A 57,671-nucleotide genomic window follows, 5' to 3' on the forward strand; every position below is an offset into this window, starting at 1 on the left:
TAGTTTGGCGACCAAGTTCATCTCGCGTTAGCACTTTTAATCAATTAGCAGATGTTGTTTCAGAGCTACTATAGCGGTTGGTATTAGCCGAAAACCGCATTAATGACTATATGAACGCGCTGATAATGGCGCGTTTTTTAGTGTTTAATTCTGTTGGTGTGATTTGACTTGTAAAATTTTACAGATAATTATTTTTGAAGCTTTCATTAAATAGTGAAATTACACATTGTTAATTTTACAAAGCCCACAGGGCTTACCGTTTGAACTCCAGTCGTTACTGTGCATCAACCTATTGTTTATCAAAAACAAAAGTATCCTTTTTTATATTCAAACATCCGTTTGAATATACTTCACATCGTCTTTTTTACTGTAAATTAATTACGTAACTACATACATCTTTTGGTCATGATTCAATGAGTTAAAGCCAACCGAATAAAACTTCAAACTTCATTTTTGGGGTTTTGCTTACCCTAGTGGTGATGTAAGTTAAATAAAGGTTTTGTAAGACCTATGTCTAGATTGTTATCGAGCAAAAATTAGTGGAAAGTAATTTCGAACAGCACGATAAAGGCATTGTCGACATCGGAAGTGATGAATAAAAAATGTAGTCTGATAATTACAAATGAAAGTTGGGTTATAAACCTTACTCTCAAGATTTAAAGGAAGAAATCATGCTTGCTCAAACGCCTGAACAGACAAAATCCGTATTGGAAGCCCAAGAGTTTTTATCATTACTCTCCACAACGGGTGAGGTTAATTCGCAGCATCAAGCGATCTATCCTCAAGAAGCACAAACCTTTCTTGCTTTGCTGTGTCATCAGTTTGCTGGTCGAATTGACCACTTACTTTCTGCCAGAGAGCAGCAACAAGCGCGGATCGATAGTGGTGAACTACCGGATTTCTTATCCGAGACGCAAGATATTCGCGAGGGAAGCTGGAAGATCCTCGGTATCCCGGCTGACTTGCAAGATCGTCGGGTTGAAATCACGGGTCCAACGGATCGAAAAATGGTGATTAACGCCCTTAATGCCAATGTGAAGGTGTTTATGGCGGACTTTGAAGATTCAATGTCGCCAGCGTGGAGCAAGGTATTGGATGGTCAAGTGAATCTGCGTGATGCCAACTTAGGTGACATTAGTTACACCAATCAAAGTAACGGCAAGCAGTATGATTTAAACCCCGATCCTGCAGTGTTGATTTGCCGCGTGCGAGGCTTACACCTCAAAGAAAAGCACGTGACTTTTAATGACAAAATTATTCCGGGAGCCTTGTTTGATTTTGCTCTCTACTTCTACAACAACTATCAGACCTTATTGAAAAAAGGCAGTGGTCCTTACTTCTATCTACCAAAGCTGCAATCGCACCATGAAGCGAAGTGGTGGAGTGATGTGTTTCATTTCACCGAAGCGTATTTTGGCCTTCACACCGGCACGATTAAAGCGACGGTATTAATCGAAACCTTACCTGCCGTATTTGAGATGGATGAGATTCTGTTTTCTCTCAAAGAGCATATCGTCGGCCTTAACTGTGGTCGCTGGGACTATATCTTTAGCTACATTAAAACATTGAAAAATCACCCCGACCGCGTGTTACCCGATCGACAGGTTGTGACAATGGACAAGCCATTTCTCAACGCTTATTCACGCCTTCTGGTTCGTACTTGTCATAAACGCGGTGCGTTTGCGATGGGGGGGATGGCTGCCTTCATTCCGGCAAAAGATCCGGTAGAGAATCAGCAAGTGCTCGACAAAATTCATAACGATAAATCGCTGGAAGCCAACAATGGCCATGATGGGACGTGGGTGGCTCATCCAGGTCTTGCCGATACGGCTATGGACGTATTTAGCAAGGTATTGGGAGAGCGTCACAACCAATTGGACGTGAGTCGCAGTGACGATGCTCCGATTACGGCTGAGCAGTTACTTGCCCCGTGTGATGGCGAGCGAACAGAGCAAGGGATGCGTCACAACATCCGTGTGGCACTGCAATACATCGAAGCGTGGATCTCGGGCAATGGTTGTGTACCGATATACGGCCTAATGGAAGATGCCGCGACTGCCGAAATCTCGCGTGCTTCAATTTGGCAGTGGATCCAACATGGTAAAGAGCTCGACAACGGAAAGGTTGTCACTAACGCACTGTTTGAGCAGTACCTCAATGAAGAAATCGAAGTGGTGAAACAAGAAGTGGGCGAAGCGCGTTATCAAGCGGGGCGCTTTACTGAAGCGGCGCAATTGATGGCTAAGCTCACCACCAGTGATGAATTAACCAATTTCTTAACCATTCCCGGTTATGACTATCTTGACTAATTTGTTACGGCGTTAAGCGAAGGCGGCGCCAAATAACGATGAAAAGTAATAAAGAATTTTAGTAGTAGAAACAATTCAATAACGTGAAGGAATACTGGCGGAGCAGGATGTACTGCCGGCAAAGATAATAGCGCACCGCGCACTAAATGAGGGATAGAACATGACATTAACTCGACAGCAACAAATCGAAGCGCTTGAACAAGATTGGGCAAGTAATCCACGCTGGAAACAAGTGAAGCGTCCTTACTCTGCAGAAGAGGTTGTTAATCTACGTGGCTCTATCGTGCCAGCCAATACCATCGCTCAACGCGGTGCAGACAAACTGTGGTCATTGGTTAATGGTGATGCCAAAAAAGGCTATGTGAATTGTTTAGGCGCTCTGACGGGGGGGCAAGCTGTTCAGCAAGCCAAAGCAGGTATTGAAGCGATCTACCTTTCAGGTTGGCAAGTGGCGGCGGATAACAATACGGCTTCGACCATGTATCCTGATCAGTCACTCTATCCAGTAGACTCGGTGCCATCGGTTGTGAAGCGAATTAATAACTCGTTCCGCCGAGCAGACCAAATTCAGTGGACCAATGGTAAAAGCCCACAGGATGAGGGTGGTTTAGATTACTTCCTGCCAATTGTTGCCGATGCAGAAGCAGGCTTTGGTGGTGTGTTGAATGCGTATGAGTTGATGAAGTCAATGATTGAAGCGGGCGCTGCTGGGGTGCACTTCGAAGACCAGTTAGCATCGGTGAAAAAATGTGGTCACATGGGCGGGAAAGTACTCGTGCCAACCCAAGAAGCTGTGCAGAAGTTAGTGGCGGCTCGTTTGGCTGCTGATGTGGCGGGAACAACCACACTAGTGATTGCGCGCACTGATGCCAATGCGGCAGATTTGCTGACTTCAGATTGTGATCCGTACGATAAAGACTTTATTGAAGGCGACCGCACCGCAGAAGGTTTCTACCGTGTGCGTGCGGGGATCGACCAAGCCATTTCGCGTGGTTTAGCTTACGCCCCTTACGCGGATCTGATTTGGTGTGAAACCGCAAAACCGTGCCTTGAAGAAGCGCGTAAATTTGCCGAAGCGATTCATGCTGAGTACCCAGACCAACTCTTGGCCTACAATTGTTCGCCATCGTTTAACTGGGAGAAAAACCTCGATTCAGAAACCATTGCTAAGTTCCAACAAGCGTTGTCTGACATGGGTTACAAATATCAATTTATTACGCTGGCAGGTATTCACAATATGTGGTTCAACATGTTTGAACTGGCACACGCTTACGCTCAAGGTGAAGGTATGCGCCACTATGTTGAAAAGGTACAGCGCCCAGAATTCGAAGCGGCAGACAAGGGGTACACCTTTGTGGCACACCAACAAGAGGTGGGCACAGGCTACTTTGATAAGATGACCAACACCATTCAAGGTGGTAACTCATCAGTGACGGCCTTAACCGGGTCAACGGAAGAAGATCAGTTTTAAGCTGCATAACCTTAAAGCTTTTGCCTTAAGTCATCCTCCAGATAATGGCTTAAGGCACAGCAACGTTAACAGCCATACTGCTCCATCTAGCCTTCTTTGGAAGGCTATTGGAATGGTTCAATGTTCCTTGCAGAACACCCCCTATTAACAACTGAAGCTACAACTTAGGCATAAATTTTTGATGTTCTTTGAGCGGCGCGGGCCGCTCTTTTTTTGCCCGCGAGGCTATTCGCTATTCGTCGACCTCTTCTGGTTCTGCCTCTTCTTGCAATTCCAATAAATTGATCGCAATGCCAACAAAATCACTGTCGGTAATAATGCCGACCAACTGACCTTTTTCTATCACCGGTAAACAGCCGACTTTATGCTTTTGCATGTAGATGGCCGTTTCTTTTAGACCGGCTTTCGGTGTGACGGTCATAACGTTAGTACGCATTACTTCATACAAAGGGGTGCTTAACGTGAAGGATTGATTTTCAGGGATCTCTTGCAAGCTTGATTCTTGTGCTGCGAGTAAGTCGCGCTGAGAAATAATGCCAAGTAAACGACGATCAGCATCCACCACAGGGACATGACGAATATCCAACGCTTCCATGATGTGTTTTGCATCCACCAACTGATGAGAGCGTAACAAGGTGTGTGGGCTACGAGTCATCATCTCTTCGACTTTTATCATAGTGGCCTCCTTAAAGATTTACGCAGATGATTACCCTAAGGTAATTATTCCTATTGTTACTATAGGAATAAATGGCGGATTTTTTTGGGAGCGGGCGCGGCTTTCACAGTAAAATATCCAGATTAATAGTAAGGAAATTTGTACAGCCAAAAGTGAATAGTGGTGAGGTGAATCTTTGTCACTCAATGGTAGGTGTGATCAATAAGTGCAAACTCAAAACACCCATCAGAAGATGGGTGTTGAATGAGAATAGCAAGAGTGGCGCGTTACAGTTTAAAGAATCCCAATAGATCTTTTTGTTGTGCGGCAAGGCGTGACAGTTCTTCACTGGCTTTTTGACTCTCTTGCACGCCAGACACGTTTTGATTGACGATCTCAAAAGTCATGCTGACATTTTGTGAGATATCTTGTGTCACGCTCGATTGTTCTTCGGATGCGGTGGCAACATGAGTGTTCATATCTGAAATTTGGGTCACTGATTCGGCAATCGCAACGAATGAATCCCCCAACTGAAGGCTGATTGCACGTGAATCTTCAACCAGTGCCATGTTGGTGCCCATAAACTTATTGGCTTGTTCAGCCTGAGTTTGTAAGCGTGAGATGATCTCTTGTATATCGACTGTCGATTGTTGTGTTTTCGCAGCCAATGAGCGCACTTCATCAGCTACAACCGCAAAACCTCGCCCTTGCTCACCGGCGCGAGCGGCTTCAATCGCGGCATTAAGTGCCAGTAGGTTGGTTTGCTCAGAAATCGTATTAATCACTTCGACCACAGTGCCGATTTCAATCGAATAATCACGTAGCTGGTTAACGATCGTTGTCGTCTCTTCAATTGAATGCTCGACTTTGCGCGATACTTCATCGGACGAACGTAATGCTGCTTGTCCGCTCTGTACGTTGTCTGTGGCACCAGAAGCGGCGTGTTCCGCGGACGCTGCATTGTGGCTAACTTCTGCTGAGGTACTGGAGAGTTCGTTGATCGCAGTGGCAATTTGCTCTACTTGGCTAAGCTCTTGCTGTGCATTCACTTCCGTTTGTGTCATTACCGCGGCAAGCTCAACGGAAGCGGAAGAAACACTGTCGGAAATAGTATGGAAACCATCGATGATGCGGCGCAGCTCGGCGCGCATTTCAAGAATATTGGCGTAAATACCGCTCTCTTTGCCCGTGGTTGTGATGTGACTAGAGAGATCGCCTTTAGAAACGTCCAGCACCAATTGACCAATTTCTGTTGGTTCACCGCCAACCACACGGTTGATATTACGGTAGATAAAATAGGCGACGGTGAGTGCGATTAAGGTCGAAAGCGCTGCTAACCAAAGGGTAATGGTTTCGGCGCTGGCAAGTGATGCGACCATATTGGGGCCGACATTATCTTGCTCTTTTTTAGTAGCCAGTTTGATGTTCTCTACTGACTGAGCTGATTGCGCGCCAATGGTATTGAGCTGATTGCTAACGATTTGGTTGCGTTGGTTAATAGTGGTGACGATGTTGGCAAAAGCGCTGGTGTAAGCCTTAAACGCTTGTTGGTATTGCTTGAATTGCGCTTGCTGTTGTGAAGTGTTTAGGTAGCCTTGCAGTACGCGTTGACGATTTTCAATAATGGTAAATTGCTGTTTAGCTAAGTCGGCATCTTGTGCGCTGTTATTGACCAGAAATTTTGCGGCATAAAGACGTGCCATCAACACGCTTTCTTGCAGTTCATTTGCGTAGCGGGCGAGGGTATCATCACCATTCTGATGGGCCGTTTCGACCATTTGTTTTAATTGATGGCGCATCGCTAGGCCGTTGGGATCAAGCGTTTCATTGACTAAGCGGTTGCGTTGCTTAATCAAGGTGACAACGCGATCAAATTCATTTTGATACTGATGCATCTGAGATTTAATCGCGTTGAATTCACCCATATGGGCGTCTTTCAGTTTCAGATGTGTGGTTTGGTCGATTAAGTTCAGCGTTGATTGCACGCGTTGCTGGAATTGCTTTAAGCTGTTGTTGTCTTGCTCTTTGATGTAGTTGTCGACGGCAAGGCGGGCTTCCAGTAAGTTGGCTTGTATGCGGCCGCTATTTACACTGGCTAGCGCCAAATTTCGGTAAGTGCTAAAGCCTTGGCTTGTCTCACTAAAGCGATAAAGTGAAAGTGAAGAAGTAATCAAAAGCAAAAGAATAATGCTTCCAAATCCATATGTGAGTTGCTGCTTTAATGTCATTTTTACCACCTGTTTAAATCTTTGACTGCAAGTATTTAATGTTGTTCTCATCGTTACTTTTATGATTTGAGAAACATTTTGTTACATCCATAGGTGGAACGCCATCTATTCTATAAATTAATCACTTAGAGTGAGTGTGGTACTGTCCATAAATCTTTACTCAGGTGATGAGATTGCAACATCTCTCCTTGCTATTAAACCTTCTCCGCATATACTAGTCGGCTGCGAAAAAACCTTCGCAACATCTCCTTGTTCAACCGATTAAGACAAAGCACATGCAAGTATCTGATTTCCATTTTGACCTTCCTGATGAACTGATTGCCCGTTACCCTCAACCGGAACGTACTTCGAGCCGTTTGCTGCAATTAAATGGCAATAGTGGCGAACTCGTCGATGGTATCTTTACCGATGTGCTAGGCCATATTGAAGCTGGCGATCTTGTGGTATTCAACAATACCCGAGTGATCCCTGCGCGTATGTTTGGCCGTAAAGCGTCAGGCGGTAAATTGGAAGTGTTGGTTGAGCGTATGATCGACACCAAAAGCATCCTTGCTCATGTTCGCTGCTCAAAATCACCGAAGCCAGGAACGGTGATTCTATTAGGTGAAAACGATGAGTTTTCTGCTGAAATGGTGGCACGACACGATGCCTTGTTTGAACTGAAATTCAATTCAGACCAAACGGTGTTAGAAATTCTTGAGCAAATTGGCCACATGCCTTTGCCGCCTTATATCGATCGCCCTGATGAAGATGCGGATAAAGAGCGCTACCAAACGGTTTACAACCAAAAACCGGGTGCGGTGGCTGCGCCAACGGCAGGTTTGCACTTCGATGAAGTGTTGCTAGAAAAAATCAAAGCTAAAGGGGCGGATCTTGCTTACGTCACTTTGCATGTTGGTGCGGGTACATTCCAGCCAGTCAAAGTGGATAACATCCACGATCACCATATGCATGCCGAGTATGTTGAAGTAACCCAAGAAGTAGTGGATGCGATTAACGCGACTAAAGCGCGCGGTGGTCGAGTGATCGCTGTCGGTACAACCTCGGTTCGTTCTTTAGAAAGTGCAGCGCAAGATGCATTGAAAAACGGCACAGAGTTGGTGCCATTCTTTGGTGATACTGAAATCTTCATCTTCCCTGGTTATGAATATCAATTGGTGGATTGCTTGATCACCAACTTCCACTTGCCAGAGTCAACCTTGATTATGTTGGTGAGTGCGTTTGCCGGTTACGAAAATACCATGAATGCTTATCAGCATGCGGTAGACAATCACTATCGTTTCTTTAGCTATGGTGATTCGATGTTTATCGAGAAAAAAACGGCATAAATTACGTTAAGAGATTCCTGATCTCTCGTGTCTCGATTCAGGAATGAAAAATGTTTGTTTCGAACACTCAATCTGTCATCCCCTAGAGTGAATGACGAACGAGTAGGAATCTCTTATCTTCAGCGATGGGCTGAAAACAATTTACGAGTGCTAGCAGTATGCTAGGAAGCAGACCAGAAGGCTGGATTGCATCTCGCATGGAAAGCGACCGCTCCCTTAATGGGGACTACCCCGAAAATCTTGTCAGACTGTTTCTCTGACATTGGAGGCTTCGTGAAATTAAAATTTGATCTTAAGAAGAAAGATGGCGTGGCGCGTCGTGGTCAATTGACCTTCGAGCGCGGTACAGTTCAAACCCCTGCATTCATGCCTGTTGGTACCTACGGTACGGTTAAAGGTATGACGCCAGAAGAAGTAAAAGAGACCGGCGCAGAAATCCTGCTAGGCAACACTTTCCACCTATGGCTACGCCCTGGTCAAGAAGTGATGAAAATGCACGGTGACTTGCACGATTTTATGAACTGGCAAGGTCCTATCTTGACCGATTCAGGCGGTTTCCAAGTATTCAGTCTAGGCAAGATGCGTAAAATCACTGAAGAGGGTGTGCACTTCCGTAGCCCGGTAAACGGTGACAAGATTTTCATGGACGCTGAAAAGTCGATGGAAATTCAAAAAGATTTAGGTTCAGACATCGTGATGATCTTTGACGAGTGTACGCCATACCCTGCGACACACGATGAAGCGAAAAAATCGATGGAAATGTCGCTACGTTGGGCACAGCGCTCACGCGATCACTTCGACAAGCTAGAGAACCCGAACAGCCTATTTGGTATTGTTCAAGGTGGTGTGTACGAAGACCTACGTGATGTGTCAGTTAAAGGTCTAACGGAAATTGGTTACGACGGCTATGCCGTGGGTGGTCTAGCAGTAGGCGAACCAAAAGAAGATATGCACCGTATCCTTGAGCACACGTGTCCGCAACTTCCTGAAGACAAACCTCGTTACTTAATGGGTGTTGGCAAACCGGAAGATTTAGTAGAAGGTGTACGTCGTGGTATCGACATGTTCGACTGTGTAATGCCAACGCGTAACGCTCGTAACGGTCACCTATTTGTGACTGGCGGTGTGATCAAGATCCGTAATGCGACACATAAAACAGATACAACACCATTAGATCCACAATGTGACTGTTACACTTGTAAGAACTACTCTAAGGCGTACTTACACCACTTAGATCGTTGTAATGAAATTCTGGGTGCGCGTCTGAATACGATCCACAACTTACGCTACTACCAGCGTTTGATGGAAAGCATTCGCACTGCGATTGACGAAGATCGCTTCGACCAATTTGTTGAAGAGTTTTACGCTCGTCGCAATCGTGAAGTGCCGCCGATTGGCAAACAGTAATCAATACAAGCCTTAGGATATAATCCTGAGGCTTTTATTAATGGCCGACATATCCAGACTCAAATGGTGTGTCAGCCTAACAAATGAGCAAAAGCACGTTATTTTTGAGAGTACGATCTCTATTACTGACTCGCACGCTTGAATATATAAGGCCTTAGCCCAATTTGTTGGATAATCAAAAAAAATAATAGAGGATTTTTTCATGTTTATTTCTCAAGCTCATGCAGCAGCTGAAGGCGCACCAGCAGGTGGCGGTTTTGAAATGATTATCATGCTTGCGATGTTCGCGGTGATCTTTTACTTCATGATCTACCGCCCACAATCTAAGCGTGTTAAAGAGCACAAAAACCTAATGTCTTCCATGGGCAAAGGTGATGAAGTTCTAACTAGCGGTGGCCTAGTGGGTAAAATCACTAAAATCGCTGAAGACAACGATTTCATCACAATCGAGCTTAATGCGAACAACGAAGTTGTTATCAAGAAAGACTTCGTATCAGCAGTGCTACCAAAGGGTACACTGAAATCTCTATAGACAGCTAAAGGATCCTCGCTGTGCTAAACCGTTATCCGTTATGGAAGTACTTGTTGGTGATGTTTACCATCGCTATCGCAGCATTGTATGCACTTCCTAATATCTACGGTGAAGATCCGGCAATTCAAGTTACAGGGGCGCGCGGCGCCTCTGTAGATATGGCAACGCTGGATTCTGTCACCCAAGCTCTGGATAAACAGAGCCTCTCCTTTAAATCCATTGCTCTAGAGAATGGTTCGATTCTTGTTCGTTTCAATGACACTGATACACAAATCAGTGCTCGTGACGTGATCAGTGAAAGCCTCGGTAAAGATAAAATTGTTGCACTTAACCTTGCTCCGGCGACCCCGAGTTGGTTAGAAGCGATTGGTGCTTCTCCAATGAAATTGGGTCTCGACTTGCGTGGTGGTGTTCACTTCTTAATGGAAGTAGACATGGATGCAGCAATGGACAAATTGATCGGTCAACAGGAAGAAGGCTTCCGCAGTGAACTGCGTGAAGAGAAAATCCGTTACCGCGCGATTCGTACCTCAGGCAAAGATGCGGTTGAAGTATTGCTGCGCGATGAAGAGCAGCTTGCAGATGCGAAACGCGTTTTAGAAAAGAACCACCCAGACATGGTATTTACTGAGTCTGAAGGTAATGGCCGTTACGCTTTGATTGCTACTTTTACTGAGCAACGTTTACAAGAGATCCGTAACTACGCCGTTGAGCAAAACATCACCATTCTACGTAACCGTGTGAACGAACTGGGCGTTGCCGAACCATTGGTTCAGCGTCAAGGTGCTAGCCGTATCGTAGTGGAACTTCCTGGTGTTCAAGATACCGCGCGCGCGAAAGAAATTTTGGGTGCAACGGCAACGCTTGAGTTCCGTGAAGTGGATTCGAAAGCCGATCTTGCTGCTGCAGCAAGTGGTCGCGCCCCTGCGGGCAGCGAAATCAAGTACGATCCAGATGGTCGCCCTGTGGTTCTAGAGAAACGTATTATTCTTAGCGGTGCAAGCATCACGGATGCAAGTTCAAGCGTTGATGAATACGGTCGTCCACAAGTTAACATCACGCTTGATAGCGAAGGTGGTAACAAAATGGCGGCGTTCTCGAAAAAGAACATCGGTAAACTTATGGCAACAGTATTCACAGAATACAAAGACAGTGGCCGTAAGACTCCTGAAGGCAAAGTTATTTTATCTAAGCATGAAGAAGTGATTAACCAAGCAACGATTCAATCGGCGCTGGGTCGTAACTTCCGCATCACAGGTATTGACTCTGCCGCTGAAGCGCAAAACCTTGCATTGTTACTTCGTGCAGGCGCGTTGATTGCACCGATTTCAATTGTTGAAGAACGTACCATTGGTCCATCAATGGGTCAGCAGAACATCGATATGGGTATTCAAGCGTGTATTTGGGGTATGGTGGCAGTAATGCTATTCACACTGCTTTACTACCGTAAATTTGGCATGATCGCGAATATGGCGCTGATGGCAAACTTGGTACTTATCATTGGTATTATGTCAATGATCCCAGGCGCAACGATGACCTTACCGGGTATTGCAGGTATCGTTCTAACAGTTGGTATGGCAGTCGATGCCAACGTACTGATCTTCGAACGTATCCGTGAAGAGCTGCGTGATGGCCGCTCGCCACAACAAGCGATTCACCAAGGTTACGCGAACGCATTTAGCACCATCGCGGATGCCAACATCACCACCCTAATGACAGCAATCATTTTGTTTGCCGTTGGTACCGGTGCGGTGAAAGGTTTTGCGGTAACGTTATCTATCGGTATCTTGACTTCAATGTTTACAGCCATCATAGGCACACGTTGTGTGGTTAACCTATTGTATGGTGGTAAGCGCGTCGATAAATTGTCGATCTAAGGCTAGGAATTATTATGTTTCAGATTCTTAAAGCAGAAAATACGATCGACTTTTTACGTTGGTCAAAGTTTGCTTTTGTGTTCTCGCTTTTGATGATTGGTGCGTCAATCTTCACTCTATCAACCAAGTCGTTGAACTGGGGCCTTGATTTTACCGGTGGTACGCTGATTGAAGTGGGTTTTGAACAACCTGCTCATCTCGAAAGCATTCGTGCTGCGCTCGATGAAAAAGGCTTTGGCGATGCAATCGTACAGAACTTTGGTAGCGCACGTGAAGTGATGGTACGTCTTAGCCCGCGTGAGGATATCTCAGGTGAAACGCTAGGCAACCAGATCATCGCTGCAATCAAAGACGGTACTGGTGAAGCGGTTGAGATGCGCCGTATCGAGTTTGTTGGCCCTAACGTGGGCGATGAACTGACCGAAGCGGGTGGCTTGGCTATCTTGGTTTCGCTACTGTGTATCTTGGCTTATGTTTCAATGCGTTTTGAATGGCGTCTTGCGGCGGGTGCGGTATTAGCACTGGCGCACGATATCATCATTACTTTGGGTATTTTCTCCTTCATGCAAATTGAAGTGGATTTGACCATTGTTGCGGCATTGCTAACGGTAGTGGGTTACTCACTCAACGATACCATTGTTGTATTTGACCGGATTCGTGAAAACTTCCGTCGTATGCGCAAAGGTGGCCCAACAGAAATCATCAACAGCTCAATTACCCAAACATTAAGCCGTACCTTAATTACTTCCGGTACCACACTGTTTGTAGTGATTGCTTTGTTTGCTCAAGGTGGCGCGATGATCCATGGCTTTGCTACGGCACTGCTATTGGGTATCACTGTCGGTACATACTCATCGATCTATGTTGCTTCGGCACTGGCATGGAAACTGGGTATCACCAAAGAACACCTTATGCCTCCACAAGTTGAAAAAGAAGGCGCAGAGTTCGACCAAATGCCGTAACTCTCGTTATATTTTCCTTCTGGAATCGAAAAAGCCGCTGTTATCAGCGGCTTTTTTATTGCTCTGCGATCCTAATAGGAGTTTATATGTGCCCTTTGCGCAACAAACGAGTATCATAAATAAAAACCATAACTAGGAAACAAAAGATGCCTCATTTACGTTTTCGTGCAGTCGAGCCACAAACTGTGCAAACTTTGTCAAAGTCTCTAATTGATGAGTTGCAGCCACATATGAACTGCCCTCGTGAAGACTTCACCTTTGAGTACATTTACACTACTTTTTATCATGAGGGTGAAGTGAACCCTGCTTACCCATTTGTGGAAGTGCTGTGGTTTGACCGTGGCCAAGAGACGCAGGATGCCGTAGCAAAAATCATTACTGATCAGGTGCGTGGTATTACTGGTGAAGACATCAATGTGGCGGTTATTTTTACCGCATTGAACGCGAGTGGTTACTACGACAACGCGCAGCACTACTAAACATTTACCGCTTCGGTTGTAATACTAAGGAAGGATTCGATGAAAGCGATATGGCGAGTATGGACAATCAGTACAGTGTCGCTTTCACTCTTGTCTTTAGCCCACGCTTCTCCGTGGGAATCTCTTTCTGAGCCTAATCGATCCTCTTCAGAGTCGATTGGTGGTTATGCTAATGGTTGTCTGCTAGGGGCCGAGCCGTTGCCTCTCAACGGCCAAGGTTATCAAGTTCTACGTAGCCAAAATAAGCGTTACTACGCCCATCCAGACACTATCGCTTTTGTTACTGAACTGGGTAAAAAAGCGAGCAACGATCTCCGTACCCATCTTCTTATTGGTGATATGTCGCTGCCGCAAGGTGGACGCTTCTCTTCGGGCCACTCAAGCCATCAGACCGGACTCGATATTGATATTTGGTTTCGACTGGCTGATACCAAATTGTCACTTAACTCGCTCAGATTACCGAAGCCGCAAAGTTTGGTTGATATGTCGGCATATAAGTTGAGCAATAAAAATTGGGATAGACGCCATTTCCAACTCGTTAAAATGACGGCGCAAGATCAACAAGTTGCGCGAATTTTCGTTCATCCAGTGATCAAAGAAAAACTGTGTCGTAGTGAAGGGGGAGACCGTGATTGGCTGCGTAAAGTGCGCCCTTGGTGGGGGCACAATTATCATATGCATGTACGACTGAATTGCCCGCTCGACGATGCAAGTTGTGTCAATCAAGCGCCGCCACCTCCAGGGGATGGTTGTGGCAAAGAGGTGGCAAGTTGGCATCCCAAGCACAATGTTAAGAGCTTACGTCCTGCACAAAAACCGTCAGAACAAGTGAAACCCAAGGTGGTCAAAAGCACGCCAAAGGCCAAAAAAGTACTGCCACAGCAGTGCCAGCAGATCGTACGTAACCTCAACTAGTCAGAGCGTTTAGTGATTAGTATTTAATTCTGCTACTGATAGTTTTGACATTCAAAAAGTGGATTAACTTGCTATCCTCGCCTAGATTTAAATGGACATATCTTTTGATATGTATCTTGATGCGCTTGCTGCGCGTTCCGGCAGTGAGAATAATTATGAAAAGTTGGTTAAAACACATTTAAATTATAAATAGGAAGCCGGCTTACTTTCTATTGAAACAAAAGCAAGGACACTCCCATGACCATGGTATGTGCAAAAGATTTTGCCGAGTGGCTAAAGCTAAGATTTGGCAGTGCTACAGATTCAGTAACCATTTCACGTGAAGAAGTGAATCACCTTACTGGTCGGCAAAGGCTGGACCCTAATTTCGTGCATGATGTGCATTATGAGTTAATGCCGCATGGATTAGCATTTGTTACCGATACATTGCGAGAAACCTTTTTCCTTATTCCTATTGGCAAATCGGTAAACTGGCGTGACCAACTTGAATTTAATTATGAGAAGGAGTTGTATTGTAATATCTTCCCCATCATCAAATCAGGTTAATGGCGGCGTTATGGTTCTACGACAATGAAAAAGGCTCATCAATGATGAGCCTTTTTACTATATAGCTTGTCCAATAACGTAAGTGGTTACTTACGCCATACCTTGGATAATAACGAACTTTTCTAGCAGTTCGTCATCACTCTCAATGTGGTTTGGATCGGTGATAATGCACTTTGTTATAGGACAAACAGACTGGCAAGTCGGTTTATCGTAGTGACCTTTACACTCAGTACATAGGCTCGGGTCAATCTCAAAGATTGAATCACCCATGCTGATTGCGCCATTTGGGCATTCAGGGTCACACATATCACAGTTGATGCATTTATCGGTAATTAGCAGTGCCATGTATTCTTACCAAGTAGTGGTTACTTACCCGTTGGGTTACGAGTATCTTGACCATCGTTTAGGTTACGCATTAGTAGGCCGTACTCTAAATCCATATCTTGTGGCACTGGGATAAAGACAAAGTGGCCATTACCTTTCGCATCATCAATCACTTCTGACTTACGGTTTTCCATCGCTTCAAGCGTGAAGTTTACATTACCTTTTGGTGTCATCAGTTCTAAGCTGTCGCCAACAATAAATTTGTTCTTAACTTCAACTTCCGCCAGATCACCACGACGTTTACCAGTGAATTCACCAACAAACTGTTGTGCGTCTGATACAGAGTAACCGTAGTCATAGTTCTGGTAGCTATCATGAGTATGACGACGTAGGAAACCTTCGGTATAGCCACGGTGAGCTAGGCTTTCTAGTGTGCTCATTAGGCTCTCATCGAATGGTTTACCCGCCACTGCATCATCGATCGCTTTACGGTAAACTTGTGCAGTACGAGCACAGTAGTAGAACGATTTAGTACGGCCTTCGATTTTCAGTGAGTGCACACCCATTTGCGTCAAACGTTCTACGTGTTGAATCGCACGCAGATCTTTTGAGTTCATGATGTAAGTGCCGTGCTCATCTTCGAACGCCGCCATCTTTTCTTCAGGACGGTGGCTTTCTGAAAGTAGCACCACATCATCGATAGGCTTACCGCGACCGATAGTCGTCTCTGGACGCTCATCAGCCACTTCAATTGCTTGCGCAGCCGCAGGATCGAATTTTTCAACGATCTGGCCAGCGTCATTTTCTTTTGCTTCTTCTACCTTATATTCCCAACGGCATGCATTAGTGCAAGTGCCTTGGTTAGGGTCACGTTTGTTGATGTAACCAGATAGCAGACAACGACCAGAGTAGGCCATGCATAGAGCGCCGTGAACGAACACTTCAAGTTCAGTTTCAGGACAGTGTTCACGGATCTCTTCAATTTCTTCTAGAGAAAGCTCGCGAGAAACGATAACGCGCTCAACGCCGTAAGCCGCCCAGAATTTAACCGTCGCCCAGTTTACCGCGTTCGCTTGAACCGATAGATGGATCGCCATATCAGGGAATGCTTCACGCACCATCATGATTAGACCAGGATCTGACATGATTAGAGCGTCAGGGCCCATTTCAACCACAGGTTTTAGGTCGCGAATGAAGGTTTTTAGTTTCGAGTTGTGCGGTTGGATGTTGCACACCACGTAAAGCTTCTTGCCTAGAGCATGTGCTTCGTTGATACCAATTTGTAGGTTCTCGTGGTTAAACTCGTTGTTACGTACGCGAAGGCTGTAACGTGGTTGACCTGCGTATACCGCATCAGCGCCGTAGGCGAATGCGTAACGCATGTTTTTAAGGCTGCCCGCTGGTGACAGAAGTTCTGGTACGAATGCTTTGTTAGTCGTCATTGCTCAATTCTCTTTTTATCTGATCTCAAGTCAGGCCAATTCCACCTGATGGAATAGGGGCGCAAATTTTACGTTAAAATGTGATGAGTGACTAGGAAAAACTGGGATCTGGCGGGCAATAAAAAGCCCTCGAAAGAGGGCTTAGAAGTCAGAATTAAGCGTTTGGATTAGGGAGACCACCTAATGCGTCGTACAAATTGGGTAAAAATGCACTTAGCTCGCCACACATTAATGAGAAGTCAGCATCGAAACGTGCCGCTTGATCTTCGCGTGGGATATCTTCGTTTTGATCTTTTAATTCATCTGAGAATTTTAGGCGTTTAATGCTGCCATCTTCAGCCAGAAGGAACTCGATACGATCTTGCCAGTTCACGGCCAATTTCGTCACCATTTTATCGGCTTCAATATGGCTGCGGATTTCGTCTGCGGTCAGCTCTTGTTTCTTACAACGGATCACGCCGCCTTCTTCTAGAACTGATTTTAATTCCGCTTCATCAAGCATAGAGAAGCCCGCTGGTGTGTTGCCTGTCTTCACCCACTCAGTCAGCGTTGTCTCAACCGAGTTCTCTGGAATAGCAGGAACCACAGGCAAGCTGCCCATGGTTTTACGCAATAGCGCCAATACGTCTTCTGCTTTCTTGTAGCTGCTCGCATCAACTAGGATAAACCCTTGTTTTGGTAGGATAAGAACAGAAGTGTAGTTACTGCGGCTAAAGGCGCGCGGTAAAAGATCCATAATGATGTCGTCTTTTAGGTTGTCCTTCTCTTTTTTCTTTAGAGGACGACCTTCCTGCGCTTCAAGCGCATCAACTTTGGCATTCAGTGAATCTTTGATTACTGATGCTGGCAGCATTTTTTCTTCTTTCTTGGCACACACGAGAATGCGGTCTTCTGACAGGTGAGTCATCATGTCACCATGACGGCCCATTGCTGAAACCCAGCCAAATTTTTGCTTATCCTGACTACCACATGGGGTAAAGCGGAATTCAGCCAGTTGCTGTTCTAATTGGTCAGCTTTGAAGTCGACTTCACGGTTTACACGATAAACCAGACAGTTTTTAAACCACATATTGTTTCTCTACTTTAACGACGTTGGCATTAGTGGCCTCATGATAGGAAATTTTTTCTCGCTTGTCCTATTGGATCTGAAAATTCGCAACCGCTAGCGCGAATTGATGAAAGTTAAAAGGTTTGATTAAGAAGCTTCCATGAAAATTTGTTTTCAAAGGTCACAAAAGTGTCATAATTACTAGCAATAATGCTTATGCATCGAGAGGCGCTTGCGTCTCAATTTCAATTAGCTCAATACCATAAGGTTATTCAATTATGTCTAGAAGGATTCTTGTTGTTGAAGATGAAGCGCCGATTCGCGAGATGCTGTGCTTTGTACTTGAACAGAAAGGTTACCAAGCCGTCGAAGCGGAAGATTACGACACCGCGGTGACGAAATTGGCGGAACCCTTCCCAGATCTTGTGCTACTTGATTGGATGCTACCGGGTGGTAGCGGTATTAATTTCATCAAACATATGAAGCGCGAAGAGCTGACACGCAACATTCCAGTCGTGATGCTGACGGCACGTGGTGAAGAAGAAGATAAAGTGCGTGGCCTAGAGGTTGGCGCCGATGATTACATCACCAAACCATTCTCACCAAAAGAATTGGTTGCGCGTTTAAAAGCAGTGATTCGCCGTGTTACACCAACTGCACTTGAAGATGTGATTGATGTACAAGGCCTTAAACTGGATCCTGTTTCACACCGTGTGACCACCAATGATCAAGCATTGGATATGGGCCCAACTGAATTCAAAATGCTGCATTTCTTTATGACGCATCAAGAGCGCGTTTACAGCCGTGAACAGCTACTTAATAACGTTTGGGGTACCAACGTTTATGTTGAAGACCGTACGGTTGATGTCCATATTCGTCGCCTACGTAAAGCACTGGAAGCGGAAGGGCACGATAAGTTGATTCAAACCGTTCGCGGTGCGGGTTATCGCTTCTCAACCAAGGCTTAATATTCGTGGAACGATTAAGTTGGAAGAAACTGCTCCGTGAGCTGGTTTTTTTTTACACCCCTTGGATCATTGTGGGGTGGATGTTCGGTTACATGCCGTGGTTGCTGCTAGCAGCCACGGTTTTGCAGCTTGTGTGGCATCTGCATAATCAGATGCGTTTGTCAGCATGGCTGTGGGATGAGAAGCGTCTTACTCCGCCATCAGGAACCGGCAATTGGGAGCACCTGTTTAACGGCATTTATCGTTTACAGCAGCGCCAGCGCAGAAAGCGTAAAGAGCTGACCAATCTTATTCGCCGTTTCCGTAACGGTGCGGAATCGTTGCCCGATGCCGTGGTGGTTTTTCGCAGTGAAGGCAATATCGTTTGGTGCAACAAACTCGCGCAGCATTTGTTGGGTTTTCGTTGGCCTGATGATTCTGGTCAGCCAATTTCCAATTTGATCCGCACGCCGGATTTCATCAAATACCTCACCAAACAAGATTTTTCAGAACCGCTTGAGATGCGCTCGCCACTTAATGTCGAACGCATGTTGGAACTGCGTATCGTGCCGTATACCGAAGGTGAACACTTGATGGTGGTCCGTGACGTTACTCAGGTGAAGCAGCTAGAAGGTATGCGTCGTAATTTCTTTGCCAACGTTTCTCATGAATTGCGTACGCCAATGACGGTACTGCAAGGTTACCTTGAGATGACCGAAGATCCTGAAATGCTGGTTGGGCCTATGTGGCCAAAAGCGCATGGCGTCATGACCGAGCAGCTCAATCGTATGAATAGCTTAGTAAATCAATTACTCACCTTATCGAAAATTGAAGCTGCGCCAATGCATGAGCTGGATGAAGTGGTTAATGTGCCAGTGATGCTGGAAGTATTGGAAAAAGAAGCGATCAGTTTAAGTGGCGATCAGCAGCATAAATTACGGTTTGATGTTGACCAATCTTTATTAGTTTTGGGTGATGAAGATCAGCTACGCAGTGCGATATCCAACTTGGTTTACAATGCGGTTAAGTACACGCCAGCCGGTGCCGATGTGCATGTGCGTTGGTATAAAACCAGCCAAGGTGCTTGCTTAGAAGTGTCTGACAGCGGCGAAGGGATCGAACCGCAGCACATTCATCGTTTAACTGAGCGTTTTTACCGTGTCGACAAAGCGCGTTCGCGTGATACTGGCGGCAGTGGGTTAGGGTTGGCAATTGTCAAACACGCACTTTCTCACCATGACTCCCATTTAGATATCTGGAGCAAAGTTGGCGTGGGCAGTAAGTTTTCTTTTGTTCTACCGACTCGTTTGGTGGTGAAGTAATGGCATATTTAACGAAACCTCGTTTGTCGCATTGGTTTACTTGTATGGTGATGAGTGCAGGTATCGTTAGCGGCGCAACGAGCTTTTCTGCCCATGCAGAGCAGCCACTACGGGAATACCATAAAGTGCCTGGCATTAGTGGTGCACTCACCAGTGTTGGGTCTGATACGTTGGCCGGAATGACGACCTTATGGGTAGAGGAGTTCCAACAGCTCTATCCGGGGGTGAATGGTCAAGTTCAAGCGTCAGGCTCTGCCACGGCTCCCCCTGCTTTAACCGAACAGACGGCACAGTTTGGCCCTATGAGCCGGCCAATGCGTAATCGAGAGATAGAAGCCTTTGAGCGTGAGTTTGGTTATAAGCCGACCGAGCTGAGAGTGGCTATTGATGCGATTGGCATTTTTGTCCATCGGGATAACCCAATCGAAGGGCTTAACTTTGTTCAGCTCGACAGTATTTTTTCGGCCACGATGCGCTGTGGTGGAACAGAACCGATTCAAACCTGGCAACAGCTTGGGTTGAATTACCAGTGGGCTGAGCGAGCGATTCAAAAATTTGGGCGTAACTCTGTTTCTGGAACTTATGGCTATTTTAAGAAAAACGCACTGTGTGGTGGGGATTTTTTAAATAATGTTAATGAGCAGCCAGGTTCCGCTTCGGTAGTGCAATCTGTCGCTTCGGCGATTAACACCATTGGCTATTCTGGTGTTGGGTATAAGGTCTCTGGGGTAAAACGTCTGCGTATCGCCCAAGAGGGTGATCAATACGTCGATGCTACAAGAGCTAATATCTTATCAGGTAAGTACCCACTCTCTCGTTACCTCTATGTGTATGTAAATAAACACCCACATAAAGAACTGTCACCGATTGAGCGTGAGTTTATTCGTTTTATCTATTCGCAACAGGGGCAGAAGCTGGTGGAGCAAGATGGTTATGTGGCGATCTCTCCAGAAATTGCGCAGCAAGAGCTGGAAAAAGTCGGCATTAGCTATCAATAACCGATTAACGATTTAAACATCATATCGTGCAAGGCGTGTTCGAATGCTGACTTGCCTTCGTCGTGGCTTGCACTACTTGGCCTAATGAATCTCTAATTGCCATCCGAGTTGATGCCAGTAAGCTTGCTCTGCGAGTAGATTCGCGTTGAGTAGCTTATGTCTTGTTAGCCAGTTAAATTCAGAGCAACTTAGCTGCCATTGATCTTGTGTGGTTATCGTGAGCTCAAATGGAGGCAGTGGAGAGTCGCTGCGTTGGCTATTGAGTAAAATAGCTAAACGTAATACTCGAATTAAACTCAGCAGCTGTGGTTTTTGATAGAGAGAGAAGTTTTCTATTTCATTTAAGTTCATTGATTTGCGTTGAAAACGAGCTAAGGTGGCGAGCACGCGTTGTTGCTCAATATTGAAGCCCGGCATGTTGCTATGCTGAAGTAGGTAAGCGGAGTGGCGATGATAATCGCTTAAGCTAATGCTTAAACCAACCTCATGCAATAAAGCGCTCCATTCGAGTAAATCAAATAACTCGGAGTGCTGTTTTATGGCTAATGGTTGGTGAATTTGCTGCAGAAACTCACGCGCTTGTCCTTTTACTCGTGCAGCATGTTCTAAGTCGACAAGGTGTTTAATCGCTAAATTTTCGGTGGTACGCATACGAATGTCACTACGTTTCAAACGAGCTTCCATTTCATAGAGTAAGCCTTCACGTAACGCACCTTCAGTGTAAAACATTTCGCGGATTTTCAGACCAACAAACACCGCATACATAATCGCAATGCCTGCGGCAAATACGGGCTTACGTGCATCGGTAAGGCCAGTCAATTCGATATCATTAATGTTCCCTTTTTCGGATAGGAGTGCGATTAATTGCAGCAGCCGTTTAGCGGTAATCACGCAATCTTGATAGCCAAGGCCACACAGTACATCTCGGATCGCTTTCACCGTACCAGAAGAACCAAAGGCACTTGACCACCCTTTGAGACGATAATGGTGAGCTAAAGATTCTAACTTTTGCTCTGCAGCTAGAATGGCATTGGTAAAGTTGGTGTGGGATAGCTTTCCGTTGGCAAAAAATTGCTGCGTAACGGTAATACAGCCAATCGGTTTACTGTTTAATAGTTCTGGCTCAAAACCCGAACCGTAAATGATTTCGGTACTGCCGCCACCAATATCAACAATCAGCTTACTGTCTGATTGCGATTGAGTGTGGGAGACTCCTTGATAGATCAAACGCGCTTCTTCGGCGCCAGAGATAATCTCAATCGGATACGGTAAGATTCGTCGGGCTCGCTGGATAAATTCATCAGCATTGATGGCTTGGCGTAAAGTATATGTCGCAGCAATACGCACATCGGCTTGTTTAAAACCTTGGATACGTTCGGCAAACATCGCTAAGCAATCTAAGCCGCGTTCGATAGCAGCATTATCTAACTCGCCTTGTTCATTGAGACCATTGGCCAACTGAACGTGTTGCTTGTGACGACTAACCAGTTGTAGCTCTTGGCCAACTATTTTAGCTACTACCATATGAAAGCTATTGGAGCCTAAATCAATGGCGGCAATATAACGAGTCTGCGAAATTGGATTCATGGGTTATCTTTGCCTACATATGTGGTTAGTAAAGTTAACTGAAGCCGCGATGGATGAAAGCCGACTTTTTCCGTAGTGCTGCACCAAATCTTCATTCAGTACTCAACAATAATAGAAGGTGTTTTTATTTATGAAGTAGCTGTTGTTGCAATATTTTTACAAAGGTAGCAAAAATAATATGTGATTAGTGTGACAGTCGAGGAAGAAACGGCGTCAGGATAGTTGATTCTTTTCAGTTGTTTATTTTCAACTGTAATATAATTGTCATCTTGGCGAAATACTCTATCGTCGGGCAATATTAGGTAGGTTGAGATGGCAAAGGCCGAATTTTCATTACGCGAAAAAGATAGAAAGCGGCTAGTCAAAGATCGTTTAGTGCGTTTAGCGGTGACGTTTGGCGGTGTTGGCGTGCTTGCGGCATTGGTCTTAATCTTCATTTATCTAGCGATGATGGTACTGCCTCTCTTTTCGGATGCCAAATTTACGCCTAATGTAGCAAGTCAAACTATCACCACTCCAGCTCCGGTTGCGGCGGGTATTGATGATTATGGTGAACACGCTTTTGTTATCTCCCAGCAAGGACAGTTGGACTTTTGGCCATTGTCTCAGCCTTCAGAGCAGCCACAGTTATCGGTTAATTTCGGTCAACAATATAGCTTGTTTTCTCAAATGCCCAGAGCACAAGGTTGGTATGCGTTTGCGGCTAAAAATGGTGACGTTGCCCTTTTTCAGCCACAAATGGCAAGTACTCTGGAAAATGAAGGGCGTCTTTTTACCCCCAAAGTGACGCGTTGGCAGCCAGTTTTCGACCTCTCTTATCCTGATGTTGAGTTGCAAAATTTCACCTTCGCTAAGGGTGAACAAGTGATATTAGCGGGCTACTTTAGCGATCAACGAGTGCGAATCCGTTGGCAAAATAAAGATGCCAGCATTAGCGACTTTCAGTTTGAAACCCCAATAGCCGATGTGCAACAACTGCTATTAACCCCAGATGGCAAAACGCTTTATTTACGTGCTGGCTCTGAGCTCTATGTGGCGAAAAAGCATAGCGATGCGTTTGTTATTCGAGAAATTGTCGATCTTAGCCAAGGCAAAGAGCAGCACGCGGTGAGCGATATTGACTTGCTATCAGGGGCTTATTCATTGCTCGTGACCCACCAAGATGGCTTAGTGTCACAATGGTTTGATGTCCTGAAAGACGGTCAGCGTCATCTCACTCATATCCGTGAATTTAAACTGGCCGCAGAGCTGCAATTTTTACTGCCAGATACTTACCGCAAAGGTTTTTATAGCTTTTACATTAATGGCACCGTGCAAAGCCACTATACCACGAGCGAAAAGCTGGTGATGTTCAAGCGTGCTTACGAAAAAGTGCCGCAACTTGCGGGCATGGCGAATAACGAGCAATATTTAGTGGCTTTGTCAGGCAATCAATTGAGTGTGGCGCACATTGATAACCCATATCCAGAGATCTCACTCTCTTCGATGTGGCAGAAAGTGTGGTATGAAGGTTACCCAGAAGCGCAATATGTTTGGCAAACGACCTCGGCGAGTGATGAATTTGAAGCCAAGTTTAGTTTAGTACCAATTGCCTTTGGTACTTTAAAAGCCGCGGCTTTTGCCATGATGTTTGCAATTCCAATTGCAGTACTAGGCGCTATATATACCGCTTATTTTATGACAGCCAAGATGCGCCGAGTGGTGAAACCATCAATTGAATTGATGGAAGCGTTGCCAACCGTCATCATCGGTTTCTTAGCCGGTTTATGGTTCGCCCCAATTGTTGAAACGCACCTTGCCGCAGTGGCGGCGTTATTGTTGCTGTTGCCGTTTACCATCGTGGCGATTGGCGCAATGTGGCATTTACTACCAAGTCGCTGGACGCGTCGTTTGCCTAATGGTTGGCATGCGGCGATATTAATGCCGGTGATTGTATTACTAACCGTGGTAATTTTGCAGCAGAGTAGTAACGTAGAGATGTGGCTGTTTGATGGTGATGTGCGTGCTTTTCTCGATCTACAAGGTATCGATTTTGACCAACGTAATGCACTTGTTGTCGGCTTTGCGATGGGGTTTGCGGTAATACCGACCATCTTTACCATTGCTGAAGACGCGATTTTTTCTGTACCTAAGCACTTGTCGGACGGTTCATTGGCTTTGGGTGCGACACCTTGGCAAACCTTAATTTATGTGGTGCTACTCACCGCCAGCCCCGGTATTTTTTCTGCCATTATGATGGGGCTAGGTCGAGCGGTGGGTGAAACCATGATTGTCTTGATGGCAACCGGTAATACGCCCATTCTTGATTGGAATATTTTAGAAGGCATGCGCACCCTTTCCGCGACGATTGCGGTTGAGATGCCAGAGTCAGAAGTCGGTAGTTCTCATTTCCGCTTACTGTTCCTCGCAGCGCTGATCTTGCTTGTCTTTACCTTTGCTGTGAACTCGTTAGCCGAATGGGTTCGTCAGCGTTTACGTGAAAAATACCGTGCTTTGTAATGGGCAATTAATAGGAATCAACCAACGTGTTTAAGTGGCTAAAATCAGGCGCACCATGGATCTGGTTAACGGGCGGAGCGGTCAGCATTAGTTTGCTGTCAGTGCTTGGCTTGTTGCTGCTTATTGGCTGGAAAGGGCTCTCGTATTTTTGGCCTGCGCCACTTTACCAATGGACAACCGATGAAGGTCAGATTTTGGTTGGTCAGCTCTATGCTGAAGAATACGTTCCTATCAGTCATTTGAAAGAGATGGACATTAGTTTGCCCCCTCACGTAGAGCAAAGTGGCAAGGTGAAACGCTTACGGATTAAGGTCGCAAATCGTGATATCTATCCGGCTGATTTTATTTCTATTTTAGAAATTGATGTACTAAAGCGTAGCGAACCACAAGGTTGGGCGGTGATAGAGCGAACTCGAGGTGGTGACTTCTATGGGCTACCTATCGCTTATCAACTTGCAGATGGAACCAAGCTAGAACAATATCAATCCGAGCTCAAGCGAGCTCTAAATTACAGCCATTCAGTGCGCGAGCAGATTAATCAGATCATTACGCAAGAGATCCGCGTGATCAGTGCGCAAGCGAATGATTTACGACTTGAAAAGCGTAAATATGAACTTAATCATCCGCAAAACAGCCTTAAAAACGAAGAGTTTATTAATCGCTATACGGCTCAGTCGAATCTCTATAGCCAACGGTTGGCTGAAGCGGAGGCTAAGCTTGATGATTTACGTGCCAAATTAGCCAAACAAGGTTTGTTAGTACAAGATATGATGGGGAAGACGATGTTAATCCCACTGAGTCATATTTTGGATATGTGGTACCCAAATCAAATGACGTTTATGGAAAAAGGCGTCCATTGGGGCAAGCAAGTATGGAAGTTTTTAGCCGATAATCCACGAGAATCAAACTCGGAAGGCGGGGTGTTTCCTGCCATGTTTGGTACGGTACTTCTGGTTTTGATTATGTCGGTGATCGTTATGCCTTTAGGGGTGGTTGCCGCGATTTACTTACATGAATATGCCAAGAATAACCTCTTTACGCGGATTATCCGTGTAGCGGTCATTAACTTAGCCGGTGTGCCATCGATCGTTTACGGTGTATTTGGTTTAGGCTTCTTTGTTTATATTTTAGGGGCTTCGATTGATAACGTCTTTTATGCTGAGCAATTACCAGCGCCAACGTTTGGTACTCCGGGGCTATTATGGTCGGCATTGACCCTGGCAGTATTAACCTTGCCGGTAGTAATTGTTGCCACAGAAGAGGGTTTAACACGTATTCCTAACTCAGTGCGTCATGGTTCATTAGCGCTGGGTGCAACTCAGTTTGAGACTATGTGGCGTATCGTTTTACCGATGGCCAGTCCGGCTATTATCACTGGGCTAATTTTAGCGGTTGCCCGTGCCGCCGGTGAAGTAGCACCACTGATGCTGGTGGGGGCCGTAAAATTTGCTTCAAGCCTACCCGTTGATGCACAGTTCCCGTATTTACATTTGGAGCGCAAGTTCATGCACTTAGGTTTTCATATCTATGATGTAGGCTTCCAGACCACCAATATTGAAAGTGCGAGACCTCTGGTTTATGCCACTTCCTTTTTGTTGGTTACGGTGATCATCGGGCTTAACTTAACGGCGATCAGCATCCGTAACAATTTGCGTGAAAAATACCGAACTTTAGGACAAGACTAAACATGTTTTCAGTCAATCAAGCGCTAGGGTACCCAACCCCATTAGATGTGAACAATCTCAGTGATGAGCAAACCGCGATTTCGATCGAAGGGCTTAACTTGTTCTATCAAAATACGCAGGCGTTGAGTGATATTTCGATGCGTATTCCTAAAGGTCAGGTGACGGCGTTTATCGGTCCATCGGGTTGCGGAAAATCGACCTTATTACGCTGCATTAACCGTATGAATGATTTAGTCGAAGGTTGCCGCGTTAATGGCCGTGTGACACTGCATGGTAAAAACGTCTACGAACCAGATGTGGATGTGGCGACGTTGCGTCGTCGTGTGGGGATGGTGTTTCAAAGGCCAAACCCATTCCCTAAATCGATCTATGAAAACGTGGTTTATGGACTTCGTTTACAAGGTATTAAGAAAAGCCGAGTATTAGACGATGCGGTTGAGCGAGCGCTACGAGCAGCTGCACTATGGGATGAAGTCAAAGATCGCTTACATGAAAATGCTTTTGGGTTATCAGGTGGTCAGCAGCAGCGATTGGTGATTGCACGTTCGATAGCGATAGAACCTGAAGTATTACTCTTAGATGAGCCGACCTCCGCTTTGGATCCTATTTCGACATTAACCATTGAAGAGCTGATTAACGATCTCAAAACCAAATATACCGTGGTGATCGTGACCCATAACATGCAACAGGCGGCGCGAGTGAGCGACCATACTGCCTTTATTCATATGGGAAAGTTGATCGAGTACTCAGACACGGATTCTATTTTCACTTCGCCATTGAAAAAGCAGACAGAAGACTACATTACTGGTCGGTATGGCTAACATTAGCACCAATGTTGAGTGCAAATAAGCCACTATCACGGCTATGATTGAGAAATACCCACTATCTCTGTTTTTATCTTACAAGGAACTACACTTTATTCATGAACTTTGGACGCCACATTTCAGGTCAATTTAATGTCGAACTAGAGTCGATTCGAACCCATGTTCTTACCATGGGAGGCCTCGTTGAGCAGCAGCTCTCTTTTGCGATGCAAGCATTGCTTAAAGAGGATATGGAACTGGCGAAAAAAGTGGTGCGTGATGATCATAAAGTGAATGCGATGGAAGTGTCGATCGATGAGGCATGCACGCGAATTATTGCCAAGCGTCAGCCCACGGCAAAAGATCTGCGCTTGATTATGGCGATCATCAAAACCATCACGGATCTTGAGCGTATTGGGGATGTTGCGACCAGCATTGCCAAAGTCGCGATGGAAAACCCTTCAACTCGCGAGCATCAATTTAATGTCTCGCTTGAACCATTGTGCCGTCAGGCAGTGAGTATGTTACATCAAGTGTTGGATGCCTTTGCTCGTATGGATGTTGGTGCAGCCGCTGCGGTGTATAAGCTCGATGACCGTTTGGACGCTGAGTATGAAGCGCTGGTGCGCCAGCTGATGGCTTACATGATGGAGGATCCGAAAAATATCCCCCATATCTTACAAGTTATGTGGTCGGCTCGTGCGATTGAGCGTGTTGGTGATCGTTGCCAAAACATCTGCGAGTACATTATTTACTTCGTTAAAGGTAAGGACGTTCGCCATCTTGGTGATCAAAGTATCGATGATGCGCTGCGTTAAAAACGCAGCGTGATACCGGTGCTGAAGGTGGTCGAAAAGTTACTGTTCAAGTAAGTATCTTTCTTATCGACAAAGTTAATGTCGATGCCGGCGCGAAAACCCAGATGGTCGTTCACTTGTAGTACCCAAGCGCCCGCAGTGCTGATCCCCGTGCCGTCTCTGTATTCTCTTGGCGAGAAGAAATAGTGGCGGCTACCTTCATATTCCACTCCACCAATCTCTAATTGAAATCCAACCATAGGTGCTTTGGGTAAGTTATATTGTGCGCCAACACGATAGGTTTTAAGCCGATCTTTGTCAGTTAGAATCTTGGCCGAAGTATGGCTATAACTCACATATAACGCGTCCAACCCAAGCACGTCAGTTATGCCGACTTGTAAGCCTCCGCCTAAATTCCCCGAACCCACATATGGGCCTAATTTTAGTTCTGGTGAAATATGCAGCCCTGAAGCGAATGAGCCAAAGCTTGCCAATAGACTGAATGCGACGAGAGTCTTTTTCATAGTCATAACCTAAAGTCAGTAAAAATCGGTCACCTTGCCTCGTCCTAAGGCGGTGGAAACTGGCTGACAAACAGGTCAATAAAAATGAACCCTTATCGGTTACTCTTCAGCCTTTCCTTATTCGCCATCCATAACGAAGCAGTGGGAACACGGGCCATGATAGTGATAAGTAATTCATCGCTCTAATGGTTGTGACTTATTGGGGTGATAAACTTTACTTATTAGCTATTTGTTCGTTGAGAACATGTAGAACTTGGTCATAGAGCCAGTTTATCAGGGGGTTATGACGATATTTACGATGGTAATAAGCGTAGACAGGGTAATGAAATGGTTGGCCTTTGACGTGTGCCGTCATACTGCGTAACTGCGGGAAGTTATGAATTGGAAATAGGTTCGAATGAGGAAGAAAGAGATCGCTATGAGTGACTACATCGACGGCGGCCATGACAAATTCAGAGCGAAATTTCACGTTGACCTCAATGCCCTCACGTCTCATCACCTCAGCGGCAAGGCTAAAACTCTCATTCCAACCGGGGATGATGATCGAAGCGATGTCATACCCTTGCATATCGTGGGCATCAACGCTGGGTTGATTAACCGGGTGGCCTTGTCGAACAAGAATTTTTGAGGTCAGTTCAACTAGGAGTCGAGAGTAAATGTGCTGAGGGAAATCATTGTCGTAGTTAATCCCAAACAGTACTTCTCCATTTTTGATCTCATCGAAGGTGGTTTTACTCCAACTGATCAATTCGATACTGCAGTTTGGTGCCACTTCCTGCAGACGTTGAAAAAGTGTACCAGACAAACAAGTGAGAACGATGGGGGCAACGGCAATACGCAACGGCATGTCGATGTTTTTTGGGTCGAACTCTTGATTGCGATTTAGACTTGCGGCAAGACCATCGAGATGAGGTGTGATGGCATCAGCCAGATCTTGAGCAAATGGGGTAGGCTCTAAACCGCCATGCACTTTGACAAATAATTCATCGGCAAAGTGATGACGCAGCTTTTGCAGCGCTTGGCTGATCGCCGGCTGTGAGACAAACAGGCGTTTGGAGGCTTTGCGCATATTGCGCTCTTGTGAGAGGACAAGAAACGTTCTCAGTAGGTTTAGGTCTAAACTGTAAAACAGATCTTTGTTCATGCCACTCTCCTTATGTGCCTCCTCATGCTAACACCTGTTTGCGGGCGATTAAATGGGGTTATTGGTTTAACTGGCGGGCAACGGCGGCGATCTTGTTACCATCCGTAACGGGAATGATGAAATCATCAATGGAATTATTACCCATTTTTACCTCATCAGAGAGGGTCTCCATTACGCTAGGGCGAGTCGATTTTCCAGACAGATGCACCTGGGTCACTCCCGTTTGTGTGGTAATCGCAACCACATTGTCCGCAGTTAAACCTGCTCCGGCCATGACCGAAAAACGACCATTGGCTTGTGTGACCATTTGTTTGAGTACAGTGACACCTTGTTCAACATTCGCGGCTAAACCAGAGGTTAAAATACGTTCACAACCGAGTTGTGCAATTTGCTCAATGGCTTGTTCAATATCACTACATTGGTCGATAGCGCGATGGAAAGTCACCCCCAAATTGCATTCTGTTGCCGTTGCCACTAAGCGTTCAGTTTGAGGCATGTTGATATGGCCTTGCGCGGTTAAGACACCAAAAACAACGCCTTGCAATCCAGCTTGTGCCGCCGCTTTGATATCCAGTAGCATGGCATCGATATCATCTTGATCGTAAATAAAATCGCCTTGGCGAGGGCGAATCATGGCGTAGACTGGAATTGTAGATAGTGCGGCAGCACGTTGCATAAAGCCAAAGCTTGGGGTTAGGCCACCTAGTGCCAGAGATGAGCAAAGTTCGATGCGATCAGCGCCACCAGTAATCGCTTGATGAAGGGATTCTAAATTATCGATACATACTTCAATTTGGTAAGTCATCAAAGGGGAACTCAAGTCGTTAAGATTGAACTATTTTAGCTCAGTGCCGTAGGTTGAATAGGGTAAAAATTTCAGCCTAACATTTCCCATTTCTGGTTGTGTTGAATAGGGGGATGAAAACAGCACAGGGCGTTAAGGTGAGGTCGGTATAAGATCGTGCAGAAATGAAAAAAGCCAACTCAAAGAGCTGGCTTTTTAAACAATATGGTGGAGGGGGACGGATTCGAACCATCGAAGGCGGAGCCGGCAGATTTACAGTCTGCTCCCTTTGGCCACTCGGGAACCCCTCCAGGGTGTTTTCTTACTCTTCGCAAAGTAAGCTTAAATGAGGTTTTCCCAACACATCATTCAAGTTGTTCTCATACTTTAATAAAGCAGAGAAAATATGGTGGAGGGGGACGGATTCGAACCATCGAAGGCGGAGCCGGCAGATTTACAGTCTGCTCCCTTTGGCCACTCGGGAACCCCTCCAGGGTGTTTTCTTACTCTTCACAAAGTAAGCTTAATTGCTGTTTTCCCAACACGACAATCAAGTGGTTTCTCACGATATCTCTTAGAGCATCACAAGAAGAATATGGTGGAGGGGGACGGATTCGAACCATCGAAGGCGGAGCCGGCAGATTTACAGTCTGCTCCCTTTGGCCACTCGGGAACCCCTCCAGGGTATTTTTATACTTAAAAGAAGTTTTCCCAACGCATCTCTCAAGTTCGGAGCGCATCATAGCAAACTCATAAACACTGTAAAGCGTTTTTCTTCTGATTTTGAGTTGAATGATGCCTTTTTGGACAAAGATGCCTGTAATTGAACGTTTTGCTACCAATTGGGGCGAATTTTAATTGCGATGAAGGTTATAGGATTTACATTCCTTGACGTTTCAAGCACGAAATTACGAGTAAAATAAGCTTAGATATTTCTGGATGAATACATAGTAATGAAAAACAAACTGATCTTAACTTTGCTAACGGCTTCTATTTTAAGCACTTCCCCAACTGTTTTTGCGCGTGGTCCTCAAGGCCCACAAACGATCACAGTGGTGACTGAGCAAGTCCAAACCCATCAAGTTTCTCAATCACTTTCGTTAGTGGGTAAATTGGCAGCAGCGCAATCGGTCATGGTCTCGCCAGAAACCACTGGAAAGGTAGAAACGATCGCTGTGAAAGCCAACCAAGAGGTTAAGAAAGGCCAATTACTGATCCAACTGAATGATGACAAAGCGCGCGCTGCAGTAAAAGAAGCACAGGCTTATCTGAAAGATGAACAGCGTAAGCTGAAAGAGTTCGAACGTTTGGTGAAGCGCAACGCGATTACTCAAACCGAAATCGACGCGCAAAAAACCAATGTAGAGATTGCTCAGGCACGTTTAGATGCAGCGAATGCCAATTTAAAAGATCTGCATATCAGCGCCCCGTTCTCGGGCACCATCGGTTTTATCGATTTCAGTCGCGGTAAAATGGTTTCTGCCGGTACCGAGTTACTGTCGTTGGATGATCTTTCCGTGATGCAATTAGATCTACAAGTGCCTGAGCGTTATTTGGCCAAGATAGTGCAAGGTATGCAAGTCACCGCCACCACCAGTGCATGGGGCACTCAGGTATTTCAAGGTGAAGTGGTTGGGATTGATTCACGTATTAATCAAGAAACGCTTAATTTGCGTGTACGGATTCACTTCAACAATAACGATTTGAAATTGAAGCCGGGTATGTTGGTTTCTGCCAATATGGCCTTTCCTGCGATCAATGCCCCGATCATTCCAGTGCAAGCATTGGAATATTCAGGCACTAAACGTTATGTCTACGTGATTGGTGATGACAACCAAGCCAAACGAACTCAAGTCTTGTTAGGTGCGCGCATTGAGAACCAAGTGGTGATCACTGAAGGACTGAATATTGGCGAAAAAATTGTCGTGCAAGGCATTGTCAACATGCGTGATGGCGCGACAGTGAAAGAACTCGGTAGCGCTGCTAAGCCTGCTGCAGAGCAACAATCGCCAGCAAAAGGTGACAAGTAATGTGGTTGTCTGATGTTTCAGTGAAACGACCAGTCTCAGCACTGGTTCTCAGTTTGCTTTTGTGCGTGTTCGGTATTGTTTCTTTCTCTAAGCTTGCTGTACGAGAAATGCCGGATATCGAAAACCCTGTGGTATCGGTGAGCACTCGTTATGACGGTGCATCGGCAACCATTATCGAAAGCCAGATCACCTCAAACTTAGAAGAGCAGTTATCGGGTATTAGTGGTATCGATGAAATTTCATCGACCACCCGTAATGGTATGTCACGCATCACCATTACGTTTAACCTTGGTTATGATCTTAATACCGGTGTCAGTGATGTGCGTGATGCGGTTGCTCGTGCCCAGCGTTCACTACCTGAAGAAGCCGACGACCCAATTGTGTACAAGAACAACGGGTCTGGCGAAGCATCGCTGTATATTAATTTGAGTTCATCTGAATTAGATCGTACCCAACTAACTGATTATGTTGAGCGCGTGTTGATGGACCGATTTAGCCTGATTTCTGGTGTGAGTTCGGTTGATATCTCTGGTGGTTTGTACAAGGTTATGTACGTTAAGCTCAAGCCTGAGTTGATGGCAGGACGCGGCGTCACCACTTCCGATATTACTCAAGCTCTGCGCAGTGAAAACTTAGAAAGTCCGGGCGGTGAAGTTCGTAACGATCAAACCGTTATGTCAGTGCGTACCGCGCGTACCTATAAAGATGTTGAAGATTTTGAGTATTTGGTTGTACGTCGCGCCAGTGATAACACGCCGATTTATCTAAAAGATGTCGCAGATGTTTATATCGGTGCTGAAAACGAAAACTCGACCTTCAAAAGTGATGGTGTGGTAAACGTCAGCTTAGGCGTCGTCCCACAATCGGATGCCAACCCTCTTGAGGTGGCTCAACTGGTTCATCAAGAAGTAGAGAAGGTACAACAATTTTTGCCAAGCGGAACCCGCCTAGCGATTGACTACGATTCAACGGTCTTTATTGAACGATCAATTGAAGAGGTCTACAGCACGTTATTTGTAACGGGTGGTTTGGTTATTTTAGTGCTGTATATTTTTATTGGTCAGGCTCGTGCAACCTTGATCCCAGCGGTCACAGTGCCGGTTTCACTGATTTCCTCATTTATTGCTGCATACTTTTTTGGTTTTTCGATCAACCTAATCACGCTTATGGCGCTGATCCTCTCCATCGGTTTGGTGGTGGATGATGCCATTGTGGTGGTGGAGAATATCTTCCACCATATTGAACGCGGTGAAAAACCATTGTTGGCCGCTTACAAAGGAACGCGTGAAGTTGGCTTTGCGGTTATCGCGACCACCTTGGTATTGGTGATGGTATTTCTACCGATCTCCTTTATGGATGGTATGGTGGGTTTGCTGTTCACTGAATTCTCGGTGTTGTTGGCGATGTCGGTGATCTTCTCTTCATTGATTGCCTTAACCTTAACGCCTGTATTAGGTAGTAAAATCCTGAAAGCCAATGTCAAACCGAGTCGTTTTAATCTGTTTATTGAACGTATGTTTGCACGATTAGAACAGGGTTATCGCAACCTTCTCACCGCAGCACTAAAAGCGAAATGGGCCGCGCCTGTGGTTATTCTCGCTTGCATGGGCGGCAGTTACGGTTTGATGCAGCAAGTACCTTCGCAATTAACACCTAGCGAAGATCGTGGAGTTATCTTTGCTTTTGTTCGTGGTGCAGACGCAACCAGTTACAACCGCATGTCGGCGAATATGGATATCGTTGAAGATCGTTTGATGCCTTTACTTGGTAAAGGTTTCCTCAAATCCTTTAGTATTCAAACCCCAGCTTTTGGCGGTATGGCAGGTGACCAAACCGGCTTTGTGATCATGATTTTGGACGATTGGAATGATCGTTCTGTCACTGCGCAGCAAGCATTGGGAGAAGTCCGCAAAGCACTATCAGGTATTGCTGATGTACGTGTTTTCCCATTTACACCGGGTTTTAGAGGGGGCTCAAGTGAGCCAGTGCAGTTCGTTTTGGGCGGTGCTGATTATGAAGAGCTTAGAGATTGGTCGGAAAAACTGAAGTTGTTAGCTGAAGAATCACCATTCATGGAAGGGGCTGAAATTAACTACTCAGAGAAAACCCCTGAGCTACTCGTGACGGTTGATAAGCAGCGTGCCGCTGAGTTAGGCATCAGCGTTTCGGAGATATCTGATACGTTAGAAGTGATGTTAGGCGGCAAGCGTGAAACCACCTTTGTTGAGCGTGGTGAAGAATACGATGTTTATTTACGTGGTGATGAAAACAGTTTTGGTAACGCAACCGATCTGACGCAAATATACATGCGCACCGCTTCTGGTGAATTGGTTACGCTTGATGCTGTGACGAAGATTGAAGAAGTCGCTTCGTCAGTGCGTCTATCTCACTACAACAAGCAAAAAGCGGTGACGATTTCAGCTAACCTTTCTGATGGTTATACCTTAGGTGATGCACTGAATTACTTGGATCAACAAGCCATCGAACTGTTACCAAACGACATTAGTATTAGCTACTCAGGTGAGTCGAAAGATTTCAAAGAAAACCAATCCAGCGTAATGGTGGTGTTCGCGTTAGCACTGTTGGTTGCTTACCTTGTTCTTGCGGCACAATTTGAGAGCTTTATAAACCCGCTGGTGGTGATGTTTACCGTTCCTATGGGGGTATTTGGTGGCTTCTTTGGTCTATTTGTTATGGATCAAGGCTTCAACATCTATAGTCAAATCGGCATGATCATGTTGATTGGTATGGTAACCAAGAATGGTATTTTGATTGTTGAGTTTGCCAACCAACTACGTGATCGTGGTTTGGAGTTTGAAAAAGCGATTATTGATGCATCTGCGCGTCGTTTACGCCCAATCTTGATGACGGCATTTACCACCTTGGCAGGCGCGATTCCACTCATCCTGTCAACAGGAGCTGGTTATGAAAGCCGTGTCGCAGTGGGTACTGTGATCTTCTTTGGTATGGCCTTTGCCACCTTGATTACCCTGTTTGTGATTCCGGCTATGTACCGTTTGATTTCTGGCAGCACTCAAGCGCCAGGTCATGTTGAAGCAGAGTTGAATAAAGAGCTTAACCATGACTTCAAAGGGCGCACTTCACATGGTGAGCTAGGGGATCTTAGTGAACACTAACGTGGCAATTTGAAGATAATAAAAAACCGAGGCGCTGGCCTCGGTTTTTTTAATTAAAGCTTTGTCTCAATCGACGAAAAGAAAACAGGCGGGTTACGCTGCGTCTTCTTCTTGCTCGTCTTGCTCAATATCAGCAACGGCTTCGATTTTTTTCGCTTTCTTTGGTGCTGGACGACGTTTCGCACCAATCGCGTAAAGCAACTCATCTTTGTTTTGCGCTAGGAACATCGCTAAGTCTTCTTGCTTAGCTTCGTCTTCTAAAATGTCACTTTTACCTAGTAGTGCAAACAGCTCGTCTGCTGTATCCAGCATTTTGTCATAAGCATCCGCTTCCGCTTTAGAGGCAAAAGTCATTTTCTCTTCTCCGTTGCGTTCTACTACGTATTTTACGATTACAGCCATGGTTGTTCCTCTAGCTCTAATGAATGTTCAATTACTGGCTGTTTATACAGTTTTTAACCAAGTAAGTCTAGGTGACAGCTCAAAAGTGCGACTTAGATGCTCACCATTTGTGCGCGTCTTCGTTACGGTGCTTTTTGGGGCATCGCCTGCGGTTAGCCTTAATGGCATACCTATGAGGAGGCTTGATCCCATTGGTAGCAAAATTCGATGAAGCGTTTTAGGAGTGGGTTTTGATACTTTTCTTTATGCACCAGTAGCCAAAAGCGGCGCTTCATATCGAGTGGTAACTCAATCGTGATAACTCGACCATCTTTTATCGCTGGTTCGGCAGCGAGGCGTGAAAGGCAGGCAAGGCCAAGGCCTGCAGAAACACAGTTGATCAGCGCTTCGGTGGTATTGAGCTGAAATGCTTCTTGCCAATGCTCGATGCGCGGAGCGACAGCGCGTAGGAAAAATTCGCGAGAGCCAGAACCTGGCTCACGTAAGATCCAAGCGCTGTTTTCCAAATCGCTCACCGCAGGTACGGTAATGTCCGCCAATGCTGAATTTGGACTACAAATGATGCACATCTCGTCTTGGCTAAACTGGGTTGAGATCAGTTCTGGATGCAGTGTTTTGCCTTCAATGAGCGCAAGATCGAGCTCATAGTCCACCAACTTTTCGCAGATAAGCGCCGAATTGGAGATAAACAGGCTTTGGGCCTGATGCGCAGTTTGCTGGCGAAAAGCGCTGAGCAGATAAGGCGCGACTTGGTTACCGATGGTATCACTGGCGCCAATGCGCAATTGGCCGGTTAACGTGGAGTCATCTTCGAGTAACTGTTCGATATCTTGTGCGCGATGCAACAGTTCATCGACCAAAGGGAGTAATTTTTGCCCCTCTTGATTAAGCACCAAGCGTTTATTAACCCGATCAAATAGTGAATGGCCCAGCTGTTTTTCGAGCTCAGCAAGCGCCATACTTACCGCAGCTTTAGAGAGAAACAGCGCTTGTGCCGCTTCGGTTAACGTATCGCAGTGGTTAATGGTCGAAAAAACCTTGAGCTGCTTTAATGAGATATTAACGGCCATAGAGAATTCAACTTCTGAGTTAATGTGGTTGGGGTATGGATTAGTTGAAGTGTCGTTTAGTTTATCTGAACACGTGTTTTGAATAATTAGATATATCTTAACAAAGTGCAAGCGTAGAATGGCGCCATAACAAAGAGATTGAGCGGAGTGTGAGCCATGATCACAGCAACAAAAGCAAAAGTATTCGGTGCGCCAACACCAATGGCAGGATTGGCATTAGGTATTGCAAGCCTTGGTTGGTGTTGGGAGAACGCCGCTGATTTGAATGGCATAGGTCAATTAATCGGTGCCGCGATCGCTTCACTTTTGCTTGTCATTTTAGCGGTGAAATTCCTACTCCATCGTCATCTTTTATCTGAGGATCTTGCTCACCCTGTAGTGGGCAGCGTGGTGCCGACTTTTGCGATGGCAACCATGGTGGTGTCAAATGCGCTTGGCAAGTTTTCGCCTTGGGCGGGTGATGCTCTATGGTTATTTGCGGTCGCGCTGCATGTGGCGTTTTTAGCCAGCTTTATTTACCACCGTTCACAAGCATTTGAACTGCACCATATGGTACCAAGTTGGTTTGTTCCGCCAGTGGGTATTGTGGTGGCGGATGTCTCTTTTTCGGGCAATCCTCATCTGGCTTTTATCGCACAAAGCACATTGATCTTCGGCCTTGTTGCTTATGCCATCATGCTGCCTGCCATGATCTACCGTTTGATCTTTGCGCAAGAAATTCCAGATGCAGCGAAACCAACCTTAGCCATCATGGCCGCACCCGCTAGCCTTTCATTGGCGGGGTATTTAAGTGTGACGAGTGAACCATCGCCAGTGATTATCGGCGTGCTGTTTGGTATCGCAGTCTTGATGACCGTAGTGATCTACTTAGCTTTCATTAAATTACTGCGTTTACCTTTTAGTGCTGGTTTTGCGGCGTTCACCTTCCCAATGGTGATTGGTTCTACTGCGCTATTTAAATTGAGTGCTTGGATGCAAAACATCCATGTCGCAGATCATTACATCGCGCAAGTACATGGCTTGGCAGTGGCTGAGTTATGGGTTGCAACCATAGTGGTGGGTTATGTTGCCGCGCGTTACTTCCATTTTTATCAGCCACACAAAGTGATAATGCGTCGCGATGGAAAATAATTTATAGCATCAAGTTGTCAGGCCATAAGGCTTTCTCAGTGATTAATAATAAAGAGCGAAACGCAGAGTTTCGCTCTTTGCACAATTAAGCGGCAACACCACGCAATCCCACCTAAAATCGGCAGTAAATACAGGGCAGTTATGTTACGCTCAGGTCAGTTTTGCTAACCATTTTGAGCGTCTATTTTGTTTACTGTTTATCACTCCAATCAAGTCGATGTGCTTAAATCTTTGTTGGTTGAGCTAGTCAAAATCGACCCGCTTGAAAACCCATTTGAAAAAGAACAAATTCTGGTGCAGAGCCCGGGTATGTCACAGTGGCTCAAAATGGCATTAGCGAAAGAGTTTGGTGTGGCTGCCAATATCGATTTTCCTCTGCCTGCGACCTTTATTTGGAATATGTTCACTCACGTGTTGGCCGATGTGCCCCAGCGCAGTGCCTTCAATAAAGAGTCGATGAGCTGGAAGTTGATGCAGATCTTACCAAGCTTGTTGGATCAGCCTGAATTTACCCCTTTGCAACGTTATTTAGAAGATGACAGTGACAGTTCAAAGCTCTATCAATTAGCGGAAAAAATTGCCGATATCTTCGATGGTTATTTGGTGTACCGCCCAGAATGGATTGCCGCTTGGGAGTCTGGTCAAGTGGTGGCTGAAATTGGTGATGAGCATCCGTGGCAGCCAATCTTGTGGCAAGCGCTCTATGATCACACCCTAGCACTTGGTCAATCGCCGTATCACCGTGCCAACTTGTATGAGCATTTTATTGATAGCTTAGCCAACTACCAAGGCCGCTTTGAGAATCTACCCAAGCGTCTGTTTGTATTCGGTATTACTTCTTTGCCACCGCGTTATATGGACGCGCTAAAAGCACTTGGTGAGCATATTGATGTGCACCTAATGTTTACCAACCCGTGTCGCTATTATTGGGGGGAAGTACGCGATAGAAAATTTCTCGCCAAGTTAGCAGCAAAACAGCGTAAACATCTGGTGTGGCGCGACGATCATTCTGAAATTGAGGGAGAAAGTGAGCAGCTTAAAGGCACGATTGAAGAGAACCTCGCTTATGACGACGCCGCTTATCATGAGATGGTGGATGGCGAGAGTATCGACCTACTGCACACCGATGTGGTAGGTAACAGCTTATTGGCATCAATGGGCAAATTGGGCCGCGATAACATGTATCTGCTATCACAACTCGAATCGAATGAGATTGAAGCGTTTGTCGATTTGGGCCGAGACTCGTTGTTGCAGCAATTGCAGGCCGATATCCTCAATCTTGAAGAGCATCAAGACGATCAACAATTAACCACAAGTCAGCATAAGCAAGTGGTGTGTGGTGATGACTACTCATTAACTCTGCACGCTTGCCATAGTCCAATGCGCGAGGTGGAAGTGCTGCATGATCAGTTGCTCAATATGTTTGATGCTGATCCAAGCTTAAAACCGCGCGATATTATCGTGATGGTCGCCGATATCAATGCTTATAGTCCTGCGATTCAAGCGGTGTTTGGTAATGCGCCGGGCGAGCGGTTTATCCCATACTCGATTTCTGACCGTAGCGCCGATCAAGAAAGCCCAATCCTCGCGGCGTTTATGCAGCTACTCAATTTAGCCAATACTCGTTGCTTAGCCTCCGAGCTATTAGAGTTGCTGGAAATTCCGGCCATCCTTAATCGTTTTGGTTTGAGTGAGGATGAATTCCTACAAGCCAAAATTTGGGTGGAAGAGTCGGGTATTCGCTGGGGATTAAATCCTGCTACGGGTACTGAGTTTGATCTGCCAGCCACAGCGCAAAACACTTGGCAATTTGGCATAGAACGTATGCTACTTGGTTATGCGATGCCGGAATCTGCGGGATTGTTTAATGATGGTCAACAGTCGTTATCCCCTTACAACGAAGTTCAGGGGATGGGGGCGGAGCTTGCTGGTAAGCTGGCGCACTTTATTGAGACGGTCAGTGACTATCGTCAAGCGCTTGCGCATACCCACAGTATCGATGGTTGGCGTCAATTATTAACTGCGATGCTGGATGATTTCTTTAAAGTCGAATTAGAAGGTGAAGTGGCACTAAAATCGATTCGCGACACGCTCACTATGCTCAAAGAGCAGTTAGAAGATGCCGCTTATCAGGCCGAACTTGCGCCAAGTATTATTGCTCAATACCTACAAAACAAACTCTCTGGTACCCGGGTTAGCCAGCGTTTCTTAGCTGGACAAGTGAACTTCTGTACCTTGATGCCAATGCGCTCTATCCCATTTAGAGCGGTATGTTTGCTGGGGATGAACGACGGCGTTTACCCGCGTTCGATGCCACCTGAAGGGTTTGATTTGATGAATGGGCGCACTCGTGCGGGAGATCGTTCTCGCCGTGATGATGACCGTTATCTGTTCTTAGAGGCGCTCTTATCGGCGCAACAAACTTTATATATCAGCTACGTTGGTCGTTCGATTCAAGATAATACTGAGCGCGTGCCATCGGTGCTGGTGTCTGAATTGATGGAATATTGCCACCAAAACTACCGTTTGGCGGAAGATGCAGATCTGAGCTGTGATGAATCTGGCGATAAGCTGCTAGCGAACTTACATCGCCAACATGCGATGGTGCCATTTAGTCCTGCTGCGTTTAGTGATTCATCGAGTGACTTTTCTAGCTACAGCAGTTATGCCAAAGAGTGGTTGCCTGCGGCGAACCGTCAAGGTCAGCGTAGTGGTGAGTTCAATCGTCAATTGAGTGATTATCTGGCCGATGTCAGCTACCCACTGGATCTTGATTTGGTTGAGCTGCAGCGTTTTTGGCGCTTACCAGTGCAGTATTTCTTCAACCGTCGCTTAAAAGTAATGTTTGAACCGCCTTTGCCAATTATGCCCGATGAAGAGCCGTTTATTCTCGATGGTTTAGAGAGTTTCCAGATCCGTGATGCGCTGTTAAACCAACTGCTGAGCGATCAATTGCAAGCCAATAGTAATCCAGATCAAACGGTGCAAAACTTTGTCGATCAGCAACGCGCCCAAGGCAAGTTACCGGTGGGGGCATTTGGCGATATTGAGTTTGATACCAACCGAGTGCAAGCCGAGCAATTGGTAGAAGCACTGCGTTTTGTCACTAGTGCGCCGGTGGATGATGTTGAGATTAATCTTAATTTTGACCTGCTGGGTGAAGGCAAACCGATCGTTTTACAAGGTTGGCTCACCCAAGCTTACCAATCTGGTTTAGTACGTTATCGTAGTGGCAAAATTCGCCCGCAAGATTATTTGGCTGCGTGGATTGACCATTTGGCGATGTCGGCGATGGGCGTGGCAAAACGAACTCACATGATTGGTTATGATCGTAAAGAGGGCGTCGTACATCTTATTTACCCGCCGATCGAAGATGGTGATTATGCCAAGAATCTGTTGGCCGAACTGGTGCGATTATTCTATCAAGGTATGACTCAGCCGTTGGCGTACTTCCCTAAAACATCGTTGGCAGCGATTGAAGCAGGCTTTAGTCGCGGCGGCGCTTGGGCAGATGATGAAGAAAAGTCGCTCAAAAAAATGGCCGAAGCGTTTAACGACGGCTTTATGAGTAGCGGTGAAGGCAATAATGCTTACATTGGTCGTATTTGGCCACAGTGGAATGATGCTTTAGCGCAAGAAGTTCGTACCTTGGCGGCGTTAGTGATTCAAGCTCCAAGATTATTGGTCAAAGACGCGCATGATGAATAACGACGCGTTGGCGGTCGCAATCCTTTCGTTTGGTGAGAGCCATTTACCTGAGGGTTGTTTGATGAAATCACAGAGAAGTGGTTGGCCGCCAGTAAATCGTTATTAATGTGTAGGGCGTTCGCTGTGCGGCCAGTGGTCAGAGGGACCATTATTCGGTGGGTTGCAGCGAAGTTGATAACTTGCTCAACACGTGGCGCGGATAGTAAAGCTTAACTGGGGGAGGTTCTGTGAGAGCGCTCCCATTAAATCTGCCACTTTAGATTTAGCGGCAGTTAAACACTCAATATCAAGGCTAGGTCACACTCGAAGGTGTGAATGAATTGATTCAGAAGTTACATAAAGGTTTGATTGTTATGACATCGTGTTCAGTTGTCACCTCACTAGATACCATGACATTTCCGTTGCATGGTGCGCGACTTATCGAAGCTTCGGCGGGGACGGGGAAAACCTTCACCATTGCCTGGCTCTATTTGCGTTTATTGTTAGGGCACGGAAGTGGCGAGAGTCGTCATCAAACGCCATTAACGGTCGATCAAATTTTGGTGGTGACCTTTACTGAAGCAGCAACCGCTGAGTTGCGCGATCGTATTCGCGCGCGTATTCATGATGCGCGATTAGCCTTTGCTCGCGGTGAAAGCAGTGATCCCGTGATCAAACCTTTACTCGCAGAGATTGATGACCATAAACAAGCGGCGATGATCTTGCTGCAAGCTGAACGACAAATGGACGAAGCGGCGGTGTATACCATTCACGGTTTCTGTCAGCGCATGCTCACGCAAAATGCCTTTGAATCAGGCAGTCGTTTTAACAACGAATTTGTCACCGATGAAAGCCATCTTAAAGCGCAAGTCGTTGCGGACTATTGGCGTCGTAACTTCTACCCATTGCCACTAAAACTGGCGGGTGAAGTACGTTCAATTTGGAGTTCGCCAGCCGCTTTGTTAGGTGATGTTTCTCGTTACTTAACGGGGGCGCCCCTGCAACTTTCGGTGGCGGCGATGCAAGGTGACTTGAGTGAATTACATCAGCAAAATCTGGCTAAAATTGATCAGCTAAAAGCGCAATGGCGAGAAAGTAGCGATGACTTCCTAGCGTTGATTAGTGAGTCTGATATCAACAAACGCAGCTACACCAAAAAGTCCTTGCCAACTTGGTTAGAAGCCGTCGGCGCTTGGGCAAGCAGTGAGACCAACGGTTACGAGTTTCCTGAGCAGCTAGAGCGCTTTGCGCAAAATGTGTTGATTGAGAAAACCCCTAAAGGCAAAGCGCCTGAGCACGTTGTCTTTGCTCAAGTTGAAGCTTTTATTAGCCAGCCGATCAGCTTAAAAGCGCCACTATTGGCCCATGCGATTGAGCATTGTCGTGTTAGCTTAGCGAAAGCGAAACAGCAAAAGCAGTGGTTATCGTTTGATGATCTGCTGACCAACTTATCTGCCGCGATGGACGCTGATGAACTCGGTGCATTAGCTGAGCGTATTCGTAGTTTATATCCGGTGGCGATGATCGATGAATTCCAAGATACCGATCCTCTGCAATACAGCATTTTCAGCCGAATTTATCTCTCTCATCCTGAGTGCGGTCTATTTATGATCGGCGATCCTAAGCAGGCGATTTACGGCTTCCGTGGTGCGGATATTTTTACCTACATCAAAGCGCGTAATCAGGTTTCCTCGCATTTCACTCTGGGTACTAACTGGCGTTCGAGTGCCGATATGGTCGCGGCAGTAAACCAAGTGTTTGCCTTGCCAGATAGCGCCTTTATCTACGATCAAGACATTCCTTTTCTTCCCGTTGCGGCTAGTCCAAGTGCTGATAAACGTGCGTGGTCATTAAGCGGAAAAACTCAACCCGCGTTGACCTATTGGTTACAAGAAGCGGAAGAAAAGCCACTGGCTAAAGGTGAATATCTTAAAGCGATGTCGCAAGCCACAGCCGATCAAATCCAGACCATTTTAAGCGCTTCACAGCAGCAACAAGCGCATTTTAGCAGTGATAAAGGTGATAAGGCGATTCAAGCCGGCGATATTGCTGTATTGGTGCGCACCGGTAATGAAGGCCGCATGGTTAAAGAGGCGCTTGCTAAACAAGGCATTGCCAGCGTTTATCTCTCTAACCGTGACAGCGTATTTAGTTCGGCGGTAGCGCAAGATGTACAGCGCCTGCTGCAAGCGGTCTTAACCCCAGAAAACGATCGTGCACTGCGCGCCAGCTTGGCGTCAGAATTGTTCGCTCTCGATGCGGGCAGTTTAGATGCGCTCAACAACGATGAAACCGCTTGGGAAAACGCGGTGAATGAATACAAAGAGTACCGCAAGTTATGGTTACAACGTGGCGTGTTACCGATGCTGCGCGCGGTCATGAGTAAGCGTCATGTCGCTGAGCGTTTACTAGAAGAGGAAAGTGGCGAGCGTAACCTGACTGATTTGATGCATTTAGGTGAGTTATTACAGCAAGCCAGTGGTGAACTCGACAGTGATCATGGTTTGCTGCGTTGGCTTGCACAAGCGATTAGTGATGCGCAAAATGGCCTTGGTGGTAGCGAAGACCAAATTCAGCGTTTGGAATCTGAGCGTAATTTGGTGCAGATCGTCACTATCCATAAATCGAAAGGTTTGGAATATGACTTGGTCTTTTTGCCGTTTGTATTGAGCTATCGCGAAGCGAGTGAAGCCAAATATTACGACGCCGAAAGCGATCGCACCATTTTGGATATCAACCAAGATAAAGCCGCGTTAGCGCAAGCGGATAAAGAGCGTCTCGCGGAAGACTTGCGTTTGATCTACGTAGCGTTAACCCGTGCCGTTTACGGCTGTTTTATTGGTGCTGCGCCGCTACGTAATGGCCGTTCAACCAAAGAACCAACGGGTGTGCATCACAGTGCCATGGGCTATTTATTGCAAAATGGCCAAGCAGGTGGCGTGAATGATCTTACCCAAGCGATTGAGCTGCAAACCAAAGGATTATCGTGCGTTGCACTGCAAGGATTACCCGAATCGCATCAGAAAACCTTTGTGACTGATGATGAAATTGAACACACCTTACATGCCAAAACACTCAGCCAAGCGATTGATCGTGCTTGGCGCATCACCAGTTACTCTGGTTTAGTAAAACAAGGCTCTCACCACCATGATGACACCTCTAGTGAGCTATTAAGACTCGATGTTGACTCCTCCGGTGAGCAAGATGAACAAGAGTTAGTTGAACCTGAACGTTCAATCTTTACCTTCCCTCGCGGTGCACGTCCGGGCACATTTTTGCACACGCTGTTTGAAGAGGTGGAGTTTACTTTGCCTGCGAACAGTGAAGAGAACCAAGCCAAAATAATGGCACTGATGGAGAGTGAACAGCTCGAATTAGAGTGGCTGCCAATCTTGCAACAACTGGTTGATACCGTATTAGCGACCCCATTGGACGGTAAAGATCTGCGCCTCAATCAAAAAGGACCCGCGCAGCGTTTGGTGGAAATGGAGTTTTTACTGCCGATTGAAGTATTGGCTTCGGCAGAACTCAACCGGGTGATTCAACGTAACGATCCATTGTCAGCCAAAGCGGGCGATCTCGGCTTCCAAACCGTGCAGGGGATGTTGAAAGGTTTTATCGACTTAGTGTTTGAGCATCAAGGTAAATACTACGTACTGGACTGGAAATCGAACCATTTAGGCGATGAGATTGCCGATTATCATGGTGATGCTTTACGCCAAGCGATGGCGGATCACCGTTACGATCTGCAATACCAAATTTACGCGTTGGCACTGCATCGTTTTTTACGTAGTCGAGTAGCGGATTATGATTATCAGCGCCATTTTGGTGGTGTCTATTATCTGTTTTTGCGTGGTATGGATGGCGAAGGTCAACACGGCATTTTCTCCGCAAAACCAAGTTTTGAATTTTTAACTGAGTTAGACAAATTGATTGATGGCGAGATAGTGGAAAGACGCGACAACGCGGCAGGGCAAATGGAGTTAGGTCTATGAGTGGATTAATGCTTACTCTCAAGCGCTTAGCCGAAAAGGGCTCAATTCGTCAGCTTGATTATCAATTTGCGCGCTTTATTGCGGCCAAATCTCAGCATGTTGAACTTGCGTTTATCGCGGGTGTGCTCAGCAGTGAGCTAGGCAAAGGCCACATCTGTTTGCCACTGCATGATATGCAAGGGCAAGCGGTCGATCTTGCCGCTAAAATAGGCTTATATGGCGAGGCGGCATTAGCATTAAACCAACAACTCTTATCCATTGATTGGGCTGCGTTGCTGCAACAGTCGCCATGGGTGAGCAAGCCAGTCGCACACAATGCTGATCCATTGCCTTTGGTGTTTGATGGTGAAAGGTTATATCTACACCGTTATTGGCACTATGAAGTGACGTTGGCAGAGAAGCTAACCAGCTTTGGGGTTGCCATGATCCTAAAGCCTACCGAAGTACAAAAACTCGCCAAATTGCTCGATCACTTGTTTGCGCGCAGTGACCATTTCTTGTTTTCCGCCTTATCGCGTTCGAGTGGATTAAATCAGGTGCAGCGCCAGCAAATGGTGTGCGATCACCTTGATGTGGTCGATGAAAGCCAACTGGATTGGAGCGCAATTGATCAAGTGCTGCTGCAAGCCACACGTGCCGAACAGTTAGCGCCACTGGAGCAACTTGTTCCTCAGGCGGCGTGTGTTAACTGGCAGAAAGTGGCGGCGGCGATTGCACTCACTAAGCGTTTTGCGGTGATATCGGGAGGCCCTGGTACCGGTAAAACGACCACGGTAACTAAACTGCTGGCAGCCCTGATTGAGCAGGCTGAACAGAGTGGTCACACCCCAACGATTAAGCTGGTGGCACCGACGGGTAAAGCAGCTGCGCGCTTGACCGAATCAATTGGTAAAGCGGTCGACCAACTGCCGGTTAGCCCAGAGCTGAAAGCCGCGATCCCAACCGAATCCAGCACCTTGCATCGATTGTTGGGCGCATTGCCAAACAGCGCTGAATTTCGTCACAACCAAGCGAACCCGTTACATCTTGATATCTTAGTGGTGGATGAAGCCTCGATGGTCGATTTACCGATGATGTACAAGGTAGTGGATGCTTTGCCAAAACATGCCCGTTTGATTTTATTGGGCGATAAAGATCAGCTTGCCTCGGTCGAAGCGGGGGCGGTACTTGGCGATATCTGTTCTTTCTATCATTCTGGTTACAGCAGCGCACAAGGTGAATTGATCGCACAATTATCCGGTTATACGACCTTAGCGACAGCCAATCAAAATAACAAAGGCAGTCGAGTTGGGGATAGCTTGTGTATGCTACAAAAAAGCTATCGCTTCGATGCGCGTTCAGGCATTGGTCAGTTGGCAAAGGCAGTCAACTCCGGATCGGCCTATCAATTAGATGCGGTATGGCAGCGCGGTTTTGACGATATCGAACAGTTCCCGCTTGATATGCAGCACTACAATCAGCTAATCCAAACCATGGTGGCAGAATACAGCCACTATCTTAAACGTATTGCCCAACGCTTAGTTCACCCTGACAGTGGTGAAATAGAAAGTATTACCCAACAAGCCAAAGCAGGGTTAGATGCTTTTGCGCGCTGTCGCTTATTGTGTGCGATGCGTGAAGGGGACTTTGGCGTGAGTGGTTTAAATCACCGTGTTGAGCGCGCGCTGGTGGCGCGAAAACGCATCCAAACTCAAGATGAACTTTGGTATCACGGCCGCCCGGTGATGATCACTCGTAACGATCATGCTTTAGGTTTGTATAACGGTGATATTGGCATCTGTATGCTGGATGATTCACTTGCAGAACCGCGCTTAAAAGTGTTTTTTGAATTACCAGATGGCAGCGTCAAATCGGTGTTGCCAAGCCGCGTACCAGAGCATCAAACCGCTTATGCGATGACGGTACATAAGTCACAAGGCAGCGAATTTGAATTTACCGTAATGATTCTGCCAAAAGATTTTAGCCCTATTTTAACTCGTGAGTTGATTTATACCGGCATTACTCGCGCCAAAAAGCGATTGGCATTGTATGCACAGCCAGAGGTGGTTAAACGAGGGATTAAAGTGATGACAGAGCGTGCAAGTGGTTTGGTGATGAGATTAAAAGGTTAATGAGCGGAGATTTCGTCACCATCCTTGGTGTCGCAGTGAATAAAGTTAGTTAACCGAGCTAAAAGCGGCGGTAAAAGAGATACTGCGTATTTGGTACTTTTGTTGATAGTCGAGAATAAATTTCTTTAGTCGATCTGAGGTGGGAAACACACAGTGCACATCAAGGCCGATCAGCAGTTCGTTTTCTGCCATGTCCCAGAAGCTCTGTAGAGAATTACAAATTATAGTTTTCATATTGATGCTCTTAGTTGACGTTGATATCTACCAAAGCAATCCGTGCGGTCTAGCAAGCTAGTTGAAATTGAATCCAATCAATAGTGCGAAGTAATGTGATGCGGGCAAATAGTAACCAACAAAGAATATGAAATAAAGCTTATATTTGAGACAAAAACCAACAATGGCCACGGAAAGTGGCCATTTTTATTAAATATTGAACTGTTTTTGCTTAATTTTTAACAAGTTAGTTCGGAGTTTAATTCTAGGTACGAGTGGCCAATATTTTTGAGTTTCTTTGGTAGTTATAGAGGTTTTGCTTTTGTGATGGCAATTGCTCCACCCCGACCTCATAGAAACCTTGCTCCCTAAACCAATGCAGACTGTGTGTGGTTAACACAAACAACTGATTAATCCCTTCTTGGCGGCACTGCTGCTTCATATAATTGAGTAAAATCAAGCCACGGTTACCATCGCGATAATCTTTATGGATTGCCACACAAGCCATTTCTGCCATGCTGTCATCAAGATAAGGATACAGGGCAGCACAGCCGATAATCAGGCCATCTTTTTCAATGATGGTGAATTGATGAATTTCTTGCTCCAACTGCTCACGCGAACGGCGCACGAGAATGCCTTGCTCTTCCAGTGGGCGAATTAAATCGAGGATGCCGCCGATATCATCAATGTTGGCAACGCGCACGCGTTCAGAGCTGGCATAAACAACCTGAGTACCAATACCATCAATAGAGAACAGTTCTTGGATTAACGCGCCATCTTCTTTGTAGCTAACAAGGTGGCTACGTGGCACACCGGCTCGGCAGGCGGTAATGGCTGCGCGAAGAAAACGCAGTGTCCCTGAGGCGCTGTCGTGAGAATAGTCAACATCGGTTTCTAATTTCGCTAACACACTTTCTGCTTCTCGTGGCACAAGCTCTGCCACGACAGACCCATTTTCATCGATGATGCCTTGCTCAGAACAAAAGCCAATCAGCTTGTCAGCATTTAAACGGATCGCGACTTGGGTGGCGACTTCTTCAGAAAGTAGATTGAATGACTCGCCAGTCACAGAGCTAGCGATAGGGCCAAGCAGTACAATCGAACCTTGATCGAGCATACGGTTGATGCCCTGAATATCGATACGACGAATGCGACCACTGTGGCAGTAATCGACGCCATCATCCACGCCAAGAGGTTGAGCGATAACAAAGTTCCCGCTAACCACATTGAGTTGTGTCCCAGCCATCGGCGTGTTGCTCAAGCTCATCGAGAGCTGGGCGGTAATGGCAAGCTGTAATTGCCCCGCAGCCTGCATAACTAGCGACAAACTGGTTTCATCAGTGATGCGAACGCCTTTATGGTAGTCGTTCGTGATTTGATTGTTGGCTAAAATAGCGTTGATTTGTGGTCGCGCACCATGCACCAAAACGATCTTAACTCCCAAACTGTGGAGTAAGGCTAAGTCACTGATAATATTTTTAAAGTTATCATCAGCAAACGCTTCACCCCCCAGCATGACCACCATGGTTTTCCCTCGGTGAGCATTGACATAAGGTGTTGATTGGCGAAATCCTTTAACTAATGCGGTGCTACGTATTTTCACATTACAATCCATTTGTGAATTTATATGTGATTATAGTGCAAATTTATTCTCAATTAGGCAAGCGGTTTTTTGGAATAGAGACCCAATAAACACTTTTGTGAGATTGTGAGCATGAAAAGAGCATGCTATAGAATAATTTTCCCCATTAGGTCATTGGTTTATGAATGTTAGCGTCAAAAATAATATAACAGCTAAACAAGCTCAAAGTGGCCGTTTCTTTCCACGTAAATGGATGAATGTCGCAGCTTTGGTGGTTGCATTGATATGTGCCTATGGGATTGTTCAAGGTGGCTTGTGGCTCAATAACAAATATCAGCAAGTATCGCACCCACCTACGCTTATTTATGGCACTTGGGTAGAAGATAACGTCGCTCCGTACTTAGCTGAGAATATCGTGATTAATCAGTCAGGCGTGACCGTGAACGGGGGTGTCGTAAGCACAAAATTCAGTTTTGATGGCGAGACATTCCGCTATCAACATGGCACTGAGGAGCGGGTTTTTCGCTTTGGCCTTGGTAACTTTAGTTCAATGAAACTGGACACCAAGGTGGCTTATCAGCCGGTTTATGTCAAAACTCTTTAAAATTCACACTCATTAACGATCCTTGCGTTGACTCAGCTAGTAAGAGTTTGTCATGCTCAGGACTTGGCGTTAATGGACTCTTATTCGTAATGAAAAAATACCTTTTCTTGGCAACGGCCTCGTTGCTATTTGGCTGCGCTCAGCCAACCGAACTTGCTCAGCAATACCGCGATGGCGAATTTAAAACCACGCTTAATCGCGTTGATTCAGTGCAGTCAAACAGTAGCCGTGATTTTACTGAATTTCATAAGCAAGCGGAGCAAGTAGTCGAAAAATCACCGTCAATGGCCAAGATTTATCAACCGCTGTATGAAAAGCTCAATGAGTGGGTATTAGAAAGTGGTAACCCGAATGAGTTGGCCAATTTTGATATTCAAACCGCGCAATTAGGCGGTGGTGATAAAAAGGGCAACGTGCTGTTTACCGGTTACTTTTCACCAGTGATGGAACTGCGCCATCAAGCGAATGAACAATTCAAATTCCCTGTTTATGCCAAACCAGCCTGTGCCGCTGATTGCCCAACTCGTGCGGAAATTAACGCCGGTGCGCTCGATGGTCAGGGGTTAGAGCTTGGCTATGCCGCTAACCGAATCGACCCATTCTTAATGGAAGTACAAGGCAGTGGCTTTGTTCACTTTGAAGACGACGACTCATTGGAATACTTCGCGTATGGTGGCAAAAACAACAAAGCTTACGTCAGTATTGGCCGTGTTCTCATTGAGCGCGGCGAAGTATCGCGTGAAAAAATGTCGATGAAAGCGATCAAAGATTGGGTGCTTGCCAATGATGAAGCGACCGTACGTGAACTGTTAGAGCAAAACCCATCGTATGTCTTTTTTGCTCCGCGAGCAGATGCTCCAGTAACGGGGTCGGCCGGTATTCCACTACTACCAATGGCGTCGGTAGCGGGTGACCGCTCTATTTTGCCAATGGGTACGCCGCTGCTGGCTGAAGTACCACTGTTAAATGCTGATGGAACTTGGAGTGGGGCACACCAACTTCGTTTGCTCATCGTATTAGACACCGGTGGTGCGGTGAAACAAAACCATCTTGATTTGTACCATGGTATGGGGGCTCGTGCTGGCACAGAAGCGGGTCATTACAAACACTTTGGTCGTGTTTGGAAGTTGGGTTTAGAAGGTTCTGCAACCCAAGCACCTTGGGCGATGCCGCCTGAGAAACTAAACTAATCAATACCTATTAGCGTCATTTCGGACGACTATAGACATTTCAATAAAGAGTGCGTATAAAACGCACTCTTTGTTTTTGTAACCGATTTACAGGCTTTGCGTTATGCGTGAATTAGACACTCCAGCTTCAGATAACTACAACCAGCGTTTTGGTGGTACTCGTCGTTTATATGGCAACAGCGAAGTGGAGATCCTCCGAGCTGCACACGTGTGTGTGATTGGTATTGGTGGTGTTGGTTCGTGGGCTGTAGAAGCCTTAGCGCGCAGTGGTGTGGGTGAGTTGACACTGATTGATATGGACGACGTGTGCGTGACCAATATCAACCGTCAAATCCATGCGATGAGTGGTACGGTAGGACAAAGCAAAATTGAAGTGATGGCTGAACGCGTTAAGTTGATCAACCCAGAGTGTAAGATCAACCTTATCGATGATTTCATTACCCCGGATAATCAGCATGAGTACCTCACGAAAGAGTACGACTATGTGCTGGATGCAATTGATAGTGTTAAAGCGAAAGCGTCACTGTTGGCTTACTGCCGTAGCAATAAAATCAAGGTCATCACCACGGGTGGTGCGGGTGGTCAAACCGATCCGACGCAAATCAAAATTGCCGATTTAACCAAAACTATCCAAGATCCGTTGGCGAAAAAAATCAAAGACACCTTGCGTCGTCATCATAATTTTCCGAAGAATCCGCAGCGTAAATTCAACATCGACTGCGTATTTTCAACCGAACAGCTGAAATACCCACAAGCCGACGGCTCAGTGTGTGGTGTGAAAGCGACCGCGGAAGGGCCAAAACGTATGGATTGCGCTAGCGGCTTTGGCGCGGCGACGGTGGTGACTGCGACATTCGGCTTTGTTGCCGTGTCACGCATTATTGAAAAACTGATCCAGAAACACGCGAAGTAGGAGAGTGGTTATGTCATCGTTTCCTTCATGCCCTTTTGGCAATAGTTCCACTGCTGAGAACATCACGGCGGAGCAAATTGCACAAGTGATGCAGAACTTTCGTGGTTGGGAAGATCGTTATCGTCAGGTGATTCAGTGGGGCAAAAAGCTACCAGTGATGCCAGAAGAGCTAAAATCAGAGCAAGTCACCGTCTCAGGTTGTGAAAGCCAAGTTTGGCTGGTGAGCGAGCAAGTTGATGGCGTATGGTACTTTTGTGCCGATTCAGATGCCCGCATTGTACGCGGCCTGATTGCCTTAGTGTTAGCGGCATTTAATGGCAAAAACAGTGCTCAAATTCAAGCGTTTGATATTGATGCTTACTTCGACCAATTGGGTTTAATTGCCCACCTAAGCCCATCTCGCGGCAATGGCTTAAAGGCTATTGTTGAACAGATAAAACAATCGGCCGGTTAATCCGGCTGGTTAAAGTTTAATCACTGCTATTTTAATGCCTTAGCAAAAACAGACGCTTGTCACACTTGTTGTCACTGGCTAAAGGCTGTAAAATCCGCGCCCTAAATAATTGTTCCGTTGCTTGAGAGACACCATGACCTCTGAAAAAATCAACCTGCTCGATTTCGATCGCCAAGGATTGCGTACATTCTTTGCTGAAGAATTAAATGAAAAAGCATTCCGCGCCGAACAGGTGATGAAGTGGATCTACCATTTTGGTGTTGACGATTTCGACAACATGAACAACATCAACAAAGTATTACGTGAGAAACTAAAACAACGCTGCGAAATTAAAGCACCGGTTGTTTCAGAAGCTCAACACTCATCGGATGGCACCATTAAATGGGCAATGCGCGTGGGTGATCAAGACGTTGAAACCGTATACATCCCTGAAGATGACCGCGCAACACTATGTGTTTCTTCTCAGGTAGGTTGTGCACTGGAATGTAAATTCTGTTCAACTGCTCAGCAAGGCTTTAACCGCAACCTGAAAGTATCGGAAATCATCGGTCAGGTATGGCGTGCTGCGCGTGAAATCGGTCTGCAAAAAGAAACGGGTCGCCGTCCAATTACCAACGTGGTAATGATGGGTATGGGTGAGCCGCTACTGAACATGAAAAACTTGATTCCAGCACTGGAAATCATGTTGGACGATCTTGGTTTTGGTTTGTCTAAGCGTCGCGTTACGGTATCAACATCAGGTGTTGTATCGGGTCTTGACCAAATGACCGGCAAAATTGACGTGGCACTTGCGATCTCACTACACGCGCCAAACGATAAGCTACGTAGCGAAATCATGCCAATCAATGACCGTTGGGATATTCAAGAGTTTCTCGCGTCAGTACGTCGTTATATCGCATCATCAAATGCCAACCGTGGCCGAGTGACGGTAGAGTATGTTTTGCTTGACCATATTAACGATGGTACTGAACATGCCCATGAACTGGCAGAGTTGATGAAGGATACACCTTGTAAGATCAACCTGATTCCGTTTAACCCGTACCCAGGTTCGCCATACAAAAAGCCAAGCAACTCACGCATCGACCGTTTCCAAAAAACCTTGATGCAATACGAGCACACCGTGACGACTCGTAAAACCCGTGGCGATGATATTGATGCCGCATGTGGTCAGCTAGTGGGTGACGTTATCGACCGTACAAAACGTACTGCGATAGCAAAAGCCGCGAAAGGCGAAAGTATCGACATCAAAGCGCTATAATTGAGTCAAATTTGAAAAAGCCAGAGCATCGCTCTGGCTTTTTTGTTTTCTGAAAAAAGGAAAATAATCTACGTAAGGCGATATTTGTCGAAGTTTGTTACCTTTTTAGTCACTTAGAATGTCAATTTTTAGAAAAACCTTGAGCTTGCTGTAATTTATCTATCTTAGTTGTGTTGTTTCATGCCTGATATCTATTAGAATTAACAGTCATACTCATAGCCGCATTGCCTGTTGAATGAGTTTGTTCATTTACCCAAATGCGGTTGAGGGCAAGAAGACGAGATTTACCGACATAGTGACTGAACTATCTTGCTAAAAAGATGCCTTAAATCGGTAGATATATAAACGAATTAAATGACATTGGGTACCACTCACCACTAACGAAAAATAATAAAAATGGTGCACCCAACGTAAACCAGAGAAATTGATAATATGAACACGGATCAACCAACCCCAGTTACAGACGACAATGTAGATACCATCCTAGTAGAAGCGGGCACCATTCTTAAACAGAAACGTGAAGAGCTAGGCCTATCAAAGAAGCAAGTCGCTGACCGTTTGCGTTTGCGTCTTACGCTTATCGAACAAATTGAAAGTAACCAGTTTGAGGCGGATCAAGTCGCCACTTTCACGCGTGGTTACTTACGCTCTTACGCCAAAATTGTTGGCATCGATGAAGCGGTCGTGTTAGCCGCTCTCGACGAGCGAATGGGCACTCAGCCACAAGAACAAACCATGAAAAGTTTCTCGCGTAAGACTAATCGTGAAAAACATGACAGCCGTATCATGGCACTCACTTGGGGTATCTTGGCGGTCATCGTTGCCATCTCTTCAGTTTGGTGGTGGCAGAATCAACAAAAAGATGTGGTTGAGATAGCAGTTGAAGAGCAACCGGCGGTGGTGGCACCAGCGCCAGGAGTCAGCATGCAATCGGTGACCGAAGCGGAAAACGCATTAACGGCAGAAGAACAAGCACCACAGGTCGATGAGTTAGAGCCAGCAACAGATGAGCTTGCGACCTCAACGATTGAAAACTCAGCAGAGGCAGCGAACGACGCAGGCGATACAACCACTGATTCAGAGGCGAAGGTCGAAGATGAAGCTACCGCAACTGAAAGCGCCAACGAAACAACGACTCCTGTGGCTGTGAACGCAAACCTTATGCAAATGAACTTTAGCGATGATTGCTGGGTTCAAGTGAAAGATGCTGCGGGCAAAACATTGACGTCAGGCATCAAAAAAGCCGGACAAACATTAGAAGTTGAAGGTAAGAAGCCTTATAAAGTTATTTTAGGCGCACCGGAAAACGTTTCTATCACATTAGCGAGTGAACCTGTCGACCTTTCTGGGTATACTGCAGGCAAAGTAGCAAGATTCACCTTACCTTAGACACGATTATGCAATACGAATCCCCTATCAAACGTCGCCCATCGACTCGAATTTACGTGGGCGATGTGCCTATTGGTGACGGCGCGCCGATTGCGGTGCAATCAATGACGAACACCAGAACAACAGACGTGGAAGCGACTGTTGCACAAATTCGAGCGTTGGAAAATGTCGGTGCGGATATCGTACGCGTTTCAGTCCCGACGATGGATGCTGCTGAAGCATTCAAATTGATCAAACAGCAAGTGAATGTACCGTTAGTGGCGGATATTCACTTTGATTACCGTATTGCCTTAAAAGTGGCAGAGTACGGGGTTGACTGTTTACGTATCAACCCGGGCAATATCGGCAACGAAGAGCGTATTCGCGCGGTAGTTGATTGCGCTCGTGATAAAAATATCCCAATTCGCATCGGTGTTAACGGTGGTTCACTGGAAAAAGAAATCCAGATGAAGTATCGCGAGCCAACACCGGAAGCTTTGGTTGAATCTGCCATGCGTCATGTTGATATCCTTGATCGTCTTAACTTCGACCAATTCAAAGTTAGCGTGAAAGCATCAGACGTCTTCCTTGCCGTCGATTCATATCGTTTGCTAGCGAAGCAGATTGATCAACCGCTGCACTTAGGTATTACAGAAGCTGGTGGTGCTCGAGCGGGTGCGGTTAAGTCATCCGTTGGTCTCGGTATGCTGTTGGCAGAAGGCATCGGTGATACGTTACGCATCTCTTTGGCAGCAAACCCAGTTGAAGAGATCAAAGTGGGCTTCGATATTTTGAAATCACTGCGCATTCGCTCACGTGGTATCAACTTTATTGCTTGTCCAAGCTGTTCACGTCAAGAATTTGATGTGATTAATACAGTGAACGCGCTTGAAGAGCGCTTAGAAGACATTATTACGCCAATGGACGTTTCGATCATTGGTTGTGTGGTGAACGGTCCGGGTGAAGCGGAAGTTTCTCATCTTGGTCTAGCGGGCAGCAGCAACAAAAGTGCCTTCTATGAAGATGGTAAGCGCCAGAAAGAGCGTCTTGATAACCAAGACCTCGTGGCCACTTTGGAAGCGAAGATCCGCGCCAAAGCCGCACTTATGGACGAGAGCAACCGCATCAACATTAAAGTACAAGATTAAATCTCAACGAAGTAATACAAATTACGGTAATTATTGTGGCAAAAACTATTCAAGCAATCCGAGGCATGAACGACTGCCTTCCAACTCAATCACCACTGTGGCAAAAACTTGAAAACACAGTGAAAAACGTAGTTAGCGCATACGGTTATAACGAAGTGCGCATGCCAATCGTTGAAGAGACAAACCTATTCAGCCGCGCGGTTGGTGAAGAGACAGACGTCGTTTCAAAAGAAATGTACACCTTTGATGATCGTAACGGCGATAGCCTAACACTTCGTCCTGAAGGTACTGCGGGTTGTGTACGTGCATGTATTCAAAACAGCCTGATCAACCGTGACGAACAGCGTCTGTGGTACATGGGGCCTATGTTCCGCCATGAGCGTCCACAGAAAGGTCGTTACCGTCAATTCCACCAGTGTGGTGTTGAGGTGTTTGGCCTAAATGGTCCAGATGTTGATGCTGAACTTATTATGATGACAGCACGTCTATGGCGTGATCTGGGTATCAATGAACATGTTCGTCTTGAGCTTAACTCTATCGGTTCTCAAGAAGATCGCGCAGTGTACCGTACTGCATTGGTGGCGTTCCTTGAGCAACACATCGACGTGCTCGACGAAGATTGTAAGCGTCGCATGCACACGAACCCACTGCGTGTTCTGGATACGAAGAACCCTGATGTTCAGGCTATTTTAGGTGATGCGCCTCGTCTTTCTGAGTACTTAGGCGAAGAATCTAAAGCTCACTTTGCAGGTCTATGTGAACTTC

Annotated in this window: 45 protein-coding genes and 3 tRNA genes (2 of these 48 cut by a window edge); 32 read left to right on the forward strand and 16 right to left on the reverse strand. The window is 46.0% G+C overall.

Going from position 1 to position 57,671, the window contains the following annotated elements:
• From RH88_RS05885 to aceA, 3 genes are all read left to right on the forward strand, one after another.
• Positions 1 to 74, forward strand: the final stretch of a protein-coding gene (locus tag RH88_RS05885; protein ID WP_005594154.1) for a hydrogen peroxide-inducible genes activator. 832 nt of this gene lie to the left of the window's left edge; only the last 74 of its 906 coding nucleotides appear in the window; its start codon lies beyond the left edge, outside the window; the stop codon is at positions 72 to 74.
• A gap of 597 nt (positions 75 to 671) precedes the next feature.
• Complete coding sequence (gene aceB, locus RH88_RS05890) at positions 672 to 2,309, forward strand: malate synthase A (protein WP_005594156.1); 1,638 nt, start codon at positions 672 to 674, stop codon at positions 2,307 to 2,309.
• 160 nt (positions 2,310 to 2,469) lie between these two features.
• Complete coding sequence (gene aceA / locus RH88_RS05895) at positions 2,470 to 3,780, forward strand: isocitrate lyase (protein ID WP_005594157.1); 1,311 nt, start codon at positions 2,470 to 2,472, stop codon at positions 3,778 to 3,780.
• A gap of 232 nt (positions 3,781 to 4,012) precedes the next feature.
• On the opposite strand, the gene RH88_RS05900 is transcribed toward aceA, so the two are convergent.
• Complete coding sequence (locus RH88_RS05900; protein ID WP_005594158.1) at positions 4,013 to 4,456, reverse strand: CBS domain-containing protein; 444 nt, start codon at positions 4,454 to 4,456, stop codon at positions 4,013 to 4,015.
• A 266-nt stretch (positions 4,457 to 4,722) separates the two neighbouring features.
• Positions 4,723 to 6,663 carry a methyl-accepting chemotaxis protein gene (locus tag RH88_RS05910; RefSeq protein WP_005594159.1) on the reverse strand — a complete coding sequence of 647 codons (1,941 nt, stop codon included), beginning with the start codon at positions 6,661 to 6,663 and terminating at the stop codon, positions 4,723 to 4,725.
• A gap of 275 nt (positions 6,664 to 6,938) precedes the next feature.
• Here RH88_RS05910 and queA point away from each other — a divergent pair, with 275 nt between their 5' ends.
• The 8 genes from queA to RH88_RS05950 all read left to right on the forward strand — a co-directional run bounded on the left by queA (position 6,939) and on the right by RH88_RS05950 (position 14,709).
• Complete coding sequence (queA, locus tag RH88_RS05915; RefSeq protein WP_005594160.1) at positions 6,939 to 7,991, forward strand: tRNA preQ1(34) S-adenosylmethionine ribosyltransferase-isomerase QueA; 1,053 nt, start codon at positions 6,939 to 6,941, stop codon at positions 7,989 to 7,991.
• Between the two features lie 273 nt (positions 7,992 to 8,264).
• Positions 8,265 to 9,398: a tRNA guanosine(34) transglycosylase Tgt gene (tgt, locus tag RH88_RS05920; protein WP_038219927.1), complete on the forward strand. Its 1,134-nt coding sequence runs from the start codon at positions 8,265 to 8,267 to the stop codon at positions 9,396 to 9,398.
• Between the two features lie 202 nt (positions 9,399 to 9,600).
• Positions 9,601 to 9,930, forward strand: a complete 330-nt coding sequence (yajC, locus tag RH88_RS05925; RefSeq protein WP_005594162.1) for a preprotein translocase subunit YajC — start codon at positions 9,601 to 9,603, stop codon at positions 9,928 to 9,930.
• A 20-nt stretch (positions 9,931 to 9,950) separates the two neighbouring features.
• Positions 9,951 to 11,807 (forward strand): protein translocase subunit SecD, encoded by a 1,857-nt coding sequence (gene secD, locus RH88_RS05930; RefSeq protein ID WP_005594163.1) that lies wholly within the window; start codon positions 9,951 to 9,953, stop codon positions 11,805 to 11,807.
• Positions 11,808 to 11,821: 14 nt separating this feature from the next.
• Positions 11,822 to 12,769, forward strand: a complete 948-nt coding sequence (gene secF, locus RH88_RS05935) for a protein translocase subunit SecF (protein WP_005594164.1) — start codon at positions 11,822 to 11,824, stop codon at positions 12,767 to 12,769.
• 146 nt (positions 12,770 to 12,915) lie between these two features.
• The gene (locus RH88_RS05940; protein WP_005594165.1) at positions 12,916 to 13,248 is read left to right on the forward strand and encodes a DUF1904 domain-containing protein; all 333 of its coding nucleotides are present in this window, start codon (positions 12,916 to 12,918) and stop codon (positions 13,246 to 13,248) included.
• 39 nt (positions 13,249 to 13,287) lie between these two features.
• Positions 13,288 to 14,163 carry a penicillin-insensitive murein endopeptidase gene (gene mepA / locus RH88_RS05945; RefSeq protein ID WP_005594166.1) on the forward strand — a complete coding sequence of 292 codons (876 nt, stop codon included), beginning with the start codon at positions 13,288 to 13,290 and terminating at the stop codon, positions 14,161 to 14,163.
• Positions 14,164 to 14,400: 237 nt separating this feature from the next.
• A complete protein-coding gene (locus RH88_RS05950) occupies positions 14,401 to 14,709 on the forward strand; it encodes a hypothetical protein (RefSeq protein ID WP_005594168.1) in 309 nt (102 codons plus the stop codon).
• Between the two features lie 90 nt (positions 14,710 to 14,799).
• On the opposite strand, the gene RH88_RS05955 is transcribed toward RH88_RS05950, so the two are convergent.
• From RH88_RS05955 to rdgC, 3 genes are all read right to left on the reverse strand, one after another.
• Positions 14,800 to 15,054, reverse strand: coding sequence for a YfhL family 4Fe-4S dicluster ferredoxin (locus RH88_RS05955; protein ID WP_005594169.1), 255 nt, complete (start codon positions 15,052 to 15,054; stop codon positions 14,800 to 14,802).
• 20 nt (positions 15,055 to 15,074) lie between these two features.
• Positions 15,075 to 16,475 (reverse strand): prephenate-dependent tRNA uridine(34) hydroxylase TrhP, encoded by a 1,401-nt coding sequence (trhP, locus tag RH88_RS05960; protein WP_005594172.1) that lies wholly within the window; start codon positions 16,473 to 16,475, stop codon positions 15,075 to 15,077.
• Between the two features lie 154 nt (positions 16,476 to 16,629).
• Complete coding sequence (rdgC, locus tag RH88_RS05965) at positions 16,630 to 17,544, reverse strand: recombination-associated protein RdgC (protein ID WP_005594174.1); 915 nt, start codon at positions 17,542 to 17,544, stop codon at positions 16,630 to 16,632.
• 257 nt (positions 17,545 to 17,801) lie between these two features.
• On the opposite strand from rdgC, the gene phoB reads away from it, so the two are divergent.
• Genes phoB through RH88_RS05980 form a run of 3 tightly spaced genes read left to right on the forward strand, consistent with a single transcriptional unit; the run spans position 17,802 to position 20,790 of the window.
• Positions 17,802 to 18,491 (forward strand): phosphate regulon transcriptional regulator PhoB, encoded by a 690-nt coding sequence (gene phoB, locus RH88_RS05970; RefSeq protein ID WP_005594175.1) that lies wholly within the window; start codon positions 17,802 to 17,804, stop codon positions 18,489 to 18,491.
• A 5-nt stretch (positions 18,492 to 18,496) separates the two neighbouring features.
• Positions 18,497 to 19,792: a phosphate regulon sensor histidine kinase PhoR gene (phoR, locus tag RH88_RS05975; protein WP_005594176.1), complete on the forward strand. Its 1,296-nt coding sequence runs from the start codon at positions 18,497 to 18,499 to the stop codon at positions 19,790 to 19,792.
• Between the two features lie 50 nt (positions 19,793 to 19,842).
• Positions 19,843 to 20,790 carry a PstS family phosphate ABC transporter substrate-binding protein gene (locus RH88_RS05980; RefSeq protein ID WP_241212162.1) on the forward strand — a complete coding sequence of 316 codons (948 nt, stop codon included), beginning with the start codon at positions 19,843 to 19,845 and terminating at the stop codon, positions 20,788 to 20,790.
• Positions 20,791 to 20,871: 81 nt separating this feature from the next.
• Here RH88_RS05980 and ppx read toward each other — a convergent pair whose 3' ends face one another.
• A complete protein-coding gene (gene ppx / locus RH88_RS05985; protein WP_005594178.1) occupies positions 20,872 to 22,377 on the reverse strand; it encodes an exopolyphosphatase in 1,506 nt (501 codons plus the stop codon).
• Positions 22,378 to 22,689: 312 nt separating this feature from the next.
• Between ppx and RH88_RS05990 the strand changes: the two genes are divergently transcribed.
• From RH88_RS05990 to phoU, 4 genes are all read left to right on the forward strand, one after another.
• Positions 22,690 to 24,876 (forward strand): ABC transporter permease subunit, encoded by a 2,187-nt coding sequence (locus RH88_RS05990; protein ID WP_005594179.1) that lies wholly within the window; start codon positions 22,690 to 22,692, stop codon positions 24,874 to 24,876.
• 26 nt (positions 24,877 to 24,902) lie between these two features.
• On the forward strand, positions 24,903 to 26,561 hold the full coding sequence (gene pstA / locus RH88_RS05995) for a phosphate ABC transporter permease PstA (RefSeq protein WP_005594180.1): 1,659 nt from the start codon (positions 24,903 to 24,905) through the stop codon (positions 26,559 to 26,561).
• 2 nt (positions 26,562 to 26,563) lie between these two features.
• On the forward strand, positions 26,564 to 27,382 hold the full coding sequence (gene pstB / locus RH88_RS06000) for a phosphate ABC transporter ATP-binding protein PstB (RefSeq protein ID WP_005594181.1): 819 nt from the start codon (positions 26,564 to 26,566) through the stop codon (positions 27,380 to 27,382).
• Between the two features lie 101 nt (positions 27,383 to 27,483).
• Entirely contained in the window at positions 27,484 to 28,182 is a 699-nt protein-coding gene (phoU, locus tag RH88_RS06005; protein ID WP_005594183.1) for a phosphate signaling complex protein PhoU, read from the forward strand.
• On the opposite strand, the gene RH88_RS06010 is transcribed toward phoU, so the two are convergent.
• The 6 genes from RH88_RS06010 to RH88_RS06035 all read right to left on the reverse strand — a co-directional run bounded on the left by RH88_RS06010 (position 28,179) and on the right by RH88_RS06035 (position 31,294).
• A complete protein-coding gene (locus RH88_RS06010) occupies positions 28,179 to 28,685 on the reverse strand; it encodes a hypothetical protein (protein ID WP_005594184.1) in 507 nt (168 codons plus the stop codon). The two genes, phoU and RH88_RS06010, sit on opposite strands and share 4 nt — an antisense overlap.
• A gap of 214 nt (positions 28,686 to 28,899) precedes the next feature.
• Positions 28,900 to 29,829: a LysR family transcriptional regulator gene (locus RH88_RS06015; protein WP_005594185.1), complete on the reverse strand. Its 930-nt coding sequence runs from the start codon at positions 29,827 to 29,829 to the stop codon at positions 28,900 to 28,902.
• 58 nt (positions 29,830 to 29,887) lie between these two features.
• On the reverse strand, positions 29,888 to 30,634 hold the full coding sequence (locus tag RH88_RS06020) for a copper homeostasis protein CutC (protein ID WP_005594187.1): 747 nt from the start codon (positions 30,632 to 30,634) through the stop codon (positions 29,888 to 29,890).
• 205 nt (positions 30,635 to 30,839) lie between these two features.
• Positions 30,840 to 30,924: transfer RNA gene (locus RH88_RS06025), tRNA-Tyr, on the reverse strand.
• A 96-nt stretch (positions 30,925 to 31,020) separates the two neighbouring features.
• Positions 31,021 to 31,105, reverse strand: a tRNA-Tyr gene (locus RH88_RS06030).
• 104 nt (positions 31,106 to 31,209) lie between these two features.
• Positions 31,210 to 31,294, reverse strand: a tRNA-Tyr gene (locus RH88_RS06035).
• Positions 31,295 to 31,566: 272 nt separating this feature from the next.
• Between RH88_RS06035 and RH88_RS06040 the strand changes: the two genes are divergently transcribed.
• Together RH88_RS06040 and vexH are read left to right on the forward strand one after the other, a co-directional pair.
• The gene (locus RH88_RS06040; RefSeq protein WP_005594189.1) at positions 31,567 to 32,643 is read left to right on the forward strand and encodes an efflux RND transporter periplasmic adaptor subunit; all 1,077 of its coding nucleotides are present in this window, start codon (positions 31,567 to 31,569) and stop codon (positions 32,641 to 32,643) included.
• Complete coding sequence (gene vexH / locus RH88_RS06045; protein ID WP_005594190.1) at positions 32,643 to 35,780, forward strand: vibriobactin export RND transporter permease subunit VexH; 3,138 nt, start codon at positions 32,643 to 32,645, stop codon at positions 35,778 to 35,780. The genes RH88_RS06040 and vexH overlap by 1 nt, the downstream gene beginning before the upstream one ends.
• A 93-nt stretch (positions 35,781 to 35,873) precedes the next feature.
• On the opposite strand, the gene RH88_RS06050 is transcribed toward vexH, so the two are convergent.
• Positions 35,874 to 36,182: a YebG family protein gene (locus tag RH88_RS06050; protein WP_005594192.1), complete on the reverse strand. Its 309-nt coding sequence runs from the start codon at positions 36,180 to 36,182 to the stop codon at positions 35,874 to 35,876.
• Between the two features lie 170 nt (positions 36,183 to 36,352).
• Positions 36,353 to 37,252 (reverse strand): LysR substrate-binding domain-containing protein, encoded by a 900-nt coding sequence (locus RH88_RS06055; RefSeq protein ID WP_005594193.1) that lies wholly within the window; start codon positions 37,250 to 37,252, stop codon positions 36,353 to 36,355.
• 156 nt (positions 37,253 to 37,408) lie between these two features.
• Here RH88_RS06055 and RH88_RS06060 point away from each other — a divergent pair, with 156 nt between their 5' ends.
• The 4 genes from RH88_RS06060 (at position 37,409) to recD (ending at position 48,176) form a co-directional block, all read left to right on the forward strand.
• Complete coding sequence (locus tag RH88_RS06060) at positions 37,409 to 38,383, forward strand: TDT family transporter (protein ID WP_005594195.1); 975 nt, start codon at positions 37,409 to 37,411, stop codon at positions 38,381 to 38,383.
• Between the two features lie 186 nt (positions 38,384 to 38,569).
• Positions 38,570 to 42,091 carry an exodeoxyribonuclease V subunit gamma gene (gene recC, locus RH88_RS06065; protein WP_005594196.1) on the forward strand — a complete coding sequence of 1,174 codons (3,522 nt, stop codon included), beginning with the start codon at positions 38,570 to 38,572 and terminating at the stop codon, positions 42,089 to 42,091.
• 353 nt (positions 42,092 to 42,444) lie between these two features.
• The gene (gene recB / locus RH88_RS06070) at positions 42,445 to 46,065 is read left to right on the forward strand and encodes an exodeoxyribonuclease V subunit beta (RefSeq protein WP_040757861.1); all 3,621 of its coding nucleotides are present in this window, start codon (positions 42,445 to 42,447) and stop codon (positions 46,063 to 46,065) included.
• The gene (gene recD / locus RH88_RS06075) at positions 46,062 to 48,176 is read left to right on the forward strand and encodes an exodeoxyribonuclease V subunit alpha (RefSeq protein WP_005594200.1); all 2,115 of its coding nucleotides are present in this window, start codon (positions 46,062 to 46,064) and stop codon (positions 48,174 to 48,176) included. The genes recB and recD overlap by 4 nt, the downstream gene beginning before the upstream one ends.
• Before the next feature lie 45 nt (positions 48,177 to 48,221).
• Here the strand turns inward: recD and RH88_RS06080 are convergent, their stop codons facing one another.
• Together RH88_RS06080 and argA are read right to left on the reverse strand one after the other, a co-directional pair.
• Positions 48,222 to 48,410, reverse strand: coding sequence for a hypothetical protein (locus RH88_RS06080; protein ID WP_005594202.1), 189 nt, complete (start codon positions 48,408 to 48,410; stop codon positions 48,222 to 48,224).
• 244 nt (positions 48,411 to 48,654) lie between these two features.
• Complete coding sequence (gene argA / locus RH88_RS06085; protein WP_005594203.1) at positions 48,655 to 49,992, reverse strand: amino-acid N-acetyltransferase; 1,338 nt, start codon at positions 49,990 to 49,992, stop codon at positions 48,655 to 48,657.
• Positions 49,993 to 50,152: 160 nt separating this feature from the next.
• On the opposite strand from argA, the gene RH88_RS06090 reads away from it, so the two are divergent.
• From RH88_RS06090 to hisS, 8 genes are all read left to right on the forward strand, one after another.
• Positions 50,153 to 50,575 carry a DUF2850 domain-containing protein gene (locus RH88_RS06090; RefSeq protein ID WP_005594205.1) on the forward strand — a complete coding sequence of 141 codons (423 nt, stop codon included), beginning with the start codon at positions 50,153 to 50,155 and terminating at the stop codon, positions 50,573 to 50,575.
• Positions 50,576 to 50,664: 89 nt separating this feature from the next.
• Positions 50,665 to 51,765 carry a murein transglycosylase A gene (mltA, locus tag RH88_RS06095; protein WP_005594206.1) on the forward strand — a complete coding sequence of 367 codons (1,101 nt, stop codon included), beginning with the start codon at positions 50,665 to 50,667 and terminating at the stop codon, positions 51,763 to 51,765.
• Positions 51,766 to 51,868: 103 nt separating this feature from the next.
• Entirely contained in the window at positions 51,869 to 52,678 is an 810-nt protein-coding gene (tcdA, locus tag RH88_RS06100; RefSeq protein ID WP_005594207.1) for a tRNA cyclic N6-threonylcarbamoyladenosine(37) synthase TcdA, read from the forward strand.
• 10 nt (positions 52,679 to 52,688) lie between these two features.
• Positions 52,689 to 53,132 carry a cysteine desulfurase sulfur acceptor subunit CsdE gene (csdE, locus tag RH88_RS06105; protein ID WP_005594209.1) on the forward strand — a complete coding sequence of 148 codons (444 nt, stop codon included), beginning with the start codon at positions 52,689 to 52,691 and terminating at the stop codon, positions 53,130 to 53,132.
• 133 nt (positions 53,133 to 53,265) lie between these two features.
• Positions 53,266 to 54,390 carry a dual-specificity RNA methyltransferase RlmN gene (rlmN, locus tag RH88_RS06110; protein ID WP_005594211.1) on the forward strand — a complete coding sequence of 375 codons (1,125 nt, stop codon included), beginning with the start codon at positions 53,266 to 53,268 and terminating at the stop codon, positions 54,388 to 54,390.
• Positions 54,391 to 54,822: 432 nt separating this feature from the next.
• Positions 54,823 to 55,779 carry a cytoskeleton protein RodZ gene (rodZ, locus tag RH88_RS06115; RefSeq protein WP_005594213.1) on the forward strand — a complete coding sequence of 319 codons (957 nt, stop codon included), beginning with the start codon at positions 54,823 to 54,825 and terminating at the stop codon, positions 55,777 to 55,779.
• A gap of 8 nt (positions 55,780 to 55,787) precedes the next feature.
• Positions 55,788 to 56,906, forward strand: a complete 1,119-nt coding sequence (ispG, locus tag RH88_RS06120) for a flavodoxin-dependent (E)-4-hydroxy-3-methylbut-2-enyl-diphosphate synthase (RefSeq protein ID WP_005594214.1) — start codon at positions 55,788 to 55,790, stop codon at positions 56,904 to 56,906.
• A 35-nt stretch (positions 56,907 to 56,941) separates the two neighbouring features.
• A protein-coding gene (hisS, locus tag RH88_RS06125) for a histidine--tRNA ligase (RefSeq protein WP_005594216.1) crosses the window boundary here: on the forward strand, positions 56,942 to 57,671 show its 5' portion. The gene runs 539 nt beyond the window's last position; 730 of the gene's 1,269 nt are visible here — the first part of the coding sequence; its start codon is at positions 56,942 to 56,944; the stop codon falls past the right edge of the window.

It is taken from the genome of Vibrio scophthalmi LMG 19158, from assembly GCF_000222585.1.
In the GTDB taxonomy this organism is placed as follows: domain Bacteria; phylum Pseudomonadota; class Gammaproteobacteria; order Enterobacterales; family Vibrionaceae; genus Vibrio; species Vibrio scophthalmi.

Excerpts from the sequence above, each read along its gene's own strand:
- aceB (WP_005594156.1), top strand. The coding sequence starts at position 672 with ATGCTTGCTCAAACGCCTGAACAGACAAAATCCGTATTGGAAGCCCAA.
- aceA (WP_005594157.1), top strand. The coding sequence starts at position 2,470 with ATGACATTAACTCGACAGCAACAAATCGAAGCGCTTGAACAAGATTGG.
- RH88_RS05900 (WP_005594158.1), bottom strand. The coding sequence starts at position 4,456 with ATGATAAAAGTCGAAGAGATGATGACTCGTAGCCCACACACCTTGTTA.
- RH88_RS05910 (WP_005594159.1), bottom strand. The coding sequence starts at position 6,663 with ATGACATTAAAGCAGCAACTCACATATGGATTTGGAAGCATTATTCTT.
- queA (WP_005594160.1), top strand. The coding sequence starts at position 6,939 with ATGCAAGTATCTGATTTCCATTTTGACCTTCCTGATGAACTGATTGCC.
- yajC (WP_005594162.1), top strand. The coding sequence starts at position 9,601 with ATGTTTATTTCTCAAGCTCATGCAGCAGCTGAAGGCGCACCAGCAGGT.
- secF (WP_005594164.1), top strand. The coding sequence starts at position 11,822 with ATGTTTCAGATTCTTAAAGCAGAAAATACGATCGACTTTTTACGTTGG.
- RH88_RS05940 (WP_005594165.1), top strand. The coding sequence starts at position 12,916 with ATGCCTCATTTACGTTTTCGTGCAGTCGAGCCACAAACTGTGCAAACT.
- mepA (WP_005594166.1), top strand. The coding sequence starts at position 13,288 with ATGAAAGCGATATGGCGAGTATGGACAATCAGTACAGTGTCGCTTTCA.
- RH88_RS05950 (WP_005594168.1), top strand. The coding sequence starts at position 14,401 with ATGACCATGGTATGTGCAAAAGATTTTGCCGAGTGGCTAAAGCTAAGA.
- RH88_RS05955 (WP_005594169.1), bottom strand. The coding sequence starts at position 15,054 with ATGGCACTGCTAATTACCGATAAATGCATCAACTGTGATATGTGTGAC.
- trhP (WP_005594172.1), bottom strand. The coding sequence starts at position 16,475 with ATGACGACTAACAAAGCATTCGTACCAGAACTTCTGTCACCAGCGGGC.
- rdgC (WP_005594174.1), bottom strand. The coding sequence starts at position 17,544 with ATGTGGTTTAAAAACTGTCTGGTTTATCGTGTAAACCGTGAAGTCGAC.
- phoB (WP_005594175.1), top strand. The coding sequence starts at position 17,802 with ATGTCTAGAAGGATTCTTGTTGTTGAAGATGAAGCGCCGATTCGCGAG.
- RH88_RS05980 (WP_241212162.1), top strand. The coding sequence starts at position 19,843 with ATGAGTGCAGGTATCGTTAGCGGCGCAACGAGCTTTTCTGCCCATGCA.
- ppx (WP_005594178.1), bottom strand. The coding sequence starts at position 22,377 with ATGAATCCAATTTCGCAGACTCGTTATATTGCCGCCATTGATTTAGGC.
- RH88_RS05990 (WP_005594179.1), top strand. The coding sequence starts at position 22,690 with ATGGCAAAGGCCGAATTTTCATTACGCGAAAAAGATAGAAAGCGGCTA.
- pstB (WP_005594181.1), top strand. The coding sequence starts at position 26,564 with ATGTTTTCAGTCAATCAAGCGCTAGGGTACCCAACCCCATTAGATGTG.
- phoU (WP_005594183.1), top strand. The coding sequence starts at position 27,484 with ATGAACTTTGGACGCCACATTTCAGGTCAATTTAATGTCGAACTAGAG.
- RH88_RS06010 (WP_005594184.1), bottom strand. The coding sequence starts at position 28,685 with ATGAAAAAGACTCTCGTCGCATTCAGTCTATTGGCAAGCTTTGGCTCA.
- RH88_RS06015 (WP_005594185.1), bottom strand. The coding sequence starts at position 29,829 with ATGAACAAAGATCTGTTTTACAGTTTAGACCTAAACCTACTGAGAACG.
- RH88_RS06020 (WP_005594187.1), bottom strand. The coding sequence starts at position 30,634 with ATGACTTACCAAATTGAAGTATGTATCGATAATTTAGAATCCCTTCAT.
- RH88_RS06040 (WP_005594189.1), top strand. The coding sequence starts at position 31,567 with ATGAAAAACAAACTGATCTTAACTTTGCTAACGGCTTCTATTTTAAGC.
- vexH (WP_005594190.1), top strand. The coding sequence starts at position 32,643 with ATGTGGTTGTCTGATGTTTCAGTGAAACGACCAGTCTCAGCACTGGTT.
- RH88_RS06050 (WP_005594192.1), bottom strand. The coding sequence starts at position 36,182 with ATGGCTGTAATCGTAAAATACGTAGTAGAACGCAACGGAGAAGAGAAA.
- RH88_RS06055 (WP_005594193.1), bottom strand. The coding sequence starts at position 37,252 with ATGGCCGTTAATATCTCATTAAAGCAGCTCAAGGTTTTTTCGACCATT.
- RH88_RS06060 (WP_005594195.1), top strand. The coding sequence starts at position 37,409 with ATGATCACAGCAACAAAAGCAAAAGTATTCGGTGCGCCAACACCAATG.
- recB (WP_040757861.1), top strand. The coding sequence starts at position 42,445 with ATGACATCGTGTTCAGTTGTCACCTCACTAGATACCATGACATTTCCG.
- recD (WP_005594200.1), top strand. The coding sequence starts at position 46,062 with ATGAGTGGATTAATGCTTACTCTCAAGCGCTTAGCCGAAAAGGGCTCA.
- RH88_RS06080 (WP_005594202.1), bottom strand. The coding sequence starts at position 48,410 with ATGAAAACTATAATTTGTAATTCTCTACAGAGCTTCTGGGACATGGCA.
- RH88_RS06090 (WP_005594205.1), top strand. The coding sequence starts at position 50,153 with ATGAATGTTAGCGTCAAAAATAATATAACAGCTAAACAAGCTCAAAGT.
- mltA (WP_005594206.1), top strand. The coding sequence starts at position 50,665 with ATGAAAAAATACCTTTTCTTGGCAACGGCCTCGTTGCTATTTGGCTGC.
- tcdA (WP_005594207.1), top strand. The coding sequence starts at position 51,869 with ATGCGTGAATTAGACACTCCAGCTTCAGATAACTACAACCAGCGTTTT.
- csdE (WP_005594209.1), top strand. The coding sequence starts at position 52,689 with ATGTCATCGTTTCCTTCATGCCCTTTTGGCAATAGTTCCACTGCTGAG.
- rlmN (WP_005594211.1), top strand. The coding sequence starts at position 53,266 with ATGACCTCTGAAAAAATCAACCTGCTCGATTTCGATCGCCAAGGATTG.
- rodZ (WP_005594213.1), top strand. The coding sequence starts at position 54,823 with ATGAACACGGATCAACCAACCCCAGTTACAGACGACAATGTAGATACC.
- ispG (WP_005594214.1), top strand. The coding sequence starts at position 55,788 with ATGCAATACGAATCCCCTATCAAACGTCGCCCATCGACTCGAATTTAC.